At 70.8% G+C, this 57178-nt stretch carries 50 protein-coding genes, 3 tRNA genes, 1 other RNA gene and 2 pseudogenes (1 of these 56 cut by a window edge); 28 read left to right on the top strand and 28 right to left on the bottom strand.

The features are described from left to right. Window positions 1–311, top strand: the 3' portion of a protein-coding gene (locus tag CHC05_RS33930; protein ID WP_342745709.1) for a nucleoside deaminase. The gene continues 160 nt to the left of window position 1, outside the view; only the last 311 of its 471 coding nucleotides appear in the window; its start codon lies off the left edge, out of view; it ends in the stop codon at window positions 309–311. Here CHC05_RS33930 and CHC05_RS33925 read toward each other — a convergent pair. The 3 genes from CHC05_RS33925 to deoD all read right to left on the bottom strand — a co-directional run bounded on the left by CHC05_RS33925 (window position 285) and on the right by deoD (window position 2191). Continuing rightward, entirely contained in the window at window positions 285–746 is a 462-nt protein-coding gene (locus tag CHC05_RS33925) for an acyl-CoA thioesterase (RefSeq protein ID WP_089254729.1), read from the bottom strand. The two genes, CHC05_RS33930 and CHC05_RS33925, sit on opposite strands and share 27 nt — an antisense overlap. Further along, window positions 743–1381 (bottom strand): TetR/AcrR family transcriptional regulator, encoded by a 639-nt coding sequence (locus CHC05_RS33920; RefSeq protein WP_089254728.1) that lies wholly within the window; start codon window positions 1379–1381, stop codon window positions 743–745. The genes CHC05_RS33925 and CHC05_RS33920 overlap by 4 nt, the downstream gene beginning before the upstream one ends. 102 nt (window positions 1382–1483) lie before the next feature. Beyond that, the gene (gene deoD, locus CHC05_RS33915; RefSeq protein WP_089254727.1) at window positions 1484–2191 is read right to left on the bottom strand and encodes a purine-nucleoside phosphorylase; all 708 of its coding nucleotides are present in this window, start codon (window positions 2189–2191) and stop codon (window positions 1484–1486) included. Window positions 2192–2283: 92 nt separating this feature from the next. Between deoD and CHC05_RS33910 the strand changes: the two genes are divergently transcribed. Beyond that, window positions 2284–2370: transfer RNA gene (locus CHC05_RS33910), tRNA-Ser, on the top strand. Window positions 2371–2411: 41 nt separating this feature from the next. Here CHC05_RS33910 and CHC05_RS33905 read toward each other — a convergent pair. After that, window positions 2412–2870: a VOC family protein gene (locus CHC05_RS33905; RefSeq protein WP_089254726.1), complete on the bottom strand. Its 459-nt coding sequence runs from the start codon at window positions 2868–2870 to the stop codon at window positions 2412–2414. 178 nt (window positions 2871–3048) lie between these two features. Here CHC05_RS33905 and CHC05_RS33900 point away from each other — a divergent pair. Further along, window positions 3049–3222, top strand: a pseudogene (locus CHC05_RS33900) (helix-turn-helix domain-containing protein); the annotation flags it as partial. 12 nt (window positions 3223–3234) lie between these two features. Here the strand turns inward: CHC05_RS33900 and CHC05_RS33895 are convergent. From CHC05_RS33895 to CHC05_RS33885, 3 genes are all read right to left on the bottom strand, one after another. Continuing rightward, window positions 3235–3777: a hypothetical protein gene (locus CHC05_RS33895; protein WP_089254725.1), complete on the bottom strand. Its 543-nt coding sequence runs from the start codon at window positions 3775–3777 to the stop codon at window positions 3235–3237. Between the two features lie 96 nt (window positions 3778–3873). After that, the gene (locus tag CHC05_RS33890; protein WP_179266491.1) at window positions 3874–4533 is read right to left on the bottom strand and encodes a nucleoside/nucleotide kinase family protein; all 660 of its coding nucleotides are present in this window, start codon (window positions 4531–4533) and stop codon (window positions 3874–3876) included. Between the two features lie 112 nt (window positions 4534–4645). Further along, a tRNA-Ser gene (locus tag CHC05_RS33885) sits at window positions 4646–4730 on the bottom strand. Window positions 4731–4810: 80 nt separating this feature from the next. Between CHC05_RS33885 and ffs the strand changes: the two genes are divergently transcribed. Beyond that, an RNA gene (ffs, locus tag CHC05_RS33880) (signal recognition particle sRNA small type) lies at window positions 4811–4901 on the top strand. Window positions 4902–4916: 15 nt separating this feature from the next. Here ffs and CHC05_RS33875 read toward each other — a convergent pair. After that, complete coding sequence (locus tag CHC05_RS33875) at window positions 4917–5900, bottom strand: helix-turn-helix domain-containing protein (protein WP_089254723.1); 984 nt, start codon at window positions 5898–5900, stop codon at window positions 4917–4919. Between the two features lie 256 nt (window positions 5901–6156). On the opposite strand from CHC05_RS33875, the pseudogene CHC05_RS43555 reads away from it, so the two are divergent. The 9 genes and pseudogenes from CHC05_RS43555 to CHC05_RS33835 all read left to right on the top strand — a co-directional run. Further along, window positions 6157–7758: pseudogene (locus tag CHC05_RS43555) on the top strand (DNA polymerase III subunit gamma and tau); the annotation flags it as partial. 306 nt (window positions 7759–8064) lie between these two features. Beyond that, entirely contained in the window at window positions 8065–10020 is a 1956-nt protein-coding gene (locus tag CHC05_RS43550) for a hypothetical protein (RefSeq protein ID WP_425426887.1), read from the top strand. 102 nt (window positions 10021–10122) lie between these two features. Beyond that, window positions 10123–10431, top strand: a complete 309-nt coding sequence (locus CHC05_RS33865; protein ID WP_218824774.1) for a YbaB/EbfC family nucleoid-associated protein — start codon at window positions 10123–10125, stop codon at window positions 10429–10431. Between the two features lie 12 nt (window positions 10432–10443). After that, the gene (gene recR / locus CHC05_RS33860; RefSeq protein WP_089254721.1) at window positions 10444–11037 is read left to right on the top strand and encodes a recombination mediator RecR; all 594 of its coding nucleotides are present in this window, start codon (window positions 10444–10446) and stop codon (window positions 11035–11037) included. Between the two features lie 481 nt (window positions 11038–11518). Then, window positions 11519–12523, top strand: a complete 1005-nt coding sequence (locus CHC05_RS33855; protein ID WP_089254720.1) for an ABC transporter permease — start codon at window positions 11519–11521, stop codon at window positions 12521–12523. Between the two features lie 59 nt (window positions 12524–12582). Next, on the top strand, window positions 12583–14340 hold the full coding sequence (locus CHC05_RS33850) for an ABC transporter substrate-binding protein (RefSeq protein ID WP_089254719.1): 1758 nt from the start codon (window positions 12583–12585) through the stop codon (window positions 14338–14340). Window positions 14341–14451: 111 nt separating this feature from the next. Beyond that, entirely contained in the window at window positions 14452–15468 is a 1017-nt protein-coding gene (locus CHC05_RS33845) for an ABC transporter permease (protein ID WP_089254718.1), read from the top strand. After that, window positions 15468–16508 carry an ABC transporter ATP-binding protein gene (locus tag CHC05_RS33840; protein WP_089254717.1) on the top strand — a complete coding sequence of 347 codons (1041 nt, stop codon included), beginning with the start codon at window positions 15468–15470 and terminating at the stop codon, window positions 16506–16508. Before CHC05_RS33845 ends, CHC05_RS33840 begins: the two co-directional genes overlap by 1 nt. Next, complete coding sequence (locus tag CHC05_RS33835) at window positions 16505–17578, top strand: ABC transporter ATP-binding protein (RefSeq protein ID WP_089254716.1); 1074 nt, start codon at window positions 16505–16507, stop codon at window positions 17576–17578. Before CHC05_RS33840 ends, CHC05_RS33835 begins: the two co-directional genes overlap by 4 nt. Before the next feature lie 113 nt (window positions 17579–17691). Here CHC05_RS33835 and CHC05_RS43545 read toward each other — a convergent pair whose 3' ends face one another. Next, entirely contained in the window at window positions 17692–18054 is a 363-nt protein-coding gene (locus CHC05_RS43545; RefSeq protein WP_425426886.1) for a hypothetical protein, read from the bottom strand. Next, window positions 17946–18596, bottom strand: coding sequence for an HNH endonuclease family protein (locus CHC05_RS33825; protein ID WP_245871356.1), 651 nt, complete (start codon window positions 18594–18596; stop codon window positions 17946–17948). The genes CHC05_RS43545 and CHC05_RS33825 overlap by 109 nt, the downstream gene beginning before the upstream one ends. Before the next feature lie 99 nt (window positions 18597–18695). Here CHC05_RS33825 and CHC05_RS33820 point away from each other — a divergent pair, with 99 nt between their 5' ends. Beyond that, window positions 18696–20171 carry an MFS transporter gene (locus CHC05_RS33820; protein WP_089254714.1) on the top strand — a complete coding sequence of 492 codons (1476 nt, stop codon included), beginning with the start codon at window positions 18696–18698 and terminating at the stop codon, window positions 20169–20171. 60 nt (window positions 20172–20231) lie between these two features. Here CHC05_RS33820 and leuA read toward each other — a convergent pair whose 3' ends face one another. Both leuA and CHC05_RS33810 read right to left on the bottom strand, forming a co-directional pair. Further along, on the bottom strand, window positions 20232–21968 hold the full coding sequence (leuA, locus tag CHC05_RS33815) for a 2-isopropylmalate synthase (protein ID WP_089254713.1): 1737 nt from the start codon (window positions 21966–21968) through the stop codon (window positions 20232–20234). Between the two features lie 237 nt (window positions 21969–22205). Further along, a complete protein-coding gene (locus CHC05_RS33810) occupies window positions 22206–22994 on the bottom strand; it encodes a hypothetical protein (protein ID WP_245871355.1) in 789 nt (262 codons plus the stop codon). Window positions 22995–23259: 265 nt separating this feature from the next. On the opposite strand from CHC05_RS33810, the gene CHC05_RS33805 reads away from it, so the two are divergent. Then, a complete protein-coding gene (locus CHC05_RS33805; RefSeq protein WP_089254711.1) occupies window positions 23260–24540 on the top strand; it encodes an aspartate kinase in 1281 nt (426 codons plus the stop codon). Then, complete coding sequence (locus tag CHC05_RS33800; protein WP_281257785.1) at window positions 24537–25613, top strand: aspartate-semialdehyde dehydrogenase; 1077 nt, start codon at window positions 24537–24539, stop codon at window positions 25611–25613. Before CHC05_RS33805 ends, CHC05_RS33800 begins: the two co-directional genes overlap by 4 nt. Before the next feature lie 53 nt (window positions 25614–25666). Here CHC05_RS33800 and CHC05_RS33795 read toward each other — a convergent pair whose 3' ends face one another. Beyond that, the gene (locus CHC05_RS33795; protein ID WP_089254710.1) at window positions 25667–26122 is read right to left on the bottom strand and encodes a GatB/YqeY domain-containing protein; all 456 of its coding nucleotides are present in this window, start codon (window positions 26120–26122) and stop codon (window positions 25667–25669) included. 25 nt (window positions 26123–26147) lie between these two features. Here CHC05_RS33795 and CHC05_RS33790 point away from each other — a divergent pair, with 25 nt between their 5' ends. Together CHC05_RS33790 and CHC05_RS33785 are read left to right on the top strand one after the other, a co-directional pair. Continuing rightward, complete coding sequence (locus CHC05_RS33790) at window positions 26148–27041, top strand: metallophosphoesterase (protein WP_089254709.1); 894 nt, start codon at window positions 26148–26150, stop codon at window positions 27039–27041. A gap of 57 nt (window positions 27042–27098) precedes the next feature. Continuing rightward, window positions 27099–27175: transfer RNA gene (locus CHC05_RS33785), tRNA-Pro, on the top strand. Between the two features lie 601 nt (window positions 27176–27776). Here the strand turns inward: CHC05_RS33785 and CHC05_RS33780 are convergent. Continuing rightward, complete coding sequence (locus CHC05_RS33780; protein WP_089254796.1) at window positions 27777–29204, bottom strand: diguanylate cyclase; 1428 nt, start codon at window positions 29202–29204, stop codon at window positions 27777–27779. Between the two features lie 841 nt (window positions 29205–30045). Beyond that, window positions 30046–32481 (bottom strand): penicillin-binding protein, encoded by a 2436-nt coding sequence (locus CHC05_RS33775; RefSeq protein ID WP_089254708.1) that lies wholly within the window; start codon window positions 32479–32481, stop codon window positions 30046–30048. Between the two features lie 529 nt (window positions 32482–33010). Here CHC05_RS33775 and CHC05_RS33770 point away from each other — a divergent pair. Continuing rightward, a complete protein-coding gene (locus CHC05_RS33770) occupies window positions 33011–33307 on the top strand; it encodes a WhiB family transcriptional regulator (RefSeq protein ID WP_089254707.1) in 297 nt (98 codons plus the stop codon). Here CHC05_RS33770 and bagB read toward each other — a convergent pair. Genes bagB through CHC05_RS43195 form a run of 3 tightly spaced genes read right to left on the bottom strand, consistent with a single transcriptional unit; the run spans window position 33294 to window position 36367 of the window. After that, entirely contained in the window at window positions 33294–34439 is a 1146-nt protein-coding gene (gene bagB / locus CHC05_RS33765; protein ID WP_089254706.1) for an ArsA family ATPase, read from the bottom strand. The genes CHC05_RS33770 and bagB overlap by 14 nt on opposite strands. Before the next feature lie 10 nt (window positions 34440–34449). Continuing rightward, window positions 34450–35430 carry an ATPase BagA gene (gene bagA, locus CHC05_RS33760; RefSeq protein WP_089254705.1) on the bottom strand — a complete coding sequence of 327 codons (981 nt, stop codon included), beginning with the start codon at window positions 35428–35430 and terminating at the stop codon, window positions 34450–34452. Window positions 35431–35446: 16 nt separating this feature from the next. Next, window positions 35447–36367, bottom strand: coding sequence for an Rv0361 family membrane protein (locus CHC05_RS43195; RefSeq protein ID WP_281257784.1), 921 nt, complete (start codon window positions 36365–36367; stop codon window positions 35447–35449). Window positions 36368–36471: 104 nt separating this feature from the next. Between CHC05_RS43195 and sp36 the strand changes: the two genes are divergently transcribed. The 4 genes from sp36 to CHC05_RS33735 are packed head-to-tail and all read left to right on the top strand — an operon-like array spanning window position 36472 to window position 41530. Then, window positions 36472–36627 carry a Sp36 family protein gene (gene sp36 / locus CHC05_RS33750; protein ID WP_089254704.1) on the top strand — a complete coding sequence of 52 codons (156 nt, stop codon included), beginning with the start codon at window positions 36472–36474 and terminating at the stop codon, window positions 36625–36627. Next, window positions 36624–37085: a RidA family protein gene (locus tag CHC05_RS33745; protein WP_089254703.1), complete on the top strand. Its 462-nt coding sequence runs from the start codon at window positions 36624–36626 to the stop codon at window positions 37083–37085. Before sp36 ends, CHC05_RS33745 begins: the two co-directional genes overlap by 4 nt. A 54-nt stretch (window positions 37086–37139) precedes the next feature. Continuing rightward, window positions 37140–37931 (top strand): MBL fold metallo-hydrolase, encoded by a 792-nt coding sequence (locus CHC05_RS33740; RefSeq protein WP_089254702.1) that lies wholly within the window; start codon window positions 37140–37142, stop codon window positions 37929–37931. After that, window positions 37928–41530 carry an adenylate/guanylate cyclase domain-containing protein gene (locus tag CHC05_RS33735; protein ID WP_089254701.1) on the top strand — a complete coding sequence of 1201 codons (3603 nt, stop codon included), beginning with the start codon at window positions 37928–37930 and terminating at the stop codon, window positions 41528–41530. The genes CHC05_RS33740 and CHC05_RS33735 overlap by 4 nt, the downstream gene beginning before the upstream one ends. Before the next feature lie 99 nt (window positions 41531–41629). Here the strand turns inward: CHC05_RS33735 and CHC05_RS33730 are convergent, their stop codons facing one another. The 10 genes from CHC05_RS33730 to CHC05_RS33685 form a co-directional block, all read right to left on the bottom strand. Beyond that, window positions 41630–43111: a serine/threonine-protein kinase gene (locus CHC05_RS33730; RefSeq protein ID WP_089254700.1), complete on the bottom strand. Its 1482-nt coding sequence runs from the start codon at window positions 43109–43111 to the stop codon at window positions 41630–41632. Then, window positions 43108–43530, bottom strand: a complete 423-nt coding sequence (locus CHC05_RS33725; protein WP_089254699.1) for a hypothetical protein — start codon at window positions 43528–43530, stop codon at window positions 43108–43110. The genes CHC05_RS33730 and CHC05_RS33725 overlap by 4 nt, the downstream gene beginning before the upstream one ends. Before the next feature lie 44 nt (window positions 43531–43574). Next, a complete protein-coding gene (locus CHC05_RS33720; protein ID WP_089254698.1) occupies window positions 43575–44732 on the bottom strand; it encodes an acyl-CoA dehydrogenase family protein in 1158 nt (385 codons plus the stop codon). Between the two features lie 29 nt (window positions 44733–44761). After that, complete coding sequence (locus CHC05_RS33715) at window positions 44762–46786, bottom strand: ATP-binding protein (RefSeq protein WP_089254697.1); 2025 nt, start codon at window positions 46784–46786, stop codon at window positions 44762–44764. A gap of 10 nt (window positions 46787–46796) precedes the next feature. Next, window positions 46797–48389 carry an acyl-CoA carboxylase subunit beta gene (locus CHC05_RS33710; RefSeq protein ID WP_425426885.1) on the bottom strand — a complete coding sequence of 531 codons (1593 nt, stop codon included), beginning with the start codon at window positions 48387–48389 and terminating at the stop codon, window positions 46797–46799. A 91-nt stretch (window positions 48390–48480) separates the two neighbouring features. Next, a complete protein-coding gene (locus CHC05_RS33705) occupies window positions 48481–50157 on the bottom strand; it encodes an acyclic terpene utilization AtuA family protein (protein ID WP_089254696.1) in 1677 nt (558 codons plus the stop codon). Further along, window positions 50154–50936, bottom strand: coding sequence for a TIGR03084 family metal-binding protein (locus CHC05_RS33700; protein WP_089254695.1), 783 nt, complete (start codon window positions 50934–50936; stop codon window positions 50154–50156). Before CHC05_RS33700 ends, CHC05_RS33705 begins: the two co-directional genes overlap by 4 nt. Before the next feature lie 10 nt (window positions 50937–50946). Continuing rightward, on the bottom strand, window positions 50947–51537 hold the full coding sequence (locus tag CHC05_RS33695) for a TetR/AcrR family transcriptional regulator (RefSeq protein ID WP_089254694.1): 591 nt from the start codon (window positions 51535–51537) through the stop codon (window positions 50947–50949). An 86-nt stretch (window positions 51538–51623) separates the two neighbouring features. Then, window positions 51624–52796: a CapA family protein gene (locus CHC05_RS33690; protein ID WP_089254693.1), complete on the bottom strand. Its 1173-nt coding sequence runs from the start codon at window positions 52794–52796 to the stop codon at window positions 51624–51626. Window positions 52797–52851: 55 nt separating this feature from the next. Next, window positions 52852–53505: an adenosylcobinamide amidohydrolase gene (locus CHC05_RS33685; protein ID WP_089254692.1), complete on the bottom strand. Its 654-nt coding sequence runs from the start codon at window positions 53503–53505 to the stop codon at window positions 52852–52854. A 145-nt stretch (window positions 53506–53650) separates the two neighbouring features. Here CHC05_RS33685 and CHC05_RS33680 point away from each other — a divergent pair, with 145 nt between their 5' ends. The 5 genes from CHC05_RS33680 to CHC05_RS42185 all read left to right on the top strand — a co-directional run. After that, on the top strand, window positions 53651–54328 hold the full coding sequence (locus CHC05_RS33680) for a Crp/Fnr family transcriptional regulator (protein WP_089254691.1): 678 nt from the start codon (window positions 53651–53653) through the stop codon (window positions 54326–54328). A gap of 480 nt (window positions 54329–54808) precedes the next feature. Beyond that, window positions 54809–55534, top strand: a complete 726-nt coding sequence (nth, locus tag CHC05_RS33675; protein WP_089254690.1) for an endonuclease III — start codon at window positions 54809–54811, stop codon at window positions 55532–55534. After that, the gene (locus tag CHC05_RS33670; protein ID WP_089254689.1) at window positions 55531–56166 is read left to right on the top strand and encodes a TlpA family protein disulfide reductase; all 636 of its coding nucleotides are present in this window, start codon (window positions 55531–55533) and stop codon (window positions 56164–56166) included. The genes nth and CHC05_RS33670 overlap by 4 nt, the downstream gene beginning before the upstream one ends. 103 nt (window positions 56167–56269) lie before the next feature. Next, on the top strand, window positions 56270–56941 hold the full coding sequence (locus CHC05_RS33665) for an NUDIX hydrolase (protein WP_089254793.1): 672 nt from the start codon (window positions 56270–56272) through the stop codon (window positions 56939–56941). A gap of 38 nt (window positions 56942–56979) precedes the next feature. Beyond that, on the top strand, window positions 56980–57178 hold a 199-nt coding region (locus tag CHC05_RS42185), incomplete at its 3' end, for a hypothetical protein (RefSeq protein WP_218824773.1).

The following is a 57178-nucleotide window of genomic DNA, read 5'->3' as shown; positions in this document are numbered from 1 at the left end:
TGACCGGCGACCCCACGGCGCACGCGGAGATCGTCGCCATGCGGCGAGCGGCGGCGGCCCTGGGTGGCTGGCGGTTGGACGGGTGCACGCTGGTCGTCACGCTCGAGCCGTGCACGATGTGCGCGGGTGCGCTGGTGCTGGCCCGGGTGTCCACCGTGGTGTTCGGTGCCTGGGAGCCGAAGACCGGGGCTGTCGGCTCGCTCTGGGACGTGGTCCGGGACCGGCGGTTGACCCACCGGCCCGAGGTCTATGGCGGGGTGCTCGCCACCGAGGCCGCCGACCTCCTACGCGGCTTCTTCCGCCGCGGCTGACGGCTTCAGCAACGGTGCCGCAACGGCCCTGGCGGCCGGTGTCCACGGGGTCGGTCGCATCGTCGCCGGGTCGAGGCGCACGATCGAGCGCCGGCCCTCGGCGTGCAGCTTCGTGCCGTCGACCGACGTGATCCGGAAGCCGTAGACCCCGCTCGTCGTCCCGAACGCGTCGAGCCAGAAATGGATCAGAACGTCGCCGGTGCCGCGGATCGGCGCCTTGTACTGGATCGAGAACTCGGCCACCGCGTGGAACACGTCCGGCGCGGTCGGCCGGCCGTCGACAATGCCAAAACCGCGTTCTTCCCAGTACGCCGTCAGGGCGCGCTCGAGGAGCAACGCGTAGCGGGAGTTGTGCACGATCCCCATGGAGTCGAGGTCGTCGTAGTGGATGCGGACCCGCTCCGCGTGCCCGTACTCGATGGTGGTGGTGGTCATGCGGAGTCCTCCGGTAGCAGGTCGGGATCGGTGGCGAGGGTGCGCAGGCGGTCACGGGCCGCACGGCGCGCATATCGATAGGCGATCTCGGGGGAGAGCAGCCGGGACTGCATGACCGCGGTCAACGCGAATGACTCGAGCTCGTACGCCAGTTGCCGGGTGTCGGTGTCGGCGCGGAGGTCACCCTCGTGGACGGCGAGTCGGGCGAGGTTGTCGACGAAGTCGGACCAGAGGGTGAACGTGGTCGCGAGGCGGTCGCGGACCACGCCGGGCCGCACGCTGAACTCGAACTGCACCTTGGCGAAGAAGCAGCCACCCGGCAGCAGGTCGGTCTCGTAGAAGGCGATCCGCCGATCGTGCAGGGCCCAGAGGCGGCGAACGCCGCGCGGCGCGGTCAACGCCGGGCGGACCACCTGCTCGAGGAACTGCTCCTGGGCCCGTTCGACGGTGGCGAGCTGGAGATCTTCCTTGGAGCGCCAGTGCGCGAACAGGCCCGACTTGCTCACGCCGAGGTCGGTCGCGAGCTGGCCGAGGGAGAGCCCGTCCAGGCCGTCTTCGGTGGCCCGGGCGACCGCACGATCGAGTACGGCCGCCCGGGTGCGGTCACCGCGCGCGATCCTGCCGTCGATGGTCACCCGGCCAACGTACCGAATAAACCGACCGACCGATCGTAAATATTTGTGTGGTTAGCGTCTCAACGCCGCCGAGGAAGGCGATCCCCGAATCTGAGGCGATCGCTAAGCGATCGCAGTGTCCAGGGCGATCTCGACCATCTGCCCGAAGGTCTGCTCGCGCTCCTGGGACGTGGTCTTCTCGCCACGCTTGATGTGGTCGGAGACCGTGAGCAGGGTCAGCGCGCGGGCCTTGAAGCGGGCCGCGATCGTGTAGAGCGCCGCCGACTCCATCTCGACCGCGAGCACGCCGTAGTCGGCGAGCGAGTCGTAGAGGTCGGGGCGATCGGTGTAGAACGCGTCCGCGGCCAGGATCGGACCGACCGTCATCGGGATGCCGCGCTGCTCGGCCTTCTCGACGGCGGTGCGCAGCAGGCCGAAGTCGGCGACCGGCGCGTAGTCGATCAGGCCGTCGAACCGGGCCCGGTTCATGTTGGAGTCGGTCGACGCCCCGCTGGCGGCGATCACGTCCCGGAGCTGGAGCTCCTCGGCGAGGGCACCACAGGAGCCGACCCGGATCAGCGTCTTGACGCCGTAGTCGTTGATCAGCTCGTGCGCGTAGATCGACGCGGACGGCATGCCCATGCCGGACCCCTGCACCGATACCTCCACACCCTGCCAACGGCCGGTGTAGCCGAGCATGCCGCGCACCTGGGTGTAGCACTTGGCGTCGTCGAGGTACGTCTCGGCGATCCACTTCGCCCGGAGCGGGTCGCCGGGCATGAGGACGCGTTCCGCGATGTCGCCGGGCTCCGCCCCGATGTGAATACTCATGCGGGCGATCCTGCCACCTCGGGTTTGTGCTGGCCGGAGGGAGGGCGGTGCCGCCGCGCCGGGCGCTCCCGGGGTCGGGTAATCTTCTCGGCGGTGGCGTGTCCGAGTGGCCTAAGGAGCACGCCTCGAAAGCGTGTGAGGGTTTACGCCCTCCGCGGGTTCAAATCCCGCCGCCACCGCCGTTGACGCCGGGTCCCTCGTGGGCCCGGCGTCGCTTTTGTCAGGTGGCGAGCGGCGCCGACAGTTCGATCATGTTGCCCCACGGGTCGCCGATCAGGGCGAGCCGGCTGTTGATCTCTTTGAGGTCGAAGGGGCGGCCGAAGATGGTGACGCCGCGGCGGTCGAGCTCGGCCAGCACCGCGTCGACGTCGTCGACGCGCAGACAGAAGTGGTGGTAGCCCGGGCGCTCCAGGCTGTCGATCACGTTGGTGTAGTAGGTGCCCGGGTCGGGGTTGCCACCGCCGAAGAGCTCGACGCGGAAGCTGTCGTCGTTGGGCGGCGACAGGTAGGCGAGCTGCAGGCCGGCCCACGACCATTCGGCGACGACGCGGAAGTCGAGCTTCTCCGTGTACCAGCGTCTGGCCTCGGCGTAGTCGGGGACCCGGACGGCGGCGTGGTCGCCGCGGGCGGAGGCTAACGGGCTGGACGGGTTCTTCGCGGGTGTGGCCTGCTCGGCCATGGCCTCTCCCTCCGGCGGCTCCAATCGCCACGTTAATGCGGCGCCTGGACCGTTTGCCGAGAAACCGGGTTTGGCAGCGTTGACAGATCCCGCAGGCAACCCGCGCAACCGCTGAATCGTCAGACCCACCGTTCAGCATTGACCCCGAAGACCCATTCGAGTCACGGGGGTGGTGGCAATGCCGACGTTAGGTGGTCGACTCCGCGAGCTGCGGCTGGCGCAGGGCTTCAGCCTTGCCGACCTGGCCGCGCTGGTGCCGTGCGACAAGAGTCATCTGTCCAGAGTGGAAAACGGGCTCCGGCGGGCGACGCCGCGCCTGCTCGACCGGGTGGAGCAGGCGCTCGGCGTGCCGGGCCAGTTGGCGTCAGCAGTTGCCGACGCCGTGGGTGAAGAGTCGCCGCACGTCGTCGGTGTAGCCGACGACCGCCTTCCGCACGGTCTGCCCGTCGTGCATGAAGAGATAGGCGCGGTCGCCGCTGGTGACCATCAGCCCGTCGAACTGATAGCTGCCCGCCGGCGCGTTCATGGTCGTCGCCTGCGGATACGCCGCCTTCGTGGCCGCGACCGACGTGCCGACGCCGACGCCCTCGGGCGTGGTCAGCGGCGGGTTGACCCACATCAGCACGAGCTCACCGTTGGCGAAGACGGGGCTCGCCTCGTGCACGCCGGTGAGCACCGGGCCACAGGCGGCCTGCGGTCTGGTCATCGCACCCTGCTGGGCGAGCTCGGTGTCGGTCTGGCCGAGCCGCACGCCGCGGACGCCGTCGAAGTCGACGACGTCGGAGCGGGTCGCCGTCGTGGTCGCGCTGGCATAGGCGGGCGAACCACCGCGCTGGGTGGAATAGCCCGTGAGGAGCCCGAAGAGCGCGAGCGCGACGACGATCAGGGGGATGAACCGTGGCTTCATGTGACCTCCCAAGCACACAACGTAGTCGTTATCCACAGGTTTATCCACAGCGTGTGGATAGAACGTGTGTACGAGCGAGCCGGTGTTGACCTGGTCTTATGCGCTTGGGTGTGGCCTCACGGTCAGCCGGGGCGCCGCGAAGTCCCGGTTGTCTACAACCAGTTGGGCGCGGTCCTGCGGCTGCACCTCGTCGAGATAGCGGCGCTCGCCGGGGATATACCTCGTCCGATATCGGTGCTCGGCCGCGGCGGCCCCCGACATCCAGGCCTGGTCGCGGGCGATGCCCCTGCGCAGCACCTCGTCCAGCGGGATGTCGACGAAGATCCGCAGGTCCCAGTGCTCTTCGAGCTCCGGGCGCTGCAGGAAACAGCCGTCGGCGACCAGCACGGCGTCGTCAGCCGCCGTGCGGTCAGGCTCGTCGACGGGGGTAAGCGCGGCGAAGTCCATCAGCGCGTGGCGATAGCGGCGGCTGCCGCCGGGGCCCAGGGGCACCAGCAGTTTGTCGCGGATTGCGTCGTTGTCCCAGGAGTCCAGGTAGTAGCTCTCCGGGGAGTCCTGTGGATAACGGGTCCGCAGCGCGACAGCCCGCTTGAACTGGTCGATGCTCACCCGGATCACCTCGCGCGCGGTCCGCTCGCGCAGCGTCGCCGCGAGCTCGTCCGACAACGTGGTCTTCCCGGCGGCCGAGCAACCGTCGACCGCGACCCGCACGGGGTGCGAGCAATCGACCGCGAGCGCGGCGTCAGCCAACGCCACCAGCACTTCTTGTCGCCGACCCACCAGATCCCCCCGTCTGACCTGCCGGGAAACGAATGTAGGGCCGGCCCGCAACGGACCGGCCCTACTAAGAAAGTCGCTGATGAGCGCGCGGAGGATACGAGATTCGAACTCGTGAGGGTGTTAACCCAACACGCTTTCCAAGCGTGCGCCCTAGGCCTCTAGGCGAATCCTCCGTCGCACAGGATACAGGTCCGCCCGGGGCGATCCAGGCCACCCCAAACCCGGCGACGGGTCGGCCCGGGTACGCTAGGTGCACCCCTCGTGCGGCGTACAACCTGTGAACCTCCCCAGGGCCGGAAGGCAGCAAGGATAAGCGGGCTCTGACGGGTGCACGAGGGGCCTTTCTGTCTCCGGCTCTCCTAGGTCCATTCGGACTGTGCGGCGTACCAGCCCAGTTGCATGCGGGTGCGCACGCCGGCGAGTTCCATCATTCGCTGGACGCGGCGTTGCACCGTGCGCATCGACATGCCGAGCTGCGAGGCGATGGCTCGGTCGGTCAGGCCGGTCAGGAGCAGAGCGAGCACCTGGCGGTCGAGGGGGAAGAGCCGGCCGTCCTCGGATTGTTCGTTCAGCCCGCCATCCGGGCCGAGCGAGAGCGGCCACGCGCGGTCCCACACCGCGTCGAAGAGAGCCTGCAACGCGTCGAGCAGGCCGCTGCGGTGCACCACGATCGCCGTGGGGAGGTTGGTCTCGTCGGCCATCGGCAACACGCCGATCGCCCGGTCGGCGATCACGAGCTTGATGGGCACGTGGTCGGCGACGCGTACTTCCTCGCCGGCTGCCAGCGCGGTGGCCGCGTCGGCGGTGCCGCCGTCTTCTTCCAACACCGCCCGCTCGACGACCACCCGATAGCGCACGCCGCGGCGCAGGCCCTCGGTCTCGGCCGCGTTGTCGGCCCGGCTCACCGCGAGCGTGGTGGTGGTGACCAGCGCCTGAACCTCGTCGGTCGCCGTCGCCTGGAGCTGTTCGAACCGCTGGCTGATCACGTCGATGCCGCTGACCACCTCGACCAGGTCGCCGGCGGCCCGGTCGGCGGCGGTCGCGCGGTAGCGGGCGGCCAGGTTGGCGAGCTCGAGCTCGGCCCGCCGCAGTTGGTCCCGGCGTGCGGTGACCAAGGGGCCCAGGGCGAACGCCGGTGAGCTGGCGATATATCGACCGCCGGAGCGGGCGGCCAGGCCCAGGCCGTGCAGGCTGGTCAGGGCGGCGTCCGCTTCCGGCAGGCTCGTGCCCAGGGCCGTGGCGAGCTCTTCGGTGGTCGCGGCGGGGCGGGCGACCAATTCGCGGTAGGTCGCCTCTTCGATGGGTCGCAGGCCGAGTGCGGCGAGCGGTGAGCTGTCGGTCACGCGTTACTTCCCCCAGGTCAAGCGCTGGCGAGTATGCGCCATGACCTAAATACGACGCAACCGGAGCGTCCCGTCCATGTCGTGCGTGTGCCAGTGTGTGCGAAGTCGGCGCAGCCCCTCACCCCCCAACTGCGCCGGCTACCTCGTGCGATGTTTCCGGGCGTTGCCAACCCAGTTGGTGGCGCCCGGATCACCGTTATGGGGCGGGCGACCTGTCGGCACGGCGTGAGAGGCTAGACGCCGTTGGGAGGGGACTGTGGCGCTCGCGCTCTACCGCAAGTACCGGCCGCGGACATTCGCCGAGGTGATCGGCCAGGATCATGTGACCGAGCCGTTGTCGCAGGCCCTGCGCAGCGGTCGGCTCAACCATGCCTACCTGTTCTCCGGCCCACGGGGTTGCGGCAAGACCACCAGCGCGCGCATCCTCGCCCGCTCGCTCAACTGCGAGCGCGGTCCTACGCCCGAGCCCTGTGGGGTTTGTGAGTCGTGCCGTGGGCTCGCGCCCGACGGTTCCGGCTCGATCGACGTGATCGAGATCGACGCGGCCAGCCACGGCGGCGTCGACGATGCCCGTGAGCTGCGCGAACGCGCCTTCTTCGCCCCGGCCTCCAGCCGCTTCAAGATCTACATCATCGACGAGGCGCACATGGTGTCGACGCAGGGCTTCAATGCCCTGCTCAAGCTGGTCGAAGAGCCGCCCGACTACGTCAAGTTCATCTTCGCGACGACCGAGCCCGACAAGGTCCTCGGCACGATCAAGTCGCGCACGCACCATTACCCCTTCCGGCTGATTCCTCCAGGAAACTTGCGGCCCTACTGCGAGCAGCTCGCCGAAGCCGAAAACGTGAAGGTCGAGCCCTCGGTGTTCCCGCTGGTGGTGCGGGCCGGCGGGGGCAGCGCCCGCGACACCCTGTCGGTGCTGGACCAGCTCATCGCCGGTGCGGGCCCGGACGGCGTCAGCTACGCGCGGGCCGTGGCCCTGCTCGGGGTGACCGACGGCGCCCTGATCGACGAGATGTGCGACGCGGTGGCCGCCGGCGACGGCGCGGCGGCCTACGCCACGATCGACCGGGTCGCCGAAGCCGGCCACGACCCGCGCCGGTTCGCGTCCGACCTGCTGGAGCGGCTGCGCGACCTGATCGTCATGCAACAGGTCCCGGAGGCCGCGGCCAAGGGCCTGATCGACGGTCCGGTCGACCAGCTCGAGCGGATGAACGCCCAGGCACAACGACTCGGCCAGGCGACGCTGTCCCGGTGCGCGGACATCGTGCACAACGGCCTGATCGAGATGCGCGGCACCACCGCGCCCCGGCTGCTGCTCGAGCTGATCACCGCGCGGATGCTGCTGCCGACCGCGGACCGGGCCGAGAGCGACCTGCTCCAGCGGCTCGAGCGCATGGAGCAGCGGCTGGCCGCCGTCGGCGACCAGGGCTTCGCGTCCGACGAGCCCCGCGACGACTATTCAGGGCCGGCCGTGCTCGCCGGCCGGGGTCCGGGCGGCGCCCAGCGGCCCGGCTACGCGGATGCGACCGACCGCGATGACATGGCGGGGGCGCAGGCTCCCGCGCACGGCGACCCGCCCGCGGGCGGAGGCGTCGCCGCGGCCCGCGCGGCCGCGAGTCGTGGAGCGGCCGCTGCACGCGCCGCGGCGAACGCGGGTGCGGCCGCGGCCCGCGCGGCGGCGGCCGGAGGTCGTTCGGCGGATGGCGGTGGCTCCGATGCGGCGAGGTCGGGCGGCGCTGCGGCTCGCGCCGCGGCGGGCGGCAGCCGTGCCCCGGGTGCTGGCGGTGACGCGCCTTCCGATGGCGCCGCAGACACGGCGTGGTCAGGCGCGGCTGGCGTTGCGCCGGCCTCGGCCGCGGGCGATGACGCGGTTGGCGACGGTGACGCGGACGCGGCGTGGTCGGGTCCGGGTGGCGGTGCGGCTAGGGATCGTGCGGCGGCCGGCGGTTCTGCGGCGGCCAGGGGCGATCACGCGGGTGCCGACGGCGACGCGGACGCGGCGTGGTCAGGCACGGCTGGCGGTGCGCCCGCCTCGGCCAGGGGCGATGACGTGGTTGCCGGCGGTGGCGCGGATGCGGCAGCGAACCGCGGCGACGCTGATCGGCGCCGCACCGAGATCGTGCCCGACGATCAAGCAGACGACGAGGTGTCCGATTCTCGGATGGCGGGCGCTAGCTCCCAGCGGCCCCCGGTCCGGGGAAGCGACGGCGCCGCCGCTGACGGATGGGCCGACGAACCCGCGAGCAACGGGCACGACGAGCCGCCCCGACGGGTGCCGCCGCAGGCGGTGATGGCCGATCCCGCTACGCCGGAGCCGGTGATTCCGCAGGCCGGCGGACCGGGTGCGCTCGACGCCGCCGCGGTGCGTCGGGTCTGGGACGAGATCGTCACCATGGTTCGGATCGACAACAAGAGGATCGCCGCGTTGGCCAGCGAGGCGACGGTTCGCGACATCGACGGTGACACGTTGGTGTTGACCTTCCGTCATGCCTTCCACGCCCGGACCCTGGCCGAGAATCCCGAGCCCGTGTCGGACGCGGCCTACGAGGTGCTGGGCAGCCGCTGGCAGATTCGCTGTGAGCTGGCCGGCGACGAGCGGGCCGGTGGCCCGGGTGCGGGTCCGGCGCCAGCCCGCCCGGTCGGCGGGCGCGAACCGTCCGGCAACTCCTCGGCGGCCGGTGGTCGGGCGCCGGGTCAGGAACGTGGAGCGCGCGAGCGCTCGTCGAGTGGTCGGGGTGAGAGCGGTGCCTCCGGCGACCGTTCGTCCGACGAGGATCACCCGGCCGATCCAGCCACCCGAACCGCCGCCTCCGATCCGGCCGGAACAGCCGAGGGCCAAGGCGCTGCCCGGCGGCCGCACGAAGCCATGCCCGGCCGGGGCGACGGCGTGGACCAAGGTCGGACCGCGAACGCGCCCAGCGACCAGCGCCAGAGCGAAGGCGTCCGCGGGCCAGCGAGCGCTGCGGCTGGGTCGGGTGTCGAGCGCGGGGCGCAGGCTCAGGGCGAGGGCTTCCGCACGCCGGCGAGCGCTGCGGCTGGGTCGGGTGTCGACCGTGGGGGGCAGGCTCAGGGCGAAGGCGGCCGTGGGCCGGCGAGCGCTGTGGCCGGGTCGGGTGTCGACCGCGCGCTTCAGGCCCCGAGCGAAGGCGTCCGTGGGTCGGCGATTCCGCCAACCGAACCGAGTGCCGAGCGCGGGCAGCACGCTGCCGGGCAGTCTGAGGCGCGCGGTGCGCGAGATGCGGACCGCGCCATGGCGCCAGCGCACACCGGCGAAGGTGGCGGCTGGGCCGACGAGGACCGGCACGGACCGGTGGCCACGGCCGTGGCACCCGACCCGGAGCGCCCAGGTGCGCGACCGACCCCGCCGCGGCGCAGCCCCGAGCCACCACCGGCAGCAAACCCAGAACAAGGCCCCGCGCGGGCGGACAGACAGCCTGGCGCCAACCGGGCAACGAGCGCGGCGCCCGACCGGGAGAGGCCGAGCGCGGACCGGCGCGGAGCCGGCCAACGAGCGATGTCCAGCCCGCCACCGACGGCCGACGAAGAAGAGGATTGGCCGGAGACCGCCCTACCGGGCGGCCTGTCGGCCGGCGGAGACAACGATCCCGCGGACGACTGGCCCGAGACAGCGACCCCCGCGGTGAGCGCACAAACCGCAGCACCCATCCAGACCGCCCCACCCACCCAGAGCGCCCCGCCGGTCGCGGCAGCCGCCCCGGTCGCCGTCGCGACAGCACCAGCACCAGCACCACAGGCCCGCCCCGCACCGCCGGCACCCGGCGGCGGGGGTGCGGCGGCCGCAGCCAGGGCGGCGGCCCGAGCCGCGGCCGGCCGAGGCAAGACGGTGGCTGCCGCACCGCCGGCCCCCCAGACGAAAGCGGCCGAAGCCGACTGGGCAGGTGAGCCACCCTTCGACCCGGACTACGACACCCCCGGCAAAGCGGCGAGCAGCCCCAGCCCGGGCAAGGCCCGTTTCGAGGGTTTCGACCCCGGCGACGAGCCCACCGACGAGGTGATCGACGAGCGGACCGCGCGGCAGAGCAGTGAGCAGCAGGCGTTCGCCCTGCTGCACGAGGCGCTGGGTGCCGAGCGGATCGGCGAGGTCGATCTCAAGTAGGGCGCACCTCGCCAGCGGCCGGCCCGATCACCCCACTAGTCTCTAAAGGGACCGATGGTCCCGACGAAGGAGTCTCCCGTGCGCCCCGGTGGACAGCCCAACCTGCAGCAGCTCATGAAGCAGGCGCAGAAGATGCAGCAGCAGATCGCCGATGCGCAGACCGAGCTCGCTGAGGCGGAAGTGACCGGGACCGCCGGCGGCGGGCTGGTCACGGCGACCCTGAGCGGCACCGGTGAGGTGCTGAGCGTCAAGATCGACCCCAAGGCGGTCGACGCGGACGACGTCGAGACGCTCGAGGACCTGGTGGTCGCGGCGCTGCGGAACGGCACCGAGGCCGTGCGCGCCCTCACCGAGGAGAAGATGGGTCCGGTCAGCGGCGGCATGGGCGGCCTCGGCCTGCCCGGCTTCTAAGAGCAGCCCACCGTGTACGAAGGCGCGATCCAAGACTTGATCGACGAGCTGGGTCGCCTACCCGGCGTCGGGCCGAAGAGCGCCCAGCGGATCGCGTTCCACATTCTCTCGGCCGACCCGGCCGACGTCACCCGGCTGGCCACGGTGCTCAACCGGGTCAAGGACCAGGTGCGCTTCTGCACGACCTGCTTCAACGTCGCCGAGTCGGAGCAGTGCCGGATCTGCCGTGACCCCCGGCGGACCGACGAGTATCTGTGCGTCGTCGAAGAGCCGAAGGACGTCGTCGCGGTCGAGCGGACCGGTGAGTTCCGCGGCCGCTACCACGTGCTCGGCGGCGCGATCAATCCGCTCGAGGGCATCGGCCCCGACAACCTGCGGGTACGGGAGCTGATGAGCCGGCTCGGATCCGGCGAGGTCAAGGAGCTGATCCTGGCCACCGATCCGAATACCGAGGGTGAGGCAACGGCGACCTACATCGCCCTCCTGGTCAAGCCGATGGGCATCGCCGTAACGCGCCTGGCCAGCGGCCTTCCGGTCGGGGGCGACCTGGAGTACGCCGACGAGATCACACTGGGCCGCGCCTTCGAGGGCAGGCGTGCGGTCTGAGTCACTTCCCACGAGTAGGAAGCCGCAAATCACCGCAACCTAGTCACATCGAATGCCCTCACATCGGGCAAATCAGGGCAAGCTGTCGGGTTCGAGACCAGGGGTCAATATGACACTGGCCGAAGCGTGTGCCAGCATGACCGTCACACCGAAGACGTTCTCACGTCCGGGCACAGCGTCATCCCCCGATTACCCGAGGTTCCGAGTTGGCAGGTCACATTGTCATTACGGGCAGGCCTGAAGTTGGTTACGCCCCTTCCCCGCCCTTGACGCTGAGCGACGACGCGAGAAATTGTTCGGTACGCAGCGACACGACGTCGCTGACGTTCGCGCGCCCGTTCGGCTTACCCCAGTCGGGCGGTCATCACGAACTCTCCACGTACGCGCCAACCGATCGGTTGTCGACGCGGCGGGGGCCGGTCCGCCCTGCGGGTCGCACGGTCACCTGCGCGCGGCGGCCGGGGAAAGGACCGGGCAGCTGATGGTCGTTGGCCCCGACGCGTCCATTTCCGATCAGGTCCCTGTCGGAGAGCCGCCGGCTGAAGCCGAGGGCTCCCAGAAGGCCATCGAAGGACGTTCCCTAGGCCAGATCGCCTGGCGCCGGCTCAAGCGGGACAAGGCCGCTATGGCCGGCGGCATCGTGATCATCCTGTTGATCCTGATCGCCATCTTCGCGCCACTCATCGTGCACGCGTGGGGTTACGACCCCAACTCCTTCCACCAGGAGACGATGGACCCGGCGACGCAGGCGCCCACCTCGACGTTCCCGTTCGGGGCGTTCGACTCCAAGCACCTGATGGGTGTCGAGCCGCCGTTCGGCCGTGACATCTTCAGCCGCGTGCTCTACGGAGCCCGCATTTCTCTGCTGATCGCCTTCCTGGCGACCCTGCTCTCGGTGGTCATCGGCGCGACGCTCGGCGTCATCGCCGGCTACCTCGGCGGTTGGGCCGACTGGCTGATCAGCCGCGCCATGGACCTGTTCCTGGCTTTCCCGATCCTGGTGTTCGCGATCGCGTTGGCCGGCGTCATTCCGGACAAGGCGTTCGGGCTCTCCGGTGACACGCTGCGAATAGTGCTGCTGATCTTCATCATCGGCTTCTTCAACTGGGGCTACATGGCCCGCATCGTGCGGGGCCAGACGCTCTCGTTGCGTGAGCGCGAGTTCGTCGACGCGTCCCGCAGCCTCGGTGCGCGCAGCGGCTACATCCTGCGCAAAGAGCTTCTGCCGAACCTGGTGGCGCCGATCCTGATCTACGCGACGCTACTCATCCCCACCAACATCCTGTTCGAGGCGGGCCTGTCCTTCCTGGGCGTCGGCATCAGGCCTCCGACGGCGACCTGGGGCGGAATGCTCAGCGAAGCGGTGCGCTACTACACGATGCCGCACTTCATGTTCTGGCCCGGCCTGGCGATCTTCGTCACCGTGCTGGCGTTCAACCTCTTCGGCGACGGACTCCGCGACGCGCTTGACCCAAAGACGCGATGAGCTCTGACCGGTTCCACACCCCGAAGCCCCACCACCTCTCATACAAAGGGGAGCAGTAGATGAAGAGAAGGATGGTGACTGGCGTCGCCGTTGGCGTCGCAGCCGCCCTCGCGCTCGCCGCCTGTGGCGGCGGGGGCACGGATTCCAACACGGACAGCAGCGGCGGTGGCACCACCACCGCAGCGTTCGACGCCGCGAACGGCAAGGTGTTCAACCCTTCTGACAAGAAGGGCGGCACCATGAAGTTCGCTATCTCGTCGGACTGGGACTCGGTCGACCCGGGCGACACCTACTACGGGCTGTCGTGGAACCTGGCTCGGCTCTACACCCGTTCGCTGACCATGTTCAAGGTCGGCGCGGGCAGCACCAGCAGCGAGCTGACAGGTGACCTCGCCGAGGGCCTGGGCGTGCCCAGCGACGGTGGGAAGACCTGGACGTACAAGCTGCGTCAGGGTCTGAAGTTCGAGGACGGCACCCCCATCACGTCTAAGGACGTGGAATACGGTGTGTCGCGTTCGCTGGAGAAGAGCGCGCTGGTCAACGGCCCGACCTACTTCAACGACTTCCTCGACCTCAAGGGCTACAAGGGCCCCTACTCGAGCAAGGGCCAGGACAACCCGGCGATCGACACGCCGGACGACCTGACCATCGTGTTCCACCTGAACAAGCCGTTCGGTGGCTTCGACTACTTCGCGCAGATCCCGGCGACTGCCCCGGTTCCGGTTGCCAAGGACACCGGCGTGAAGTACAAGGAGCACGTGGTCTCCTCGGGCCCGTACAAGTTCGAGAGCTACGAGGCCGGCAAGGGCTTCAAGCTGGTCCGCAACGATCAGTGGGACCAGTCCACAGACCCGAACCGCAAGGCTCTGCCGGACGGGTACGACGTGACGATCGGCGCTAACGCCGACGACATCGACAACCAGATCATCGACGGCTCTCTCGACGTCGACATCGCCGGCACTGGTGTGCAGCCCGCGGCTCTTTCCCGCGTGCTCGGCCAGCCGGACCTCAAGGCTCGTGCCGACAACCCGCTGAGCGCGCGCCTGAACTACACCTCGATCAACCCGAATGTCGGCCCGCTGAAGAACATCGAGTGCCGCAAGGCAGTCGAGTACGCAGCGGACCGCACCACCTACCAGACGGCGTACGGCGGCCCCGAGGCCGGCGGCGAGATCGCGACCGGCCTGCTGCCGCCGCAGATCCCGGGCTTCCAGAAGCTCGACGTGTGGTCGATGGGCGCGGACAACAAGGGCGACCTCGACAAGGCCAAGGCTGCTCTGCAGGCCTGTGGTCAGCCCAACGGGTTCGAGACCAACATCGCCTACCGGGCCGAGCGTCCGAAGGAGAAGGCGACCGCGGAGGCGCTGCAGCAGTCCCTGGCCCGGGTCGGCATCAAGCTCACGCTCAAGCCGTTCCCGACCGGTGACTACTTCTCGCTGTACGCGGGCAAGCCCAGCTACCGCGACCAGAACAACCTCGGCCTCATGCTGAACAGCTGGGGTGCGGACTGGAACGACGGCTTCGGCTTCCTGTCGCAGATCGTCGACGGCCGCGTCATCCGGGACACCGGTGGCTCGTCCAACCTGAGCGTCAACGTCCCTGAGATCAACACGATGGTCGACCAGGCGATCGCCGAGACCGACACCGCCAAGCGGGACGCCCTCTGGGGCGCCATCGACAAGCGGGTCATGGAGGAGGCGGTGATCCTGCCGGGCGTCTGGGCCAAGCAGGTGACGGTGCGTAGCACCCGCACGACCAACGTCTTCGTCAACGACGCGTACGGCATGTACGACTTCCTGGCGATGGGCATCCAGTAGCCCTCGAGCTACACCCCTTGGTTAAGCAAGCACCCCAAGTGAGGTAGGTGAAGGCGAGCGGCGGTCGGCCCGCCCGGTAACGGACCGGGCCGGCCGCCGGAGCCGAAATTCGTGGTCGCGTACATCATTCGGCGTCTCTTCGGCGCCGTGCTGACGCTCGTCGTGGTCAGCATGATCACCTTCGGCATCTTCTACCTGGTGCCGCGTTGGGCCGGTGGCACCGCTGAGAGCCTGGCTTCCCGCTACGTCGGCCGGACGGCCAACGCGCAGCAGGTGGCCGATGCCGCACACGGTCTCGGGCTCGACAAGCCGTTCTTCGTGCAGTACTGGGACTGGCTCCAGGCGATCTTCGTCGGCCGGGATTTCACCGGCGTCGGTCCGGCCCCGGTGCACTGCCCGGCGCCGTGTCTCGGTTACTCCTTCATCGGCCGTAACCCGGTGCTGCCCGACATCCTCGACCGGCTGCCGGTCACCGCGTCACTCGCCTTCGGCGCGGCGATCATCTGGCTGATCTTCGGCGTCTCGACAGGCGTCCTCTCGGCGCTCAAGCGCGGTAGCATCTTCGACCGCGCCGCCATGGGCGTCGCGCTCGGCGGCGTCTCGCTCCCGATCTTCTGGACCGGTCTGGTCTCGCTGGTCATCTTCAGCTACGGCCTGCACTGGACCAAGCCGGGCGGTGCGTACACACCCATCGAGGTCAATCCCGGAGAGTGGGCGTACAGCCTGCTGCTGCCGTGGATCACGCTCGCGTTGCTGTTCTCGGCCGCCTACGCCCGACTGACGCGTGCGGGCATGCTCGAGACCATGGGTGAGGACTACATCCGGACGGCGCGGGCCAAGGGTCTCCGCGAACGAACGGTGGTCACCAAGCACGGCCTGCGTGCCGCACTCACTCCGATCGCCACCATCTTCGGCCTCGACGTCGGCCTGCTGCTGGGCGGCGCGGTGCTAACCGAGAGCACCTTCTCGCTGCCGGGCATCGGCAAATACGCCATCGACGCCATCAACACCAACGACATGCCCAAGGTGATGGGTTTCGTCATCTTCTCCGCGGGCTTCGTCGTCATCGCAAACCTGATCGTGGACGTGGTGTACGCGGTCATCGACCCGAGGGTGAGGCTGGCCTGATGCCTGCTCCAGATGCCTTCCTCGATGTGCGGGACCTGCGCATCCACTTCCCGACCGACGACGGCCTGGTCAAGTCCGTCGACGGCCTGAACTTCAAGCTGCAGCGCGGCAAGACGCTCGGCATCGTCGGCGAGTCGGGCTCCGGCAAGTCGGTGACCAGCCTCGGCATCCTCGGGTTGCACAACAAGCGCAACGCCCGGGTGTCCGGCGAGATCCTGCTGGACGGCACCGACATCGTCAGCGCCGACCCGGAGGCCGTGCGCAAGATGCGCGGCCGCCGGATGGCGATGATCTTCCAGGACCCGCTGTCGGCGATGCACCCCTACTACACGGTCGGCCACCAGATCGTGGAGGCCTACCGGGTGCACAACAACGTGTCGAAGGCGGTCGCCAAGAAGCACGCGATCGACCTGCTCGGCCGCGTCGGCATCCCGCAGCCGGACCGCCGGGTCGACGACTACCCGCACCAGTTCTCGGGCGGCATGCGGCAGCGCGCCATGATCGCGATGGCGCTGTCCTGTGACCCGGAGCTGCTGATAGCCGACGAGCCGACCACGGCCCTCGACGTGACGGTGCAGGCGCAGATCCTCGACCTGATGCGCGACCTGCAGCAGGAGTTCAACTCCGCGCTGATCATCATCACCCACGACCTGGGTGTGGTCGCCGAGCTCGCCGACGACGTGCTGGTCATGTACGGCGGCAAGTGCATCGAGTACGGCTCGGCCGTGACGATCTTCGAAGAGCCGGAGCACCCGTACACCTGGGGTCTGCTCGGCTCGATGCCGCGGCTCGACCGGGGCGTCACGAACCGGCTCATGCCGATCAAGGGCACCCCGCCCTCGCTGATCAACGTGCCGTCGGGCTGCGCGTTCCACCCGCGCTGTGCCTACGAGCCGCAGACCGGCGGCCGGGGTACGACGGAGGTCCCGGAGCTCGTCGAGTCCGGCCGGGGCCACCTGGTGCGCTGCCACCTCCCGGTGGCCGAGCGCAAGCGGATCTGGCAGGAGCAGGTCCGCCCGAAGCTGGAGGCAGGATCATGACGGAGAGCATCGCCCGGGAAGGCGTCGCCACGCAGACCCCGAGCAAAGAGGCGCTGCTCTCGGTGCAAGGGCTGCAGAAGCACTTCCCGATCACCAAGGGCCTCTTCAAGCGCCAGGTCGCTGCGGTCAAGGCCGTCGACGGCATCGACTTCGACGTCTACAAGGGTGAGACGCTCGGCCTGGTGGGCGAGTCCGGCTGTGGCAAGAGCACGACCGGCCGGCTGATCACCCGACTCTCGGAGCCGACCGGCGGCCGGATCACGTTCGACGGCTCCGACATCTCGCACCTCGGCACCGGTGCCATGCGGCCCTACCGCCGCGACATGCAGATGATCTTCCAGGACCCGTTCTCGTCCTTGAACCCGCGGCACACGGTCGGCGCCATCGTCGGTGCGCCGTTCCACATCCAGGGCGTCAAGACCGAGCACGGCGTCAAGCGCGCGGTGCAGGACCTGCTCAAGCTGGTGGGCCTCAACCCGGAGCACTACAACCGCTACCCGCACGAGTTCTCCGGCGGTCAGCGGCAGCGCATCGGCATCGCCCGCACGCTGGCGCTCAAGCCGAAGCTGATCGTGGCCGACGAGCCGGTGTCCGCGCTCGACGTGTCGATCCAGGCCCAGGTCGTCAACCTGCTCGAAGACCTGCAGGAAGAGCTCGGCCTGACCTACGTGGTCATCGCGCACGACCTGTCCGTGGTGCGGCACATCTCGGACCGGGTCGCGGTCATGTACCTCGGCAAGATCGTCGAGGTCGCCGACCGCGAGTCGCTCTACAGCAACCCGCGGCACCCGTACACGGTGGCGTTGATGTCGGCGGTGCCGGTGCCCAACCCGCGCCGGCGCGAGTCCAACCAGCGCGAGCGCGTGCTGCTCACCGGCGACGTGCCGAGCCCGATCGACCCGCCGTCCGGCTGCCGGTTCCGCACGCGGTGCTGGAAGGCGCAGGAGATCTGCGCGACGACCGAGCCGCCGCTGGTCGTCCGCGAAGGCGACTCCCCAGACCACGCCACCGCATGTCATTTCCCGGTCGCGGACAACGAAGAAGTCGCCGGTCGCAGCAAGGCAGCTTAAGGACCAAGAACCGGAGCTGGTCCCGGGCTCGTCGGCGGCACGACCGTCGCTCCCGCCGGGGACCGCTCCGCTTCGCTGCGCTGCCAGGTCCGCGGCGGGTTGCGGCAACAGCCTCAACCCTCCGGGCGGTTCAGCAGCGCCAGCGCGATCGCGTGCACGGCGTCGAGGTCGGCCGGGTCCTTCAGGGCGGCCTTTCCGCCTGTGACGGCGTACCACTCGTCAGCGTCCTTGTACTGGACTTTCAGCGCCACCTGGCCGTCTTTCAGCTCGGTGCGCAACGTCAGGTCGCCGGTGACGACGCCGACCTCGTCTGTCATTACTCCGCCTGGGCCGGCGGTTAGGTCCGATTGTTTCGCGGGCGGTTCCGTCATGGGCAGGTCTCCAGCATGTCGGCTAGTGCGCTCTTTTCCGCGGTGGTCACCGTCAGCTTCCAGTAGTGCTTGACGGCGATCCAGTCTTGCGCGTATTCGCACCAGAAGTCGCGGTTGCTGGGCTTCCACTGCGACGGATCCTGGTCACCCTTTGCCCGGTTGCTGTTGAGTGAAACCGCGAGCAACTGCGGGCGGGTCAGGTCGTTGGCGAAATCGCCCCGGGCCTCGTCCTCCCACTCGTCGGCGCCGGAGCGCCAGGCGTTCGCCAACGGCACCATGTGGTCGATGTCCACGCCGGACGGGTCCGTCAGCACCTTGTTGTCATAGACGCTGTCCCAGCGCCCGCCGACCACGTTGCACCCGCTCACCTCGACGCCCGTGCCGTCGCGGCTCAGCACCGTGTCGCGGACGTCACAGTTCTTGCCGGCCTTGCGCCAGTGCGGGAACCGGTCGCGGCTGTAGCCCTTCATCGAGGCCGCCCGCGCCACGGTCAACTGGTCGAGCAACCGGGTCGATTCGGTGGCCGTTGGACCGGTTTCGGTGGCTCTCGGACCGGCTGAACCGGGTTCAACCGGGACGCAACCGGCGGTGGCGGTGAGGAGGGCGGCGGCGGTCAGGACATTGAGGAGGATGCGGGGGGTACGCACGTGCTAATCGTGCGCCCCGCTCGCCACCCAGGCCAGAACCTCCGGTTCGTTCGGCGATTCGGTGGTGATCCCTGACTGTGCGGAGGCACATTAGGGCACATGACCGCGCCCGAGCCCTTGGAACTGAAGTCGGCAGCCGGCCGGGGCGTGCTGTTCTCCACGATCCTCGCGTCCGGGATGGCCTTTCTCGACGGCACGATCGTCAACGTCGCGCTGCCGCACATCGGCGCCGACCTGAACTCGACCGTCGCCGGTCTGCAATGGACCATCAACGGCTACCTGCTCACGCTGGCCGCGTTCGTGCTGCTCGGCGGCTCGCTGGGGGACCGGCTCGGCCGCCGGAAGATCTACGTGATCGGCATCGTCTGGTTCACCGTGGCGTCGGTGCTGTGCGCGCTGTCGCCGACCATCGGCATGCTGATCGGCGCCCGGTTCCTCCAAGGAGCCGGCGCGGCCCTGCTCACGCCGGGCTCGCTGGCGATCATCCAGGCGTCGTTCCGGTCCGAGGACCGCGGTCGGGCGATCGGCATGTGGTCGGGCTTCTCCGGCATCTCGACGGCGCTCGGCCCGTTCGTCGGCGGGCTCCTGATCGACGCGCTCTCCTGGCGCTGGGCGTTCCTGATCAACGTGCCGCTCGGCGTTCTCGCGATCCTGGCGTCGCTGCGGTGGGTGCCGGAGAGCCGCGCGCCCGAGGCGAACACCAGGTTCGACGTGACCGGCGCCGTGCTGGCGGCGCTCGCCCTGGCCGGCATCACGTTCGCGCTGATCGAGGCGCCGGACGACGGGTGGGGCGCGCCGCTGGTGGTCGGCGCGATCGCGATCGGGATCGGGTGCGCGGTCGCGTTCGTGCTGGTCGAGCGGCACAAGGGTGACGCGGCCATGACGCCGCCAACGCTGTTCCGCAGCCGGGTCTTCACGGTGCTCAACCTCTACACGGTGGCGGTCTACGGCGCGCTGAGCGGGCAGAGCTTCTTCCTGGCCGTGATGCTGCAGAACGTCGCCGGGTACGACGCGTTCCAGGCCGGCGTGGCCACGCTCCCGTCGACCGTGCTGATGCTGCTGCTGTCGGCGCGCTCCGGCGAGCTCGCGACCCGGATCAGCCCGCGCTGGCAGCTCACCATCGGTCCGGTGATCGCCGCCGTCGGGATGATCCTGTTGCGCCGGGTCGGCCCGGAGACCAACTACCTCACCGATGTGCTGCCCGGCGTGCTGCTCTTCGGCCTCGGCCTGGTGACCCTGGTCGCGCCGTTGACCACGGCCGTGCTGGGCGCGGTCAGCATGGAGCATTCGGGCATCGCCAGCGGGGTCAACAACGCCGCCGCCCGGGCCGGTGCGCTGATCGCCATCGCCGCGTTGCCGTTGCTGGTCGGGTTGACCGGCGAGTCGTACCAGGTGCCGGCCGAGCTGACCTCGTCGTTCCGCTCCGCGATGCTGTGGTGCGCCGGCCTGATGGTGGTCGGCGCCGGGCTGGCCGTGTTCTTCTGCGGCGGCGTGGTCGCGGCCATGTGGCACCGGGCGGTGACGTTCGCGACGACGCCCAACCACTCGGTGCACCCGGTGCAGGACAAGCCCTGACAGCCCGGAGCCCGGCACCCAGGTTCGGGTGCCGGGCTCCGGTCTTTCCGGGATCGCCGGTTACTTGCGGGCGCGGTTGACCGCGCTGGTGATGGCTCGCATCGAGGCGTTGACGATGTTGGGGTCGAGGCCGACGCCCCACACGGTCTCGCCGTCGACGTCGCACTCCACGTAGGCGGCGGCGCGGGCGTCGCCACCCGAGGACATGGCGTGCTCGGCATAGTCGAGTACGCGTACCCGGATGCCCATGCTCTGGATCGCGTTGACGTACGCGTCGATCGGGCCGTTGCCGACCGCGGTCAGCACCCGCTGCGCGTCCGAGTACTCGACCGTCGCCTCGACCTCGACCTTGTCGTCGACCGTCGCCGTCGCGTACCCGTGCAGGGTGATGTCGCTGCTCCGGGCCGTGAGGTACTCCGCCGCGAAGATCTCCCACATCCGCTCGGGCTCGACCTCGCCGCCCTCGTGGTCGGTGTGCGCCTGGACCACGCCGGAGAACTCGATCTGCAGCCGACGCGGCAGGTCGAGGTTGTGCTCCTCCTTCATGATGTACGCGACGCCGCCCTTGCCGGACTGCGAGTTGACCCGGATGACCGCCTCGTACGTGCGACCCACGTCGCGCGGGTCGATCGGCAGGTAGGGCACGCCCCAGGCGAAGTCGTCGATCGGCACGCCGGCTTCCTTGGCGTCCTTGGCCAGGAAGTCCAGGCCCTTCTTGATCGCGTCCTGGTGCGAGCCGGAGAAGGCGGTGTAGACCAGGTCACCGGCGTACGGGTGGCGCTCGTGCACGGGCAGCTGGTTGCAGTATTCGACCGTGCGCTTGATCTCGTCGATGCGGCCGAAGTCGATCTGCGGGTCGACGCCCTGCGAGAACACGTTCAGGCCGAGCGTGACCAGGTCGACGTTGCCGGTGCGCTCGCCGTTGCCGAACAGGCAACCCTCGACCCGGTCGGCGCCGGCCAGCACGCCGAGCTCGGCGGCGGCCACGGCGGTGCCGCGGTCGTTGTGCGGGTGCAGGCTCAGCACGACGCTGTCCCGCCGCGGCAGGTTGCGGTGCATCCACTCGATCGAGTCGGCGTAGACGTTGGGCGTTGCCATCTCGACGGTCGCCGGCAGGTTGATGATCAGCGGGCGGTCCGGCGTCGGGTCGATCACGTCGATGACGGCGGAGCAGACCTCGAGCGCGTACTCCAGCTCGGTGCCCGTGTAGGACTCCGGCGAGTACTCGTAGAAGATCTCGGTGTCCGGGGTGTGGATCTCCGCGTACTTCTGGCAGAGCCGCGCACCGCTGGTGGCGATGTCGGTGATGCCGTCCTTGTCGAGGCCGAACACCACCCGGCGCTGCAGGGTCGAGGTCGAGTTGTAGAAGTGCACGATCGCGCGCTTGGCGCCGCGCAGCGACTCGAAGGTGCGGTCGATCAGGTGCTCGCGGCACTGGGTCAGCACCTGGATCGTCACGTCGTCCGGGATCATGTCGTCTTCGATGAGCTGCCGGACGAAGTCGAAGTCCGTCTGGCTGGCCGACGGGAAGCCGACCTCGATCTCCTTGTAGCCCATCTCGACGAGCAGGTGGAACATCCGGCGCTTGCGCTCGGGGGACATCGGGTCGATCAGCGCCTGGTTGCCGTCGCGCAGGTCGACGGCGCACCAGCGGGGCGCCTGCTCGATGCGGCGGGTGGGCCAGGTGCGGTCGGGGAGGTCCACGCCGAACTGCTCGTGGTACGACGCGTACCGCTGGAAGGGCATCTGGCTGGCGCGTTGGCGGGCGATGGGATTTTCGGACGTTACGTCAGACATCGCGAAAAAGCTCCTGAGGCTGGAGAAAGAGTCATGGGCGCCGTCGGGCGGCTGGAAAACCTGGGTTTCGGTGCAGCGAACGGACGGCGCGACTCAGCTCCGCGACGGGGTGCCGGCCTAGAGGGCCCCGTCGCGGCAAGGAAGCAGGAGCTGCCGATGCCACATGACAACGATCACCCTACGTGACCTCGTGCCGCTTTTGCCAAGGACCGTCCGGACTCTGAGACGAAGGTCTCGTTATGTGCCCGGCTGAGCACTGCCGGTGACGGTCGGCGTGGGCGCCGGCGGTGCCGCCATGCCGAGCGGCTTGCCGTCGGTGACCGGGCCCGGCATGGCGACGCTCGGCGGCGCGGGGCCGGTCGGCCCGGCCAGCACCAGCTCGCCGTAGCCGAACTTGGCGGCGGTCAGCGTGCCGTCGGCGTCGTAGCAGTAGAAACCGACGTCGAGGGCGGCGCTGACCGAGGCGGTGGTGGTCTCGACCGCGAAGCACGAGCCCTTCGCGCCGGGGAGTGGCGGCGCCGTCGAGACCGACAGTGGCGCGCCCGGGTCGGTCAACACATGGCGGACGGTGACCAGGGCGCGTTGCACCTTGGGATCGATCGACCCGGGTACGTCGGCGTCCGGGCCGCCGATCTTCACGCAGTTGGGCGTCAGCGACTCGTCGGCCGAGGGCCGTGCGCACTGGAACAGGCCGATCTCGTTGCGCACGATCGAGATGTCGACCGTGCCGCCGAGCGCCAGGTCTGGCACGTCGACCCGCCAGCTCCCGTCGGGCGAGAGAGTCAGCGAGACACTGCGCTCCCGGCCGTCGGCGCGGTAGGTGTAGATCGCGGTCAGCGTGCGGTCCTGCGCGGCGGCGGCGAGGGCGGCGAGTTGGTCCCGGGCCTCGGCTTCCGGTGCTGGCGTGGCCGTGGTCGCTGGGTCGCTGGGCTTCGGTGCCGGGTCGCCGCCACAGCCGGTGAGCACGAACACGGCGGCCAGCGCGCCGGCGAACCACCGGCGCGGGCTCGCCCCGTACGCCCACACGGGGTTCATTGTGGTGGTCTTGCCATGTAGAGCGGTCCATGTGTGTCGGCGTGTCTTCGCGCGCGTCGAACTTCTGATCGTGAACGGTGCGTGACGGTCCGTCAGATGGTGGGATCGCGACTCCCGTCACACCCTGGCCGCCGGTACCCTGACGGGGGAAAATCGCGCCGCCGGCGGCCAACCCGGCGGCGTTGGCACGTTTGCCCCGTGCGGCGCCGACCCGGTGTTGCGGGGGCGCGGGCATGTGAGACGGGAGCATTCCGCGGTGGCGCTTGTAGTGCAGAAGTACGGCGGCTCGTCGGTCGCCGACGCGGAGCGGATCAAGCGAGTTGCCGAGCGCATCGTCGACGCCCGCAAGGCGGGCAACGACGTGGTGGTCGTGGTTTCCGCGATGGGCGACACCACCGACGAACTGCTCGACCTCGCTCACCAGGTCAGCCCGCTGCCGGCCGGTCGCGAGCTCGACATGCTGTTGACCGCCGGGGAGCGCATCTCGATGGCGTTGCTCGCGATGGCGATCCAGAACCTGGGCTACGAGGCGCGGTCCTACACCGGGTCCCAGGCCGGGGTGTTGACCACCTCGGTGCACGGGCGCGCCCGGATCATCGACGTCACGCCCGGCCGGTTGCGTGGCGCTCTCGACGAGGGCGCGATCGCGATCGTGGCCGGTTTCCAGGGTGTCTCGCAGGACACGAAGGACATCACGACGCTGGGCCGGGGCGGGTCCGACACGACCGCCGTCGCGCTGGCCGCGGCGCTGTCCGCCGACGTGTGCGAGATCTACACCGACGTTGACGGCGTCTTCACGGCCGACCCGCGTATCGTGCCGAACGCGCGGCACATCAAGGAAATCACCTACGAGGAGATGCTGGAGCTGGCCGCCTGTGGCGCCAAGGTCCTGGTGCTGCGCTGCGTCGAGTACGCGCGCCGCTTCAAGGTGCCGATCCACGTCCGCTCCTCGTACACGCAGAACCCCGGCACTATCGTCACCGGATCGATGGAGGACCTTCCCGTGGAACAGGCACTTATCACTGGAGTCGCCCACGACCCGAGCGAAGCCAAGATCACGATCGTGTCGGTCCCCGACGAGCCGGGCGCAGCCGCCAAGATCTTCGAAACGGTCGCGGGCGCTGAGATCAACATCGACATGATCGTGCAGAACGTCTCGACGGGTCAGGCCGCCGCGCACCAGAGCGGCCGCACCGACATCTCGTTCACGCTGCCCCGGGCCGAGGGCCCGGTGGCCATGGCCGCGCTCAACCGCGTCCAGAACGAGATCGGCTTCGAGAGCCTGCTCTTCGACGACCATGTCGGCAAGGTCTCGCTGATCGGCGCCGGCATGCGGTCCAACCCTGGTGTGGCCGCCAAGTTCTTCGCCGCGCTGGCCGAGGCCGGCATCAACATCGAGATGATCTCCACGTCCGAGATCCGGGTCTCCGTCGTCTGCCGCGACACCGACCTCAACGAGGCGGTACGCGCCGTGCACGACGCCTTCGACCTCGGCGGCACCGAAGAGGCCGTGGTCTACGCGGGGACCGGGAGGTGACCGCGGCGTCGCGCTCCGGCCTGCCGTCGCTGGCGGTGGTAGGCGCGACCGGAGCCGTCGGCACGGTGATGTGCGAGCTGTTGTCGGCCCGCAAGAACGTCTGGGGCGAGATCCGGCTGCTGTCCTCACCCCGGTCGGCCGGCAAGAAGGTCTACTGCCGCGGCGAGGAGCTGACGGTCCAGGAGCTCTCGGAGTCGACCTTGGCCGGCGTCGACGTCGCGATGTTCGACGTGCCCGACGAGGTGTCCGCGGAGTGGGCGCCGCGGGCGGCCGCCCTGGGCGCCGTAGCCGTCGACAACTCGGCCGCGTTCCGGATGGACCGCGACGTGCCGCTGGTGGTCCCGGAGATCAACCCGGAACAGATCCGCAACCGCCCCAAAGGCATCATTGCGAACGCCAACTGCACGACCCTGACGATGATCGTGGCGATCGCGCCGCTGCATCGTGAATACGGCCTGCGGGAGCTGGTGGTGGCCTCCTACCAGGCGGTCTCTGGCGCGGGGCAGGTCGGCGTCGACACGCTGCACGACCAGTTGACGAAGATCGCGGGCGACCGGGTGCTGGGCTCGCGCTCGGGCAACGTACGCCAGGCGATCGGTGACGACCTCGGCCCGTTCCCGGCGCCGCTGGCCCTCAACGTGGTGCCGTGGGCGGGTTCGCTGAAGGACGCGGGTTGGTCGTCGGAGGAGCTCAAGCTCCGCAACGAGTCGCGCAAGATCCTGGGCCTGCCCGACCTGAAGGTCTCGGCGACCTGCGTCCGGGTGCCGGTGGTGACCGGCCACTCGGTGGCGGTGCACGCGGTCTTCGGCAGCGAGGTGACCGCGGACGGCGCCCGAGAGGCGTTGCGCAACGCACCGAGTGTGATCCTGGTCGACGACCCGGCGGCGGGCGAGTTCCCGATGCCGATCGACGCGGTGGGCACCGACCCGTCGTGGGTCGGCCGGATCCGCCGGTCGATGGACGACCCCCGTGCGCTGGATCTGTTCGTCACGGGCGACAACCTGCGTAAGGGTGCGGCCCTGAACACGGCGCAGATCGCGGAACTGGTCGCAGCGGAGCTGACCGCGAAGTAGGCGCCGCCCTTGGGTGGTTGCCGCAACCGCCGCGTTGGCGTTGCGGCAACCAGTCAGGCGCCGAGTTGGCGGCGGACCTCGGCCGCTACCCGGCCGCCCTCCGCGCGTCCGGCGACGGCCGCCTGGGCGGCCTTCATGGCCGGCCCCATCTGGGCCTTGCCGCTGAACGACCCGGCCGCGAGCGCCTCGGACACCAACCCCGCGAGGTCTTCGTCGGAGAGTTGCTTCGGCAGGTAGCGGTCGATGACCTCGCCCTCGGCGGTTTCCTTGGCCGCCTGCTCGGCCCGCCCCGCGTCGGCGAACGCGGTCGCGGCCTCGCGGCGCTTCTTCGCCTCACGGGTGAGCACGGCCAGGACCTCGTCGTCGGTCAGCTCGCGCTTCTCCTTGCCGGCCACCTCGGCATTGCCGATCGCGGCCAGCGCCATTCGCAGCGTCGACGTCGTCATCTCGTCGCGGGCCTTGAGCGCGGCCCGCATGTCGGTGGTGAGGACGTCCTTCAGCGTGCCCATGAGGCCACAAACTACCCTGGGTGCCATGCGAAAGCGCACGGTTTACCGGCTGGCGGCCGGCACGGCGATGGCTGGCGCGGCGACGTTCGCCTACGCCGCGCTGGTGGAGCGGAACCTGTTCACCCTCCGGCGGTACGACGTGCCGGTGCTGGCCACCGACGCCGAGCCGCTGCGCATCCTGCATCTTTCAGACCTGCACATGATGCCGGACCAGCGCCGCAAGCAGCACTGGGTGGCCGCCCTCGCCGGCACCGATCCCGACCTGGTCGTCGTCACGGGCGACAACATGGCCAACCCCGACGCCGTGCCCGGTGTCATGCGGGCCCTTCAGCCCCTCCTCGACGTGCCGGGCGCGTTCGTCTTCGGGTCCAACGACTACCGCGGGCCGGTGTTCAAGAACCCGTTCAGCTACTTCGAGAAGGACCGCGAGTACGTCCAGGGCGTCGAGCTTCCGACCGAGGAGTTGCGGGACGTCCTGGTGGGTGCGGGCTGGGCCGACCTCAACAACGCGCGCACGACGATCAAGGCTGGCGGCCGCCTGATCGAGGCCGTCGGGGTCGACGACCCGCACGTGGAGCGCGACGACTACGCCTCGGTGGCCGGGCCCGCGTCGCCCGCCGCCGACCTGCGGCTGGCCTTGACCCACACGCCCGAGCCGCGGGTGCTCGACGACATGGCGCGGGACGGGTTCGACCTGATGCTCGCCGGACACACGCACGGCGGCCAGGTCTGCGTGCCGTACGTCGGTGCGCTGGTGACCAACTGTGGCCTGCCCCGGTCGATGGCCAAGGGCCTGCACCACTGGCCCGGCAGCAGCGCGTGGTTGCACGTGTCGGCCGGGCTCGGTACGCACCCGACCGCCCCGGTTCGGTTCGCCTGCCGCCCGGAGGCGACGCTGCTCACGCTCATCCCACGCTGAGGCCCCATACCGAATTTGACCCGGGTGGGCGGTGGGCTAGTATTGCTCGGCACGCCTCGGGGTGTGGCGCAGCTTGGTAGCGCGCTTCGTTCGGGACGAAGAGGTCGTCGGTTCGAATCCGGCCACCCCGACCAGGTGTGAGGGCACATCCGAAATTTCGGGTGTGCCCTCTTTGCTAAGCAGAGCCAGCCATCCAGGCCGAGGCGGTGCCAGCCGGCCGGGCCCAGGCGGGTGACGATCCGCGGAACCCGCGGGGTGTCGGTTCGCCTTTGATCGGGTGAGGCTCATCTGGAAATCGGTGGGCCGCGACGAAGATCGGGTGCACGTCACCTTGCCCCGGCACGGCGTGTCGCCCAGACCAGCCACACCCGATCACGCCGCAACGTGTCCACCGACCAGATCTCGTGCACGCGATCAAGGCGACCAAGGGCCTGCTTCGAAACGCAGCAGGACCGAGCGCGTTACCTCGAACGCAACCGGGTCACAGCTCGAAGTCGATCACCGGCGCCGAGGACCTCCAGGACCGGAGCGATGCGCAGGTTAGCGGTCGCGGTACCCGGCCCCGGCCCCGGCGCGCCTGCCCCGGCGGCGGAGCCGGCAGGTCGGGCGGGGCAGGCGGGCGAAGGCGCGGAGCCAGCGTGTCGGCCGGAGCCGGTGGGATCGGTCGGAGCTGGCGGGCCAAGGCGTAACCAGCCGGGTCTGGACGGACCTGGCCAGTCGGGCGGTGCCGCGCCGCTAGGCGGAGCCGGCCAGGCGGGCGCCGTCTCGGCCGTCGCGCTTGACCTCGTACAGCGCCGCGTCAGCCCGGCGCAGCGCTCGCTCCGGTGGCTCGTCTTCCTCGACCAGCGCCACCCCGATACTCACCGTGCGGCCGATCGCTCGGGCCGCTGCCGTCAGGCGGTCGGCGATGGCCATCGCCTCGTTGGGGTGGCGGACCTCCAGGACCGCCACGAACTCGTCGCCGCCCAGGCGGAACAGTTCGTCCGCGTGGCGCAGGGCGTCCTTCAGGGCGCCGGCCACGGCGACCAGGACCGCGTCGCCTTCCTGGTGGCCGTACGTGTCGTTGATGACCTTGAACTGGTCGATGTCGATCGCCAGCAGGGCTGTGCGGCCTGGCACGGCGCCGCGGATTCGTTCGCCGAACGGGCCCTGGTGCCGCAACCCGGTCAGCGGGTCGGAGCTCGCCAGTTCGCGGAGCTGGGTCAGGGTGCGCAGTCGGTCGAGGCACGACCAGGCCTGGGCGGCCAGCAGTTCCATCAGGTTGACCATCGACGGGTCCGGCTCGAGGACGCGCTCGTCGGCGATCAGCATGACGCCGCCGGAGTCTGGCGGGCCGACCGGCACCATGATCAGGGTTGCCACGCCGGCGTCGACCAGTGGGCGGTACGCGTGCGGTACGCAGTGTTCCGTCTCGCCGATCGTGTACGACGAGCCGTGCCGGTGCGCGAGGCTGACCAGCTCGAGCAGTGCCGACTCGGGCAGTGCCGTCATCACGTCGCGCAGCTTGGCCTCGAACTCGCCCGGTAGGACGGTCGGCATGCCGACCCGCATCCGCTGGCCGTCGTCGATGACGAGCACCGCCGCGGACAGGCCGGACATGTCACGGGCGGCGTCGTTGGCGGCCGCCATCAGCTCCCACTCCGTCGACGCGGACGTGAGCGCGCCGGCGTGCCGCAGCAGTTTCTCGGTGCGTTTCTCCGGCGGCGGACCGCCGAGGCGGGTGATCCGGTCGCCGAGACAGGCGGCCACCTCGTCGACCAGCTTTCGGGCGGCCTCGACGTCGGTCGGCTCCTGCCATTCGACGTTGAGGACGCCGATCGAGCCGCCGTCGCTGTCCAGCAGTGGCGAGCAGACTTCCAGCGCCGTGCCGGGCGCGCCGAACGGGATGTAGTCGGGGTCGTCCTGGACCGCCACGACGGTCTGCGTCTGGCCGGTGCGGAAAGCGCGCCCGGACACACCGCGCCCCGGTTGCACAGCGGTGAAAACCTGCCATGCGCCGGCAGCGGCGACACAACGCAGATGACGTCGTACGGGTAGCAGCGCGGCCGCCATCGCCCCCGTGTGCGCATGCAGGGCGTTGACCGTCAGTCGGCAGGCTTCCTCCGCGGACGAGGCCCGGGACAGGCGCGCCGTCACGTCGCTGACGATGCGTTCGTGATCCAGTCGCACGGCAACTTTCCGGTGAGGTCTGTTCTCGGCGCTACGGCGAAGACGAAAAAGAAGAATCTTCGGCAGCCTACCGACTGTAGCTGGATCATTGCTGCCTGCCCGCACCCCCTCCCGGACAAACCGGTTGATCTCGGATGGCCGGTGAGCGTTCTCACCACGTGATTGTCAAACGGCAACAGGGACGCCGGACGACGCCGGCGGGCCCGTCGACCTGCGGTGCGGCCGTGATGGGCGGGCGTTGTCGGTCTCCTGGGCCGCGGGCCGGTGGCCGCTCTCCTTGTGGAGGTCCGTGTGGGTGGTTAGCCAAGACCACCGCCGCCGCCTAGACGCGACCACGACCGCCGACAGGACGGTCGTCGGGTCCAGGCGGCGGGTTGACTGGCGCGGGGCAGCCCTCACGACAGCGCGCCCACCGGACGATGCCGGCGGGCCCGTTGACCTGCGGTGCGGCCCTCGCGGGCCGCGTTGTCAGCCCCCGGGGCCGCTCCCGGCGCCGCGCCCGCGTGGTCGGCCCGGGATCACCGCCGCCAGGCCAGTGGTCGGGTGCAGGCGGCGGCCCTGGTGGGCCGCGTTGTCAGCCCCCGGGGCCGCGCCCGGGTGGTCGGCCCGGGATCACCGCCGCCAGGCCAGTGGTCGGGTGCAGGCGGCGGCCCTCGCGGGCCGCGTTGTCAGCCTTCTGGGTCGCGCCCGGGTGGTCGGCCGGGCCCGCCGCCAGGCCAGTCGTCGGATCCAGGCGGCGGATTGATCGGCGCGGGGCAGCCCTCACGGCAACGGGCCCGCCGGACAGTGCCGGCGGGCCCGTTGATCTGTGGTGCGGCCCTCGTGGGCCGCGTTGTCAGCCTCCTGGGCCGCGGCCGGGTGGTCGGCCCGGACCACCGCCGCCAGGTCCGCCGCCGCCGGGGCCGGCGCCCTTGCCGTTGCTGATCTGGATCATTACGACGCCGCCCTTGATGGTGCGGCCGTCCGGCGACGTGCCGGCGGCCTCGCCGGCGGCGCAGCGGGAGTCGATCGGGGTGTCGTCGGTGTCGACGACGAAGCCCGCGTTCCTGAGCTTCGATCGGGCGGCCTCGACCGAGATGCACTCGACGTTCGGGATGCTCCGCTGCTCGCCGTAGATCATCTTGCTGCTGTTGGGCGCCGTGAAGTCCTTGCGGGTTGCCTTCATCGCCTTCATGCCGTCGCGTAGCGTCTCGTAGACCGCCGGGTTGACGATGCCGTGCTCCATGTCGTGGGTGGTCTCGGCCCAGTCGGGGTCGGCCAGGATGCCCGCCACGGAGAGCTGCTTGGTCATCGTGACCAGGGACGCCGTCTTCTCGCTGTCGGTCGTGCCGGACTTGCCGGCCACCGGGAAGCCCACGTCGCGGCGCACGTTGGAGGCGGTGCCGCTCGTGCACCGAGAGGTGTCCGAGTGGTCGCCGACCGGGCACCGGGCCGCGTCGACGGCCGCGCGGGCGACCTGCGTGTCGATGGCCTTCTTGCAGCGCGACGCGGCGACGTCGAGCTTGGCGCCGTCCGGGGCGATGATCTCCTGCACCGGGTTGGGCTCGCAGTATTTCCCGTCAGCGGCGAGCGTCGCGTACGCGTTGGCCAGGTCGAGCGGCGTGGTGGAGGAGACGCCGAGGGTGAAGGCGCCCCACTGGTCGGCGCCCTGCTTGTTGTTGGCGATTACCGCGTCGCTCTTGGAGCGGAACTTGATGCCCATCCGCTTGGCGGCGTCGACCACGTTGGCCGCGCCGGCTTGCTCCTCGAGCGGCACGAAGAAGGTGTTGACCGACCTGCCGAAACCGGTCCACATGTTCTGCACGCCCGCCATGCTCTTGTTGGCATTCTCCGGGCAGTACTTGTTGGTGCCGGGGCAGGCGCTGGGCCCGTTGTACTCCACGATGTATTTCGAGGTGTATTTCTCTTTCGCGTTGATCGTGTAGCTCAGCGGGTAGCCCTTTTCCAACGCCGCGACCAGCGTGAAGATCTTGAAGGTCGAGCCGGCCTGGTAGCCCGTGATGTCACCACCGCCGGAGATCAGCGGGTTGGTGGTGTTGGGATAGGTGCCGCGGATCTTGCGCTTCTTCTTCGCGGGGTTCGTGGACATGCCGTTCTGCGGCTTGTCGGTCGGGTCGAGCTTGTAGTTGCGGTTGACCGCCAGCGCCCGCACGTAACCGGTGCCCGGCTCGATGGCCGCGACCATCAGCGCGTTCGGATGGTTCTTCCCCGTCTTGTAGTACTGCTCGACGTTTTTCTTCGCCGCGTCCTGCACACCCGGGTCGAGCGACGTGATGATCTTGTAGCCGCCGCTCTTCAGCCGCCGCTCACGGTCGTACGTCGTCGCTCCGAACGCCTCCTGGTCCATCCACCAGCGGTAGAAGAAGTCGCAGAAGAAGCCCCAGCTGTTCTTGGTGGTCGCCACGCAACCGTTCGGCGCGCGCGTGCCCTTGACGGTCAGCTTGACCGCCTTGGCCTTGTCGCGCTGCTCGGCGTTGATCGCGCCGATCTCGAACATGTTGTCGATGACGTAGTTGCGCCGCGCCACCGCCTGGCCGTAGCCGTCGGAGGTCGTCGGGTCGTAGTCCGACGGCGCCTTCACCATGCCGGCGAGCATCGCGGCCTCGTCGACCGTGAGGTCCTTGGGCAGCTTGGCGAAGTAGACCTGGCTCGCGGCGTAGACCCCGTAGGCGCCGTTGCCGAACGGCGCGGTGTTGAGGTAGCGCTCGAGGATCTCGTCCTTGCCCAGTTCCTTGTCGATCTGGAGCGCGTACCGCATCTCGCGGATCTTGCGCTTCGGCGTGTCCTCGGTCGCGGCGACCACGTCCTGCGGGTCCGTCGCGGAGTAGGCGATGGCGAGTCGCACGTACTGCATGGTGAGGGTCGAGGCGCCCTGCTGGGTCTCGCCGGCCTGGTTGTTGGCGACGAACGCGCGGCCGATGCCCTTGATGTCGACGCCGTTGTGCTTGTAGAAGTCGTGGTCCTCGGCGGCGATCATCGCCTGCTGCATCACCTTGGCGATGTCTTTGAGGTCGACGTCGCGCCGGTTCTCGTCGTACATCGTCGCCAACGGGGTCTTGCCGTTGTTGGCGTAGATGTAGCTGATCTGTGGTGGGCGCTTGAGCGTCAGCTCGGTGGGCAGCTTGTCGAAGGTCTCGACACCGGCCTTGGCGGCCAGACCCGACATGGCGACCGCGGGGAACGCGGCGGCGGCGACCACCACACCGGCGAGCACGCCACAGATGATCAGCGACGCGGCATTGGCGAAGATGTTGTGATCACGTCGCCGCATCCAGCTTCTTTTGCGGGGCTTCCCAGCCTGCGCACTCGGCTCACTCACGCCGCCAGGGTACGGGAACACACAACAATCTCGCGTCCCGCGTATGGGGCCTCAACGGCGCACGGCGTCGACAAGGAGAAATCCGACGCGCCAGTGAGCACGTCTTTCGGAAGCCGGTGTCGTTGTTGTGTTATGCGCACGCTCCGGCAGCCGGTGCGCACCGGCATCGAGGATTCTGCCGGACTGCTGTGGTTCGTGTTGCCTTTTGACCGAATCCGGCCAAGATTTTCCGCAAACGGGCCATCTACACCCGCTGCTCACCTGGTACGCCCGAGAGTGTCCCGGTTGTGATGTATTTATCTGACAACGTTGCGTAATCAGACGACTACGGAGCATGATGGTTCGGCGAGCATCGCGCACCATCCACCGTCTCCCGGGGGGAACGGAGCGGTGGGTGACCGGGGGCAACACCTGCCGACTCGAGGTCGGTCCGACCGGTGTGGAGAGTTCGGCAGCGGACTGCAAGGGGGGACGTGGACTGATGGGCATGATTACAGACTGGCCGACTTTGGCGGCATGCCAGAACGGGGACCCGGACGCGCTTTTCGTACAGGGCGCCGAGCAGAACGTGGCGAAGCGGATCTGCCGGAGTTGCCCGGTGCGATACGAGTGCCTGGCCGACGCGCTGGACAACCGCATCGAGTTCGGTGTCTGGGGCGGCATGACGGAGCGCGAGCGCCGGGCCCTCCTGCGGCGTCATCCGCAGGTGGCCAGCTGGCGCAAGATGTTCGAGGCCGCGTTGCGCAACAAGGACAAGTCGCTGGTCACGGCTGGCTGATTGCCGAGCCGATCGTCCGCAGCCCGTCGATGTCGTGCACATCGGCGGGCTGTGCCGTCACGGCGACCGTCGGCACGTGCGGGAACTCCTGCGCGAAACCGGCGGTGACGGACCGTTCCCGGTCGGCCAGGGCGGCCAGGGCGGCGTGGATCCGCAACGCGTCGGCCGTCGGCGCCTGTTCGCCCGCCTCGGTCAGGTTCGCCGCTGCGGCCAGGCTCGCCTCGGCGCCGAGTTGCGGCACCTGGGTCGTGTGCACGCGGTTGACCACTAGCCCGGCCAGCGGCATCCGCTCCTCGCCGAGCCGGCGGGCGAAATAGGAAGCTTCGCGGATCGCGTCGGGCTCCGGCGTCGCGACCACGAGGAACGCGGTCTCGGGCGCCTGCAGGATCTGGAAGGTCTGCTCCGCGCGCTGCCGGAAACCGCCGAACATCGAGTCGAGCGCGGCGACAAAACCTGACAAATCAGTCAAAAGCTGCGCGCCAAGCACCTTCTGTACGACTCGGGAGAACACCCCGAACGACGCGGTCACCAGGCCGAAGACGCTGCGCCCACCCGCCCGGGCCGGCGCCAGCAGGAGCCGCAGCATCTTGCCGTCGAGAAACCGGCCCAGCCGGGCCGGCGCGTCGAGGAAGTCGAGCGCGGAGCGCGACGGTGGAGTGTCGACCACGATCAGGTCCCACTCGCCCTGCGCGTGCAGGTGGGCCAGCTTCTCCATCGCCATGTATTCCTGCGTGCCGGAGAAGGTCGAGCTCATCGCCTGGTAGAAGGGGTTGGCGAAGATCTCCGCCGCCTTCGCCGGATCGGTGTGCGTGAGCACCACCTCGTCGAAGGTGCGCTTCATGTCGAGCATCATCGCGTGCAGCGAACCCGCGCTGCCCTCGCCGACGTCCTTCACCGGCCGGGGGGTGTTGTCGAGCTCGGTCAGGCCGAGCGACTGGGCGAGCCGGCGGGCGGGGTCGATGGTCAACACCACGGTGCGCCGGCCGTGCTCCTCGGCGGCCCGCAGAGCGAGCGCGGCGGCCGTCGTGGTCTTGCCGACCCCACCCGAACCGCAGCAGACCACGATGCGGACGCCCGGATCACTCAGGATCCGGTCGACGTCCAGCCGTGGCGGGTGTAGATCCGAAGACACATGACCGAGTTTATGGGGTCGGACCAGCAAGCAGAGCGGCGGCGAGAAGGTCGAGCCCCTCCCGGTCGACTCCGCCGCTCAACACCGGCAGCTCCAGCACCGGCCGGCCGAGCTCGGCGAGGTCGGTGCGGAGCGAGTCCTCCAGCTCCTGGCGGGTCTGGTGGTTCTTCACCTCGGCGTACAGGCCGCTGACCGTGGCCCGGTCGGTGGGCAGCCCGGCAGCGCTCAAACCGCGCTTGAGCTCGGCCTGCGTGACCTTGCCGACGGAGGCCAGCGGGGTCTGCGCCTCGTTGACGATCACGTGCCCGACCGGGATGCGCAGCCGGGTCAACTCGTCGATGGCGTCGACCGTCTCCTGCACCGGCATCTCTTCCAGGAGTGTGACCACATGCACAGCGGTCATCGGCGAGCGGAGCAGCGCCTGGACGCCGTCGCTCTGCGACTTGATCGGCCCGACCTTGGCCAGCTTGGCGGTCTCCGCGGTGACGTTGAGGAACCGCCCGATCCGGCCGGTCGGCGGGGCGTCGAGCACGACCGCGTCGTACACCCGATGCCCGCCCGAGGTCCGGGTCGTCGCTTCCTTGACCTTGCCGGTGAGCAGCACGTCGCGTACGCCCGGCGCGACGGTGGTGGCGAAGTCGATCGCGCCGAGCCGGCGCAACGCCCGGCCGGCCGCGCCGAGCCGGTAGAACATCTCGAGGTATTCGAGCAGGGCTTCCTCGGCATCGATGGCCAGCACCCGCACCTCGCCACCACCGGCCGCGGCGGTGATCCGGCGCTCCTCGTAGGGCAGCGGCGGGGTGCCGAACAGCTGCGCGACGCCCTGTCGGCCCTCGACCTCGACCAGCAACGTCCGGCGCCCGCCCGCGGCCAGCGCCAGGGCGAGTGCGGCGGCCACCGTCGTCTTGCCGGTGCCACCCTTGCCGGTCACGACATGCAGCCGTGCCGGCCACAGATCAGCACGTCGGCCGGTCGCGGCGGGTCTCGTCACGACCCGAGGGTATCCGTCAGCCGACGTCGCAGACCCACCAGCCGGTCTTGTGTACGAGAGTGAACCGGAGCTGTTCCTCGGCGCTGCGGTCGTCGGCGGTCAGCACGGTCAACCTGGTCGAGACGACCGCCTTGTCGGCATCCTGCTGTTCCACCTTCGGCGGATCCCAGCGGTAACGCGGGCTCGGATACGTCCGCGCGTACTGCTGGACCTCGTCGATCTTGTCCTGGACGGCGCTCTGGTCGCGCGCCTCACCGCAGAGCAGCGCCGTTGCCGCGGCCGCGTTCTGGTCGACGTAGACGGCGTCGAGGAAGCCCTCCACGGCCGCCACCGGCTCGGCCGCGCCCTCGCCGGTCTCGGTGTCGCGGAGCAGCAGGAAGGCGGCCAGGCCGCCGCCACCGCCACAGAGCAGGACGATGGCCAGCACGATCGCCGCGACGAGCGGACCGCGCCCGCGGCGCTGGGTGGGCGGCGGCGCCGGATGCGGGGGTACGGCGGCCCAGGGCACGGGCTCGGCGTACGGCGCCTCGGTGGGCGCCGTCCCGGTCGCCCACTCCTGCGTGCCCGGCGGCACGGTGGGCGGCGTCGGGGGCATCCACGGCGGTGGCGTCCACAGCGGCGGCTGGGCCGGTGGGGGGAGCGGTGGCGCGCTGATCGGTGTGGGTGGGGCTGTTGGGATCTCCTGGGTCAGCGCGGGCTCGGGCTCGGCCGGGCGCGGCGCCGGCTCGTCCGGTGGCGGCGGCGTTGGCGGGCCCGAGGGCGCCGCTGCGGCTTGAGCGGGGCCCGGTGCCAGGATCGGTAAGGGTGGCCCTTCCGGCGGCGGTGGAGCCGGTGACGCCTGCGGCGGTGGTGGCGGTGGGACGGGCAGGCGTCCGTCGCCCTCGTCGCCGGACGGGGCGGCGTCGGATGGCCGGCTGTCGGTACCGTCGGGCGGCACGGTCATGGTCTCCCCACCAGCTCTCGTCCGGTCGCGGTCGAGCCGTCGCCGAGCAGGGTAGCCGACCTCGGCCCGCTCCGATCGCCACCGGTAACCTCGGCCGCATGCAGAAATGGGAGTACGCGACCGTGCCGCTGTTGGTCCACGCGACCAAGCAGATTCTGGACAACTGGGGTGACGACGGCTGGGAGCTCGTCTCCGTGATCCCGGGTCCCAACCCGGAGCAGCTGGTGGCCTACCTGAAGCGGCCGAAGTCATGACTCCGCACGAGCGCCTCACCGAGCTCGGCCTCACGCTGCCCGAGGTGGTCCCGCCGGTCGCCGCGTACGTGCCGGCCGTCCAGTCCGGTGCCCACGTGTACGTCTCCGGCCAGCTGCCGATCTCCGGTGGCGAGCTGCTCGCGACCGGCAAGGTCGGCGCCGAGGTCACCGGGGAGCAGGCCCGCGACCTGGCCCGGCAGTGCGCCCTCAACGTGCTCGCCGCGATCGACGCCCTGGTCGGCCTCGAATACGTCGTCAAGGTCGTCAAGGTGGTCGGCTTCGTCGCGTCGGCCCCTGGCTTCACCGGCCAGCCGATCGTCGTCAACGGGGCGTCGGAGCTGTTCGGCGAGGTCTTCGGTGAGGCCGGTCGGCACGCCCGCAGCGCGGTCGGCGTCGCCGAGCTTCCGCTGAACGCCCCCGTCGAGGTCGAGGCGATCGTCGAGGTCGCAACCGCCTGATCTGGACAGGAAGACCTGAATCTCCTGTCACACCCCGGTCGTACGATCGCACCCATGACGTCCCACGTGACCACTCCGGCGGCGGCCCTGGCGGAACGCCTGCCGGAGTGGGCCACCCTGGTCCGGGCACCCAACCCGGGCCCGATGACGCTCGACGGCACCAACACCTGGGTCCTGCGGGCCACCCCCGGCGCGCCCGCCGTGGTCGTCGACCCCGGCCCGCTCGACGAGGGGCACCTGCGGGCGATCGCCGAGCACGGCCCGATCGGCACGGTGCTGGCGACGCACGGCCATCCCGACCACGTCGAGGGGCTCGACCGGTTCGCCGAGCTCACGGGCGCCACCGTGCTCCGCGACCTGGGTGACCACGAGCTCGCCGGCATCGAGCTCACCGCGGTGGCGACTCCCGGCCACACCGCCGACTCGGTCTGCTTCGTCGCGGCGGCCGGCGGCGAGCGGGCCGTCTTCACCGGCGACACCATCCTGGGCCGGGGCACCACGGTGGTCGCCCATCCCGACGGCGACCTCGGTGCCTACCTGGCCAGCCTGGAGCTGTTGACGGGCTATCCCGGCCGGCTCGCCCTGCCCGGCCACGGCCCCGCGCTGGCCGACTGCGCAGTCGCCGCCCGGTTCTACCTGGCCCACCGGCGTGCGCGGCTCGACCAGGTGCGGCAGGCCGTCGCAGATGGCGCCAAAACCGCCGAAGAGGTCGTTGCCACCGTTTACGCCGACGTCGACCCCGGCCTCTGGCCGGCCGCTGCCTGGTCGGTTCGAGCCCAACTCGCATATCTCGGTGTGCCAACCGGGGAATCGCGACGGGGGTCACAGGGGTTGGATGGACCGTGACTTGTCTTGTGTGCGGCACGGTCTCCGTCCCAGGCGCCCGTTTCTGCCACAACTGCGGCGCCGCCCTGCCCGCGGCGGCGACGCTGCCCGCCGCCGAGCGCCGGGTGGTTACCGTCCTGTTCGGCGACCTGTCTGATTTCACCTCCTGGTCCGAGAATGTCGACCCCGAGCGGGTCGGCGCCGTGACCGACCGGGTGCTGGCCGCGCTGGCCGGCGCGGTGAAGACCTTCGGCGGCCACGTCGACAAGCTGACCGGCGACGGCATCATGGCCGTCTTCGGCGCACCGGTCGCACACGAAGACGACGCCGAGCGCGCGGTCCGGGCCGCTTTGTCGATGCAGCGCGCGGTCCGCCGGGTGCTCGACGACGAGCGCGGCGGCGGCGCGCCGCTCGGCCTGCGGGTCGGGCTCAACACCGGCGCCGTGGTCGCCGGCATCCAGGCCGCGATCGAATACACGGTCATCGGCGACACGGTCAACACCGCCGCCCGGCTCGCCGACGCGGCCGCGGTCGGCGCCGTCTACGCCGGGGCCAGCACGTTCGAGGCCACCCGCCGCGTCGCGTCCTGGCGGCAGCTGCGCCCGCTGCGGCTCAAGGGCAAGCGCGATCCCGTCCAGGCCGCCGAGCTGCTGGGCCTGCACGATGCCCCCGGCACCCGCGCCGGGCTCGGCGACGAGGCCCCGTTCGTCGGCCGCGAAGCCGAGCTCGGCCGGATCGCCGGCCGGCTCGCCGAGGTCGTCGACCAGAGCCAGCCCACGGTCATGTTGATGACCGCCGAGGCGGGCATCGGCAAGACCCGGTTCGCCGGCGAGGCCGAGCGGCTGGCCGCCGGGTTCGACGTCGCCGCCGGCCGGTTCGCCACCCGCACCGGCGCCCGGGTGCTCTCGGTGCGCTGCGCCGCGTTCGGCGAGCGCCGCCGGCTGGCCCCCCTGGCCGATCTGGTCCGCGCCGCGATCGGCGCTCCCGCCGACAACGGCACACCGCCCAGCCGGGCGGTGGTCGAGGAGCGGCTCCGCCGGCTGACCGCCCGGCTCGCCAAGCTGCCCGACACCGCGCCGGTCGCCACCGACCTGCTGCTCGCTCTGATGGGCTACGGCGAGGTGCCGGCGGCCGTCTCACCGGTGCCGGGCGAGTGGACGGGCGACATCCCGGGCGGCGACGCCGCCGCCGTGCCCGGCGCGGTCGCCGCGCTGCTGAGCGGGCTCGCCGCCGAGACACCGCTGCTGATCGTCGTCGACGACCTGCACGACGCCACCCCCGAGACGGTCGAGGCCCTCGGGGTCATGCTGTCCCGGCTGACCGGTCCCGTCCTGGTGCTGCTGCTCGGCCGCCCCGAGCTCGTCCGCACCGCGGGCGCGCTGACCCGGCTGGCCGACGCCGAGGTGGTCAACCTGCCGCCGCTGCGCGGCAACGACGCGGCCCGCCTGCTCTCGTCCTACCTGAGCGGCGGCAAGCTGCCGCAGCCCGACAACGACGGTCTGCTCGCCACCGCGCAGGGCAACCCGTTCTACCTGGCCGAGCTGGTCACGTTGCTGATCGAGCGTGGTGCGCTGACCAAGGTCGGCGTCGACGGGCGCTGGCGGTTGGCACCCGGCTCGCTGACCAGCCGGCTGCTCTCCCGCGACCTGGCTGCGGTGCTCGCAGCCCGCATCGACGCGCTGCCGGGCGACGCGCGCGCCGTGCTGCGCGACGCCGCGGTGATCGGCGACCAGGTGCCGCGCGGCACCCTCGAAGCGTTGCGCGAGCACTACGCGGGCCGCGCCGGGCGCCCGGCCGCGGTCGTCGCGGTCGAGCTCGAGCGCGCGATCGACGAGTTGCTGCAGCGCCGCATGCTCCAGCGCACCCGGGGCGGCTACGCGTTCAGCACCCCGCTGATGCACGAGGCCGCCTACTCCGGCATAGGCAAGGCCGACCTGGCCGAGCGGCACGCGTTCCTGGCCGAGTGGGCCGCCCGCAAGACCCCGTCCGACGTGGTCGTCGGGCGGCGGCCGGTGTCGGTCGACGCACCGGCCGGCGATCCGGGCAGCTGGTCCGACGGCGACCGCGACGCGTTCATCGCGCACCACGCCGAGCGCGCGGTCGCCCTGGCCGACAGCGTCGGCCTGCGCCCCGACGCGCCCGCCCGCACCGTCGTCCCGTTGGGCATCGCGGCGCTGAGCCGGTCGGCCCGGCGGGCCTCCGCCGCCGGTGAGCCGACCACGGCCGTCGAATACGCCGAACGGGAGGCCACCCTCGCGGGTGACGCCCTGCCGACCGCCGACCGGCTGGTGCACGCGCGGGCGTTGCAGCAGACCGGGCGGGTCAACGACGCTTTGGCGTACGCCGAGAAGATCGCTGCCAACTCCGCCGAGCCGAGCGCCCGCGCCGGTGCGCTGCTGCTAGCCGGCCGGGCCCACCGCTCGCTCGGTGACTTTCCGCGGGCCCAGGTCATGTGGCGCGACGCGCTCCAGGTGGCCACCGACGCCAACCTGCCCGGCCCCCGGGCCGAGGCGATGCGCCGGCTCGGCATGGCCGACTTCCTCCAGGGCAAGCTGGCCCAGGCGAGCAGCCGGTTCGCGGCCGCCTACCAGGTCAACGTCGCGGCCGGCGACGAGCGCGGGCAGGCCTGGTCGCTCCAGAACCTCGCCTGGGTCACCACGACCCGGGGCGACTTCGCCGGCGCCGACGCGGTGCTGGCCCGCGCGGCCCGGCTGTTCGCCCAGCTCGGCGACCCGGTCGGCCGGGCCTGGCTGCGCGGCACCACGGCCTACGCCCGGCTGCTCGCCGGCCGGCTGTCCGAGGCCCGCCGGCTCGCCCGCATCTTCCTGCCGTTCGGCGAGCGCGTGGGCGAGTCGTGGGCGGTCGGCACCCTGCGCGCGGTCGAGGCGTTCGCCGCTGCCGAGCTAGGCGACCTGGCCGAGGCCGACCGCGAGGCTCGCCGCGCCTACCGTGACTTCGCGGCCGCCTCCGACGACTGGGGCCGCGGCTTCGCCCTCGTCGTGCGCGGCGTGGTGGCCCGGGGCCTGGGCGAGCCGCAGCACGCCGCCGACCTGCTCACCGACGCGTTGTCCTACGCGAACCGGCTCGGCCATCCGCTGTTGATGGGCATGGCCGGCACGCTGCGGGGCTTCGTCGCCCTGGACCGCGGCGACATCGACGCGGCCGAGGCCGACGCGCGGGCCGTGATGACCGCGGTCGAGCCGCACAACCCACTGGCGCCGGCGCAGGTCGGCCCCCGGGTGCTGCTGTCCGCGGCCCGCCGCCTGGCCGGCGACACGACCACGGCGGTCGGCCTGCTGGCCCCGATCGCCTCGGCCAGCGGCGCGCCGTCGCTGCTGTTCTCGCGCCAGCAGGCGCTGGCGACGTACGCGTCGGCGCTGCACGCCGCAGGCCGATGCGAGCAGGCACTCGACTGGGCGCAACGGGCCGCGGCCGTGCCGGCCGAAGACGTGCGCTCGCGGGTCATCGGTGCCGAGGTCCTGGCCCGGTCCCTGGCATCGGCGGGCCGCGTCGCGGAGTCGCGCGCCGCCGCCGAGCGCGCGGTCGACCTGTCCTTCTCCACGGAGCAAACCAGCGAACGAGCCCGAGCCAAGGCCCTGCAGGCCGAACTCTCGGACTAGCGGGTCGCTGGACCTCGCATCCGGCTCGCGGTGACCGGCCTTCTGGAGCTGATCGACCGGTCCGCGGGTGGTCCGCCTTCTCGGACCCGCCGGCGTCCGTCAGCGGCTGAGGGTTGGGGTTTCCAGGGCGTCTGGGCCGCGGCCGGCCAGGCAGCGGTAGGTGCGGTCGCCGTTGGCCAGGGCGGTCGCGTCCGGTGGCAGCACGTCCAGGGTCCAGCCTTGGGTGTTCATCAGCAGCGTCACCGAGGCGAAGGTGGACCGGCCGCAGACCTCGCGGACCGACGGGTCCGCGCGCAACGACTGCCGGTCCACAGTGGTCAGCGACCGGGGTGCCTCGCCGACCGCGAACACCTCCCAGGTGTGCGGACCCCCGCACGCCACCCGCGAGACGTCGGAGGCGTAGCACTCCAGCTCGCCGGGGCAGTGCCCGTTCGACGGCAACGGAACGACACAGCCGCGCAATGCCTGGCCCTCCAGCCGCACCGTCGACGTCGGTGTCGGCTTCCCCGGGCCCACCGGGTCGTCGTCCGGCAGGCTGGCCGCGTACCAGGTGGTCAGGCCGCCGATCACCAGCAGCGTGACCATCCCTAGCCCACCGAGCCACCAGCGGCGCCGGCCGCGGCGGGTGTTGCCGCTGACCGTCGGGTGGTCGTCGGCCGGCGGCGGCACCGGCGGTGGCGTGTAGGTGCGCGAGACGTAGACCGACGGGCCGCCGGAGACCGGTGCGCCGGACACCGGGCGGGTCGGGCCGGAGCTGTCCATGGACAGGCCGGCCAGTAGGTCGCGCAGCTCCTCGGCCGACGGCCGGGCCGCCGGGTCGTTGGCCATGCCCCGGCGCAGCAGGTCGAGGTAGGCCGGCGGCACACCGGGCAGGTCGGGGATCTGCTCGGTGAACATCTCCATCAGCGTGAGCAGGCTCGGGTCGCGGTCGTCGCGCCAGCGCGGCGGCTTGCCCCGCATGATCGCGTAGAGCGTCGCGCAGAGGGCGTAGACGTCGACCGCCGGCGACGGCTCGCTGTGCCGGAACATCTCGGGCGCCGCGTACGCCGGGGTCAGCACCTCCAGCGTCACCGAGGAGTCGCGGACCTCGGCCAGCACCGCCAGGCCGAAGTCGGCCAGCGCCGGCTCGTTGAACCGCGAGTAGAGGATGTTGGCCGGCTTGACGTCGCGGTGCAGCACACCGAGTTGGTGCGCGTCGGCCAGGGCATCCGCGATCTTGACGCCGACGTCGCGGGACTCGACGGCCGACAGCGGCGAGCTCTTCATCCGTTCGAGGTACGAGCCGTCGCAGAGCTCCATGATCAGGTACGGGTGACGGGAGTCGGTGACGCCCGCGTCGAAGAGGTCTACGACGTGCGGGTGCGACGACATCCGGCCGGCGGCGCGTGCCTCGCGGAGGAAGCGACGTTGGTCGCGTTCGGTGTCGAGCGTGCGGTTTTCGACCTTGACGGCCACCTCGCGGCCGACCGACGCCTGTGTCGCCCGGTAGACGGTGGCGTAACCACCACGGGCGAACACCGACAAGTCGGTCAGGCCAGGCACAACTGGCAGCGGGAGTGCTCCAGGTGATGTGCCGTTCACGGGTTAGAAGGTACCGAAGTCCCACGCTTCCGTTCGAACCACAATGCGACACCCGTCGCGATTGCTCCGAGCCCCTCCCACGCCGCGACACCGAAGAAGCGGGCCGGAGCGGCGTCGGTGACCACCAGGACGGTGAAAACCGTGAATGTCACGAGTCGGAACCACACCGTGAAGAGGTAGAACGGGCGCCATTCGGTGGCGACCGCGACCAGGTAGTAGACGCCCATGTTGAACGACGCCATGGACGAGGCCGCCATGAACGTCTTCGTGTAGTCGCCCGCTGCCCGCGAGCCGAGCACCTCGAATCCCAGACTCTTCAGCAGGGTGTCCGGGCTGACCAGGCCGACCACGCCCATGATGATCGCGAGCACGCCGAAGACGGCCATGGTCCAGCCGGCCGGAGAGCGAGGAAGCCTCATATTTGAAGATCCAAGCATCTCCACTCGTGGTGATCAACGATCAATCAATACGACTTCTCCTGACCGAGTACGTGCTGCGAGACGAAGTTGAGGATCATTTCGCGACTGACCGGGGCGATCCGACCCGCGCGCACCGCACCGAGCAGTGTGGCGACGCCGTACTCCGTGGTCATGCCGTTGCCGCCGTGCACCTGGATCGCCGTGTCGACGGCCAGCGCCGCGGCGTCGGCGGTCGCGTACTTGGCCATGTTGGCCGCCACGCCCGCCTCCAGGTCGCGACCCGCGTCGTAGAGCGCGGCCGCCTTGTAGACCATCAGCCGGGCGAGCTCCACCTGGATCGCCGCGTGCGCCAACGGGTGCGCCACTCCCTGGTGCGTCCCGATCGGACGGCCCCAGACCTGCCGGGAGGCGGTGTAGCGGGACGCCCGGTCCAGCGCGTACCGGCCGGTGCCGGCACTCATCGCAGCGACCGTGATCCGCTCGGGGTTGAGCCCGGAGAACAACGCCGGCAGCCCCGCGTCGCCGTCACCGACGAGCGCGGAAGCCGGCAGACGCACGTCGTCGAGGTAGAGCAGCCACTGCTTCTCCGGCGAGACGATCTCCATGTCCAGCTTGGACTTCGTCAGCCCGGCGGCGTCGGTGGGCACCAGGAACAGCGCCGGCACGAGCCGGCCGGTCGCCGCGTCCTCGGTGCGCGCCACGACCATCACGTAGTCGGCGTGGTCGACACCCGAGATGAAGCACTTGCGGCCGTTGAGCACCCACTCATCGCCGTCCCGGCGGGCGACCGTGCCCAGCCGGTGGAAGTTCGAGCCGGCCTCGGGTTCGGTGATCGCGAAGGCGATCAGCAGCGTGCCGTCCGCGAGGCGAGGCAGGAACTCGGTGCGCTGCGCCTCGGTGCCGTGCTTGGCCAGGATCGTCGCGATGATCGCCGGCGAGACCACGAGCAGCAGCAGCGGCGAGCCGGTCGCCGACAGCTCCTCGCAGACGATGGTCAGGTCGGTGATGCCGCCGCCACCACCGCCGTACTCCGCCGGGATGCTGACACCGAGATAGCCGAGCTTGCCGGCCTCGGCCCACAGCTCGGTGGTGTGCTCGCCCGCCTTGGCCTTGCCGATGAAGTACTCGTGACCGTAGCGGCGGCCGAGCGCCGACACGGCGTCGCGCAGGTCGCTCTGCTCCGGGGTCAGGTCGAAGTTCATGAGGGGTGGCCTCCGACTCTCGCAGTGGTTTACTCGGGACTGAGAACCGCCAGTACGGCACCGGTCTCCACCTGCGAGCCGGGGCCGACCGGCAACGCGGAGACGTAGCCGGCGGACGGGGCGTACACGGGGTGCTCGAGCTTCATCGCCTCGAGCGTCATCAGCAGCTCGCCGGGGCGGACCCGCTGGCCGGGCACCACCATGACCCGGCTGACGTGCCCGGGCAGCGGTGCGACCAGGGATCCCTCGGCCAGTTGGGCCGACGGGAGCGGGAACCGCGGCAACTCTTGGAGGGTGACCGAGCCCTCCGGACTGTCGACGTAGGACACGTCGCCGATGCGCCGCACGGTGAACATGAGCCGGATTCCGTTGACGTCGAGCGCGACCGCGTCGGCCTCGGCCGAGACCACCTGCGCCGGCGGGTGGTCGTCGGTGGCCGGTGGCTGGCCGAGCCCGCCCAGGTCCGGGTCGTCGGGGTCGACCGCCCTGACCCACCAGTTGACCAGGTCACCCGCCCGGTCCAGCCGGTAGCCGACCTCGACCGGGCCGGCCGGGCCGTCGTACACGGTGGTCTGTGATCGGGATGGCACGTTGCGCCAACCGGACGGGAGCGTGCCGAGCACGGGTGCGTCGGCCCGCCGGGCAGCGGCGCCGGCCAGCGCGGCGGCCAGGCAGGACACCCGCACCGCGTCGACCGACGAGAGCAGCGGCGCGAACACCTCCGGGTGCCGCTCCAGGAACGCCGTGTCGATGTCACCGGAGCGGAAGGACGGGTGCCGCAGCGTACGCACGAGCAGGTCGCGGTTGGTCGTCACGCCGTGGATCTCGGCGCGGGCCAGGGCACCGGAGAGCAGCCGGGCGGCGTCGGCCCGGGTGGGCGCCCACGCCATCAGCTTGGCCAGCATCGAGTCGTAGTGCACGCCGACGACGGACCCGTCCCGCACGCCGGAGTCGAGCCGCAGGCCGGGCGCCTGCAGGGGCCGGAACTCGCCGGCGATCTGCGGGATGTGGACCCGGTGCAGCGTGCCGGTGGACGGCAGCCAGTTCGCGGCCGGGTCCTCGGCGCACAGCCGCACCTCGATCGCGTGGCCGCGCATCGGCGGTGGGGCCTGCAGCGGCAGCGGGTTGCCCTCGGCCACCGCGAGCTGGAGCTGGACCAGGTCGAAGCCGGAGATCAGCTCGGTGACGCCGTGCTCCACCTGGAGCCGGGTGTTCATCTCCAGGAAGTAGAAGCCGCCGCCAACGGCGTCGACCAGGAACTCGACCGTGCCGGCGCCGACGTAGCCCACCGCCCGGGCGGCGGCGACCGCGGCCGCGCAGAGCTGCTCGCGCAGTTGCGGAGTGACCACCGGCGACGGCGACTCCTCGACGACCTTCTGGTAGCGCCGCTGGATGGAGCACTCCCGCTCGCCGAACGGCACCACGGTGCCCTGGGCGTCGGCGAAGATCTGCACCTCGATGTGCCGGGCGCTTTCCACGTAGCGCTCCATGAACACGGTGCCGTCGCCGAAGGCCAGCGCCGCCTCGCGCCGGGCCGAGGAGATCGCGTCCGGCAGCGACTCGCGGTCGTGCACGATCCGCATGCCCCGCCCGCCACCGCCGGCCGACGCCTTGACCAGCACCGGGAACTCGCTGACGCGGTCGGCGTCGTACCAGGTGGGCAGCATCGGGATGCCGGCGTCGGCCAGCAGCGTCTTGGCCTCGATCTTCGAGCCCATCGTGGCGATCACCTTGGCCGGCGGCCCGACCCAGGTCAGCCCGTTGTCGGCGACCAGCGCGGCGAAGTCGGCGTTCTCCGAGAGAAAGCCGTACCCGGGATGGATCGCGTCGGCGCCGGTCTTGCGCGCCGCGCCGATCATCAGGTCGCCGCGCAGGTACGTCGCGGTCGGTGCGTTGCCGGGCAGGTGCACGGCGTAGTCGGCCTCGGCCACGTGTGGCGAGTCGGCGTCGGCGTCCGAGTAGACGGCGACCGTCTCGATGCCGACCAGCCGGCACGAGGCGAAGACCCGGCGGGCGATCTCACCCCGGTTGGCCACCAGCAGTCTGCGGATCATGCGCGAGCCCTCACATCCGGAAGACGCCGAAGCCCTCGGCGCCCTTGATCGGTGCATTGTGGATAGCCGAAAGGCACAGCCCGAGGACGGTGCGGGTGTCGCGGGGATCGATGATCCCGTCGTCGTAGAGCCGGCCGGAGAGGAACAGCGCCGTCGACTGGCTCTCGATCTGCTGCTCCACCATCATTCGCATCGCCTGGTCGGAGTCTTCGTCGTAGTGCTGGCCCTTGGCCTCGGCCGCCTGCCGCGCCACGATCGACAGCACGCCGGCGAGCTGGGTCGGGCCCATCACCGCGGACTTCGCGTTCGGCCAGGTGAACAGGAACCGCGGCTCGTACGCCCGGCCGCACATGCCGTAGTTGCCGGCGCCGTACGAGGCACCGAGGTTGATCGTGATGTGCGGGACCCTGGAGTTGGAGACCGCGTTGATCATCAGGGCGCCGTGCTTGATGATGCCGCGCTGCTCGTACTCCGCGCCGACCATGTAGCCCGTGGTGTTCTGCAGGAACAGCAGCGGGGTGTCGCTGGCGTTGGCGAGCTGGATGAACTGGGCCGCCTTCTGCGACTCCTCGGAGAAGAGCACGCCGCGGGCGTTGGCCAGCACGCCGACCGGGTAGCCGTGCAGCTCACCCCAGCCGGTCACCAGCGCGGCGCCGTAGCCGGGCTTGAACTCGTCGAACTCGCTGCCGTCGAGCACGCGCAGCAGCACCTCGCGCGGGTCGAACGGGGTCCGCTGGTCGGCGCTGGCGATGGCCAGCAGGTCCTCGACGTCGTGCTTGGGCGGTTGCGGGTTTCGCGAGCGCGGCGCCGGGCCCCGCTTGCGCCAGTTGAGCCGGCGAACCACCTGGCGGGCCAGCCGCAGCCCGTCGCGCTCGTCCTCGGCGAGGTAGTCGGCCAGGCCGGACGTGCCGGCGTGCATCGCGGCGCCGCCGAGCGACTCGTCGTCGGTGATCTCGCCGGTCGCCATCCGGACCAGCGGCGGCCCGGCCAGGAAGACCTTCGCCTGGTGCCGCACCATGATCGTGTAGTCGGACATGCCGGGCACGTACGCGCCGCCGGCCGTGGCGTTGCCGAAGACCACCGAGATGGTCGGGATGCCGGCCGCGGAGAGCCGGGTCAGGTCGCGGAAGATGCCGCCGCCCGGAATGAAGATCTCCGCCTGGGTCGGCAGGTCGGCACCGCCGGACTCGACCAGGTTGACCAGGGGCAGGCGGTTGGCCAGGGCGATCTCGCCTGCCCGCTGGGTCTTCTTCAACGCGTACGGGTTGATCGCGCCGCCGCGGACGGTCGGGTCGTTCGCCACGATCACGCACTCGACGCCCTCGATCACGCCGATGCCGCTGACCACGCTCGCGCCGACGGGGAAGTCGGTGCCCCACGCGGCGGTCGGTGACAGCTCCAGGAACGGCGCGTCCTGGTCGACCAGCAGCTCGATGCGCTCGCGGGGCAGCAGCTTGCCGCGGGCGTGGTGGCGGTTCACGTACTTGTCGCCACCGCCCGAGCGGGCGTCGTCGAGCGCGTCCTCGACCTCGTGGAGGCGCTCCAACATCGCGGAGCGGTTCTCCAGGTAGGACGGGTTACGCGGGTCGACCGCGGTCTCCATGACAGTCACGCGCACCCCTCACCGGCGTCCTTGGCCATTGCCACCTCCGTAACGAGCGTCTCGCCGGACTCGACACGGTGGTTGTCATGCATCACGTCGGGCCACCGCCGTCGAGCAGGGCGGTCGGCACCTCGGCGACCCGGGCGCGGAGCAGCTCACCCAGCGCCTTGCCCTGCGGGTCGAAGCGGGTCGAGGCGGCGACGCCCTCGCCCAGCAGACCGCGGATGACGAAGTTGACCGCCCGCAGGTTGGGCAGTACGTGCCGCTCGACGGTCAATGGCGCCGTCTCCGGCAGCAGCTCCTCGAGCCGGTCCGTGGTCAGCCAGCCGAGCAGCCAGGCGGCGGCCGCGTCGGTGCGGGCCCAGACCCCGAGGTTCGCGTCGCCGCCCTTGTCACCGGAGCGGGCGCCGAGCACGCGGCCCAGCGGCGCTTTCGTGGTCGGGCCTGGTTGCGCCGGCGCGTCCGGTTGTTGCCGCACCGGTTGCCAGGTCGCGGTGCGCGCCGGCGGGCGGATGGTCACGCGCTGGCCGTCGGGCAGCACGGCCGTGTGGTTGACGCCGTCCTGGGCCACGGTGTCGGCGGTGAACACGCCGAACGGGGTGGCGTCACCCGGCGGGGTGGTCAAGGTGCAACCCGGATAGGAGGCCAGCGCGAGCTCCACCGCGGCGGCCGAGAACGCCCGCCCGGCCCGCTTCGGGTCCTGGTCCTTCAGGTGTACGTGCAGCAGGGCGCTGGCCGCCTCGGTGTCGACGGCGTCGGGGTGGTCGGTGCGGGCCAGGGTGAACTCCAGGCCCTCCTTGCCGACCGCGTCCTCGAGCTGCCCGCGGACCAACGCTGCCTTGGCCTCGATGTCGAGCCCACAGAGGACGAAGGTCATCGAGTTGCGGAAGCCGCCGAGGTTGGCGACGCCGACCTTGAGGGTGGGCGGCGGCGGCGCCCCCCGCACCCCGGTGACGGCGACCCGGTCCGGGCCCTGCTGGCGCAGGTGGACCGTGTCCAACCGGGTGACCACATCCGGGCCGAGGTAGGCGGGGGAGTCGATCTCGTAGAGCAGCTGCGCGGTGACCGTCTCGACGGTGACCGCTCCGCCGGTGCCGGGGTGCTTGGTGATCACGGAGCTGCCGTCTTCGGCGATCTCCGCGATCGGGAAGCCGGGGCGGCGGGCGCCGTCGGGCAGCTCCCTGAAGAAGCTGAAGTTGCCACCCGTCGCCTGGGCGCCGCACTCGATCACGTGCCCGGCCACGGTGGCACCGGCCAGCGCGTCGAAGTCGTCGCGCGCCCAACCGTAGTGGGCCGCCGCCGGGCCGATTACCAGCGCGGCGTCGGTGACCCGGCCGGTGACCACGATGTCGGCCCCGGCGTCGAGGCAGGCGGCGATCCCGAACGCGCCCAGGTACGCGTTGGCGGTCAGCGCGTCCGGGCGCAGCAGGGCGTCGCCTTCGACGTACCCGATGCGGGGTTTGTGCCCGCGCTCTTCGGCCAGGGTCCTGATGGCCTGGGCGAGGCCGGCGGGATGGAGGCCGCCGGCGTTGGTGACCAGCTTGACGCCCTTGTCCAGGGCAGTGCCGAGGATGCCGTCGAGCTGGCGCAGGAAGGTCTTGGCGTAGCCGAGGGCCGGATCGCGCGCCCGGTCGCGGCCGAGGATCAGCATGGTCAGCTCGGCCAGGTAGTCGCCGGTCAACACGTCGAGGTCGCCGCCGTCGAGCATCTCCCGCCAGGCGGTGAACCGGTCGCCGTAGAAGCCGGACGCGTTGCCGATGCGGATCATGCGACGGGCTCCCGTTTGGCGCCGGGCGGGCCCGCGAAGGCCTGGGCGACCTTGAGCCATTCGGCCGCGACGGGGCCGGTGGTTTCCAGGGCCAGGTCGTCGGGGTGTCGGCGCTGGGTGACCAGCATGCAGAAGTCGACGGCGGGGCCGGTCAACCGGTCTTTCGCCCCTTCTGGGCCGAAGGCCCATACGGTGCCATCGGGGGCGACGAGCTCCACCCGGACCGGGTCTGTGGGTACGGCCCGGCCGTGGGCGAGGAACGAGTGGCCGAGGGTACGGAAGCCGAGGAAGGCGACGTGTCGGAGCCGGTCGGTGTGTTGCCGGGTGACCCCGAGCGCGTCGGCGATGTCGAGGCCGTGCGCCCAGGTCTCCATCAACCGGGCGGTGACCATCGACTGTGGCGCGAGCAGGTTGCCGAACCACGGGATGCGCTTGCCCGGCGGCGCGGCCCGCAGTGCCTCGACCAGGTCGCGATGGCCGGCCAGCCAGCGTTGCCGCAACTCGTCGGGCGGCGCCAGGAAGTCCTCGGCTCCCTGGTCGGCGATCCGGTCGGGGTCGTCGGCGAGCGGTGCGAGCAGGGCGACGAACTGGGCGTCGTCGGTTGTGGCCAGCAATGCGGCGTGGTCGGTCCAGGCCAGGTGGGCGATCTGGTGCGCGACGGTCCAGCCGGCGCTGGGTGTCGGCCGGTCCCAGTCGCTCGCTGGCCGGTTTGTTATCAGCGCGTCGAGCTCGGCGGTCTCGGCGTCGAGATCCGTGAGCAGGGCGGCGAGCTCGACCACTGGTCCTCCTTCAGTCGCGGATCACGTCGGCGAGGTGGCGCTTCCACTCGCGGAGCAGGGCGGTGCGCCGCGCGGCGTCGTCGGAGAGCAGATTGGCCACGCCCAGGCCGCGCATCAGGTCGAGGGTCGCCTGCACGGACTCACGGACGCCGGGGCGGCGTTCGTCGGCGCCGAGCAGCTCGACGGTGAGCCGGTGCAGCTCACGGCCGACCCGGGCCTCGACCGGCACGAGCGCGGTGCGGAGCTCCGGGTCGGTGCGGGCGGCGACCCAGACCTCGAGGGCGGCGGCGTAGAGCGGGCCGGTGAACACCGCGGCGAGCATGTCGATCACCCGGTCGACCCGTTGCGCGCCCGCCGGCAGGCTGGCCGCCTCGGCGCGGATCTCGGCGGCGCGGCGGTCGGCGAGGTGCTCGACGGCGGCCATGACCAGGGTCGCCTTGGTCGGGTAGTGGTGCAGTTGGGCACCCCGGGAGACGCCCGCCCGCTCGGCGACCACGGTCGTCGTGGTGCCCGCCCAGCCCAGCTCGACCAGGCTGTCGACGGCCGCGTCCAGGAGGCGGGCCTGGGTCACCCGGCTGCGCTCCTGCTGCGGGGTCCGCATTTCCTGAGCATGGCGGCGCCGAAACAAACAGTCAAGCCTGATTGTTTTGTCTCTGCTTTTATCCGTTTTGTGGCTTTTGTGGGCTCTTACGCGTCCGGCGGGTTGATCTTGCCGGTCTCGTCGTCGAACTCGGCGCCGGTGCGCGGGAAGTCCTGCCCCGTCAGCTCGGCGATCATCGTCAGGCTGTCGTCGTCGGGGTCGGTGACGGGCTTGCCGGCGCTGTTCATCCGCGTGGAGACCAGCTTGCCGCCGACCCAGGAGCCGTCCGGGTTGAGCTCGACCTTGAGCACCGCGCCGAGGCCGAGCGGGCCGCTGTTGTTGAGCGTGCCGCCACCACCGGCGAAGTTGCCCAGGCTGTAGGCGATCAGCCGGCCCTTGTAGAACTCCATCGCGCGCAGCACGTGCGGGCCGTGGCCGACGATCAGGTCGGCGCCCGCGTCGATCATCGAGCGGGAGAACTTGACCGGGTCACCGCGGTTCTCGCCGAGGAACATCTCGGTGCCGGGCTTCACCCGGGTCTTGCCCGAGCCCTCGGCACCCATGTGGACCTGCACCACGACGATGTCGGCCTGCTTGGCCGCCTTCGCGATCAGCGCCTTGCCCTTGGCGATGTTGATGAGGCTGTTGTTCCAGGGGTACGAGGAGAAGCCGACGACGGCGACCTTGACGCCCTTCACGTCGGCGACCGTGATCTGGTCGACGGCGCCGGTGTGCTGCAGGCCGTGCTCCTCCAACGCTTCCTGGGTGTTCTCGTAGCCGGCCGGCCCGTAGTCGTTGCCGTGGTTGTTGGCCTGGTTGAGCAGCTGGAAGCCGGCGTCCTTCAGGTGCTTGGCATAGCCCGGCGGCGCCCGGAACTGGTGGCAGCCGGTCGACTCGGCACCGCACTTCGAACGCCCGGTGTCGTCCGTGAGCGGCTCTTCGAGGTTGCCCATCACCAGGTCGGCGACGAGGTCTTTCTGCACGCCGTCGAAGAAGCCCTTGCCGCCGTTGGACGGCAGCCGGTTCGGCGCGTTGCCCATGACGATGTCGCCGGTCGCGGACAGGGAGATCGACTTCTGCTCTTCGGGTGCGTCCCCTCCGGGCGGGGCGGCGGTGCCGGTCGGGCCGGTCGGCGCGACCCAGACCGCGGCCGGGTTGCCGCGGCCCTTGGCAACGGCCGAGACCGCCGCGAAGCCGACACCGATCAGCGCGGCGACGGCGACACCGGCGACGATGACGGGGCGCAGGCTACGCCGATCGGGTGAGTCGGGGTGAGACACGCGCGCACCATATCGTTCCGGAGGCACCCTTGGGCACCTCCGTCAGTACTATGGATTACCGCTCCGACCAGGGGATCTTGGGACGGCTGCCGCCTTCCCGGACGGCCCGGTGCGCGGCCCGGGCAAGCCTTGCGCCCCAGACCGAGAGTGGCCCGCCGTACGGCTCCGCGGGCCCGTCCGGCGGGCACAGCACGGTGACCGCGTCGGTGGCGGTGCCGGTCGCCGCGAGACCCAGCTCCCACAGCGCCTGGGCCTTCGCTTCTGTGATGGTCGCGACAGCGTTGACCAGGGCCGCGTCGCTCAGGCGTACCGGGACGAAGGCGATGATGTTGATCGTTCCTGGCCGGTGCTGCCGGGGCAGGTCGCGCTCCGCGGCGGCCATGATCGGTGCACCCAGACCGACCGTCGCCCACACCTCAGCCGCACCGTCGGTCGCGGCAACCCGTTGCGTCACGTCGACGCCGGTCAACAACCCGACACCAGGGCCATCGAGGTCGAGGTCGCCGGCCAGCTCGGCCAGGTGCTCCTGCGGGTCTTCCCGGGCGTACGACATGGGAACCGTCGCGTTCAGGACCCAGCCGGCCGGCCCTATCCCGCCGCCCAGCGGGGCAGAGCTGATCGCGCGCAGCGGGGCGGGTAAGCGCCAGACCAGGACGGGGATACTTTCGCCGTTCTCCTGCCGCGCGGTAAGAATGGGCTTGAACGGCACGCGACGACGATAAGGCAGGTGGCAACCGGGGTCGGCCCGCACATGGACTGATCACTATCCGGGGGTTGCCGGGCCGGTCGGGCGATGCGTACGCCTAGACTGACTGCGCGCGGTTTCCGCGCCATTCGTGGAACTGAGGTGCGCGATGGATGAGGTTCTGGCCCGTAGCGGCATCTTCCAGGGTGTAGACCCGGAGGCGGCCGAGGCGCTCGCCAAGGACATGGAGACCATCGAGGCCCGCAAGGGCGAGATTGTCTTCAACGAGGGCGAACCAGGCGACAGCCTTTACATCGTGCTCAGTGGCAAGATCAAGGTTGGCCGCCGCGCCGCTGACGGCCGGCAGAACCTGATCGCGGTGATGGGCCCGTCCGACATGGTGGGCGAGCTGTCGCTGTTCGACCCGGGCCCGCGCACGGCAACCGCCACGGCGGTCACCGACACCCGCCTGGCCCGCCTCCGCAAGCAGGCGCTGCGCCCGTGGCTCAACAACCGCCCGGAGATCGCCGAGCAGCTCCTGCGCGTGCTGGCTCGCCGCCTGCGGCGTACCAACGACGCCCTGGCCGACCTGATCTTCACCGACGTCCCGGGCCGCGTAGCCAAGAACCTGCTCCAGATGGCAGGCCGCTTCGGCACCCGCGACGGCGGCGTCCTGCGGGTCACCCACGACCTGACGCAGGAAGAGATCGCCCAGCTCGTGGGCGCCTCGCGCGAAACGGTCAACAAGGCGCTGGCGGACTTCGCCAGCCGCGGCTGGCTACGCCTCGACGGCAAGTCCATCATCATCCTGGACCCGGAGCGCCTGGCCCGCCGGGCCCGCGTCTGACGCTCTCGACCCCGCGCGGCTCGTTCGGCCGCGCTCGCGTCTGATCGTCTTTGGCCTTCGTCCCCGGTCCATCGGAACTCGGTGGTGACGGGGGCGGGGAGATCGGACATCCGCAAGCGCGGGTCCAGGCCGCCCGCAGTGAGCGGTGACACGGCGCTGGCCGCGTCCGCGACGAGTGGTCCGGCCGGGCACGCCAGGCGGTGTTCTCGTATGCCGCGACCGTGGGCGGCGGGGTCTTGACCGTGAGCGCTTGTCGCAGTGTTTTCGCCTTCGGCGCTGCTTTGGTTGGCGGCGGCAGGGTCTCGGCGGTGGGCGCTTGCTGCGGTGGGCTCGGGTCTAACGGGGTTTGTCGCTCGGTTTCCGGATCGGGCGGATGGCGGCGCCAGGTTGTCGTACGCGCGGAATAGTCTTTGGCACGTGACTAGGACAGCCGCCTTCGACGCGGAGACCGAGCTCGGGCGCACGCGGCGGGCTCGCCGGATGGGGCGCATCCTGGCGGAGACCCATCCCGATGCCCACTGCGAGCTGGATTTCCGCAACCCGCTGGAGCTCGCGGTGGCGACGATCCTGTCGGCGCAGGCGACCGACAAGAAGGTCAACGAGGTCACGCCCAAGGTGTTCGCGCAATATCCGACGGCGGCCGCCTATGCGGGCGCCGATCGGGCCGAGCTCGAGGTCACGCTCAAGCCGACCGGCTTCTTCCGCAACAAGACCGACTCGGTGATGAAGCTCGGCCAGCAGTTGGTCGAGCGGTTCGACGGCGAGGTGCCGGCCAACCTGCCCGACCTGGTGAGCCTGCCGGGCATCGGGCGCAAGACGGCCAACGTGATCCTGGGCAACGCGTTCGACGTGCCGGGCATCACCGTCGACACGCACTTCGGGCGGCTGGTCGGCCGCTGGCGCTGGACCGCCGAGACCGACCCGGTCAAGATCGAGTTCGCCATCGGTGCCATGTTCCCCAAGCGCGACTGGACGATGCTCTCCCACCGCGTGATCTTCCATGGCCGCCGGGTCTGCCACGCTCGCAAGCCGGCCTGCGGCGCGTGCACCCTGGCCAAGCTGTGCCCGTCCTACGGCACAGGCCCGACCGACCCCGTGCAGGCGGCCAAGCTGCTCAAGGGTCCGCGGGCAGCGCAGTTGGCAGAGGCCGTCGGCATCGACCCGTCGGTCGTCCCGCAGCAGGCGTTCACGGCGGACGTCCCGTGAAGCGCTACCTCCCGCTGGTCGTCCTGCTGGTCGTCGGCCTGCTCGCCGGCATCGGAGTCCGGTCGTGTTCCGACCGCTCGTCCTCGGACGACTCCTCCGCCGAGCCGGTGGGGTCGGCGGCGCCACCCGCGATGTCGTTCGCTGACTGCGAGGCGTTGACCAAGCCGCCGGCGGAGTCCACCAGCGCGCGATCGGGCGCGCCCACGTCCGTCAAACTGCCCACCGCGTCGCTGCCCTGCTTCGGCGGCGGCGACCTGCGGCTGGCCGACGTCCGCGGGCCGGCGGTGATCAACCTGTGGGGTTCGTGGTGCGAGCCGTGCCGCGCCGAGCTACCGGCGGTCGAGGCGGTCGCGAAACGCACGACGGGCCTGGTGCACTTCCTCGGCGTCGACACCCGCGACATCCGGTCCAACGGCGAAGACATGGTCACTGAGTTCGGGCTGAGCTACCCGAGCGTGTTCGACCAGAACGAGCAGGTCCGCGTCGCCCTCAAGCAGGCCGGCATCCCGGTCACCCTGTTCGTCGACGCGACGGGCAAGGTGGTCCACCTCTACAACGGCACGGCGCTCGACGAAGCGGCCCTGACCGACCTGGTCCAGCGACACCTCGGGGTGGCGGTCCCGGTTGGCTGACGGAATCTGGGACAACGGGGGCGCGCCGACCGGCGGCCCGAGACTGTTCCCAGACGCGCTACCCGACGGGGTAGGCGCTCGGCGCCGCTCCGCGGCCGGCGAGCTGGCGCTCCCGGACTGGTTCGCGCCGCTGCTGTCCCGCCTGCACCGTTCGCGGGCCGAAGACTTCACCCGCCTGCCAACCCCGAACGAGGGCGGCCGCGACAGCGCGGTGCTGGTCCTACTGGGCGAGGAGCCCGACGGCGGCCCCGACATCCTGGTCCTGCAACGAGCGGCCACGCTGCGCAACCACGCGGGCCAGCCCGCCTTCCCCGGCGGCGTAGCCGACCCGGGCGACGCCGACCCAGCAGCGACCGCACTGCGCGAGGCCGACGAGGAGGTCGGCCTGGACCCGAGCAGCGTCACCCTCCTGGCCGAGCTGCCGACGCTGTGGATCCCCGCGAGCGACTTCCTGGTGACCCCGGTGTTGGCCTGGTGGCACCGCCCCCACCCGGTAGCCCCACGCGACCCGGGTGAGGTCGCCCACGTCGCCCGGCTCCCGGTAGCCGAGCTGTGCGACCCGGCCAACCGCCTGCGCCTACGCCACCCGAGCGGCTGGATCGGCCCAGCCTTCGAGGTACGCGGAATGCTGGTGTGGGGCTTCACCGCAGGGGTGCTGTCGACGCTGCTGGACATGGCGGGCTGGACCCGCCCATGGCCGCAGGACCGAATCGCCGACCTGCCACCAGCGACCCCACCCCCGGCCGCAACCGCGGACGCCGACGAACAGCCGTAGCCCTGCCTACCGGCGTCGCCGGTCCCGATCGGCGCGCCGTGTTGTTTCTGCCGTCGGCGTGTCACGAGGTGCGCGGCGAGCGCGGCGGCCTGGGCCACGGCGCTGGTGGAGAACGGCGTGACGACCTTGCGCACGGCCGGCCGCGCCGGGCCTTGGGGCTGCGCCGGGCCTTGGGGCTGCGCCGGGCCTTGGGGCTGCGCCGGGCCTTGGGGCTGCGCCGGGCCTTGGGGCTGCGCC

This window comes from Asanoa hainanensis (assembly GCF_900188485.1).
Classification (GTDB): domain Bacteria; phylum Actinomycetota; class Actinomycetes; order Mycobacteriales; family Micromonosporaceae; genus Asanoa; species Asanoa hainanensis.
The sequence above is the reverse complement of the archived record's forward strand: the minus strand, read 5'-3'. Positions and strand labels throughout refer to the sequence as shown.

Coding starts and splice junctions, on each gene's coding strand:
- CHC05_RS33925 (WP_089254729.1), bottom strand. CDS start 746: ATGACCACCACCACCATCGAGTACGGGCACGCGGAGCGGGTCCGCATC.
- deoD (WP_089254727.1), bottom strand. CDS start 2,191: ATGAGTATTCACATCGGGGCGGAGCCCGGCGACATCGCGGAACGCGTC.
- CHC05_RS33905 (WP_089254726.1), bottom strand. CDS start 2,870: ATGGCCGAGCAGGCCACACCCGCGAAGAACCCGTCCAGCCCGTTAGCC.
- CHC05_RS33895 (WP_089254725.1), bottom strand. CDS start 3,777: ATGAAGCCACGGTTCATCCCCCTGATCGTCGTCGCGCTCGCGCTCTTC.
- CHC05_RS43550 (WP_425426887.1), top strand. CDS start 8,065: ATGGCGGGCGCTAGCTCCCAGCGGCCCCCGGTCCGGGGAAGCGACGGC.
- CHC05_RS33855 (WP_089254720.1), top strand. CDS start 11,519: ATGGTCGTTGGCCCCGACGCGTCCATTTCCGATCAGGTCCCTGTCGGA.
- CHC05_RS33850 (WP_089254719.1), top strand. CDS start 12,583: ATGAAGAGAAGGATGGTGACTGGCGTCGCCGTTGGCGTCGCAGCCGCC.
- CHC05_RS33840 (WP_089254717.1), top strand. CDS start 15,468: ATGCCTGCTCCAGATGCCTTCCTCGATGTGCGGGACCTGCGCATCCAC.
- CHC05_RS33835 (WP_089254716.1), top strand. CDS start 16,505: ATGACGGAGAGCATCGCCCGGGAAGGCGTCGCCACGCAGACCCCGAGC.
- CHC05_RS33820 (WP_089254714.1), top strand. CDS start 18,696: ATGACCGCGCCCGAGCCCTTGGAACTGAAGTCGGCAGCCGGCCGGGGC.
- leuA (WP_089254713.1), bottom strand. CDS start 21,968: ATGTCTGACGTAACGTCCGAAAATCCCATCGCCCGCCAACGCGCCAGC.
- CHC05_RS33795 (WP_089254710.1), bottom strand. CDS start 26,122: ATGGGCACGCTGAAGGACGTCCTCACCACCGACATGCGGGCCGCGCTC.
- CHC05_RS33790 (WP_089254709.1), top strand. CDS start 26,148: ATGCGAAAGCGCACGGTTTACCGGCTGGCGGCCGGCACGGCGATGGCT.
- CHC05_RS33775 (WP_089254708.1), bottom strand. CDS start 32,481: ATGCGGCGACGTGATCACAACATCTTCGCCAATGCCGCGTCGCTGATC.
- CHC05_RS33770 (WP_089254707.1), top strand. CDS start 33,011: ATGGGCATGATTACAGACTGGCCGACTTTGGCGGCATGCCAGAACGGG.
- sp36 (WP_089254704.1), top strand. CDS start 36,472: ATGCAGAAATGGGAGTACGCGACCGTGCCGCTGTTGGTCCACGCGACC.
- CHC05_RS33745 (WP_089254703.1), top strand. CDS start 36,624: ATGACTCCGCACGAGCGCCTCACCGAGCTCGGCCTCACGCTGCCCGAG.
- CHC05_RS33740 (WP_089254702.1), top strand. CDS start 37,140: ATGACGTCCCACGTGACCACTCCGGCGGCGGCCCTGGCGGAACGCCTG.
- CHC05_RS33725 (WP_089254699.1), bottom strand. CDS start 43,530: ATGAGGCTTCCTCGCTCTCCGGCCGGCTGGACCATGGCCGTCTTCGGC.
- CHC05_RS33720 (WP_089254698.1), bottom strand. CDS start 44,732: ATGAACTTCGACCTGACCCCGGAGCAGAGCGACCTGCGCGACGCCGTG.
- CHC05_RS33715 (WP_089254697.1), bottom strand. CDS start 46,786: ATGATCCGCAGACTGCTGGTGGCCAACCGGGGTGAGATCGCCCGCCGG.
- CHC05_RS33710 (WP_425426885.1), bottom strand. CDS start 48,389: ATGGAGACCGCGGTCGACCCGCGTAACCCGTCCTACCTGGAGAACCGC.
- CHC05_RS33705 (WP_089254696.1), bottom strand. CDS start 50,157: ATGATCCGCATCGGCAACGCGTCCGGCTTCTACGGCGACCGGTTCACC.
- CHC05_RS33695 (WP_089254694.1), bottom strand. CDS start 51,537: ATGCGGACCCCGCAGCAGGAGCGCAGCCGGGTGACCCAGGCCCGCCTC.
- CHC05_RS33680 (WP_089254691.1), top strand. CDS start 53,651: ATGGATGAGGTTCTGGCCCGTAGCGGCATCTTCCAGGGTGTAGACCCG.
- nth (WP_089254690.1), top strand. CDS start 54,809: ATGGGGCGCATCCTGGCGGAGACCCATCCCGATGCCCACTGCGAGCTG.